This window comes from Anaerovibrio slackiae, from assembly GCF_009695585.1.
In the GTDB taxonomy this organism is placed as follows: Bacteria; Bacillota; Negativicutes; order Selenomonadales; family Selenomonadaceae; genus Anaerovibrio; species Anaerovibrio slackiae.
The window spans coordinates 1-41,740 of record NZ_VUNR01000028.1; the positions used below are offsets into that span (position 1 = coordinate 1).

The window sequence follows — 41,740 nt, forward strand, 5'->3', positions numbered from 1 at the left end:
TGGCGCAGTTGTGCTCCAGCACCAGGCAGCGTTCCCGGAGCCGTTCCATGATGCGGCCCGGGTACAGCTTGGCAAGCCCGGCAGGGGACAGGTTGGTGGTGATGATGAGGGCTCTGCCGTTGGCATGACGCTGGAAGATAATCTGCTCCAGCTTGCTGCGGACGAAATCCGCGTGGTGTCCCTCTGCCCCCAGGTCATCCAGCACCAGTATAGGCACGCTGCACAGCTTCTGCATGGTGCGGCAGTATTCGTCCTTGTTGCTCTTTTCCAGCATTACCAGCCTGTCCAGCATGCTCATCACCAGCTCAAACCGTGCCTCGATGCCGTGGGCAAAGGCTTCCAGCATGATGCTGCAGGCAAAGGTGGTCTTCAGGGTGCCGCAGGGGCCGGTGAGAATCAGCCCGGTGCCAAGGTCGCAGCATTTTTCGATATTTTCCAGATAGCTGCATATCCGCATCCGGGGATATTCCAGTGCCTCCGGCAGCCCCTGCCGGATGATGTTCTCCATGGTGGCCGAATGAAACAATCTTGGTATGCCGGCCTCGGTGAGCCCCTGCTGGCACAGGAATTTCTTCTTGACCGCTTCCCGGTCACGCCGTGCCTGTTCCGCCATGGCAGCTTGCAGGTTTTTGGCATTTCGTTCTTCTACGGCATCATGCGGAGTTTTTACACCCAGCAGCTTGTTCAGCTCCCTGGTCTCCGCCTCCTGCTCCCGTTCCTGCTGGCGGCTGTGGATGTTCCTGCGGAGCCGGAGCAGGGCATCCCGTAGTTCCGGCGCCATTTCCTGCAGCCTGCGCACCTCATCCTGTGACAGTCCGTCATAGCTGCTGTCGGTATAGTTTTCGTGGTTAATAATGCAATTTTTTGTGTCCATGCTTTCATCCCCTCGTATTGTTTATATTGCTCTTGGTATCCTGTGCGGTTGTAGCCGTAATTAGGTAATGTGCCCTGCGGTTGGGGTGGGTGACTATCAGGCGGCATGCCTCAACCAGTATCTTCCGCAGCTGGCAGAACTGCCCGTGGGAAATGCCCATGTGGCGGAGAATATGGTGCTCCGCCAGCTCCCCCTGTCCCAGATCCCTGATAGCGTTCAGTAAATCATCGGGTGTGGCCTTCATAAAATCCCTCTCAATCTTTGTTTTTAATGTCTTTTAGTTTTTTACTTTTGCTTTGCCAATCCAGCTCAATCAGGTTGTAAAGGGGCTGGATTGTGCCTGTTTTTACGGAATTGACGTCAATCAATACCCGAAAAACGTTAAAATACTGCCGAAATATGAAATTTTGTTCAATGCCTATTTAAACCTCCTCAATTTTGCGAATATTTTTCATAACAGCAACAGATTGCATTTTACAGCGTATTGGCAAAAAAGTAAAGAGCAAAAACTAAAAAATATGCCAATTCGATAAAATTTGCGAAAAAAGTTTTCAAGAATAGCTGACAATATTTATATAAATTAATATATCAATATAAATATATATATTTATATATAATGGCGTACTATAACCGGCAGGGAAAATGCATATACGTACCCGGCATGAGCTGTGTTTCGGGTTTTAGGAGATTCTTTAACGATTTAGAGCGAATAGAGCAAATGGTAACTTCCGCAAGACATGAGGGCCCCCGAAAAATTTTAATTTTTTGGGGTTAAATGTCTTGCGGGGGGGGGCGTTTGTGATACTATAATGGACAAGATAGTTATCAAAATAACAAAACTTTATCTGTTGGAGCATAAATTTTTATTTTCAGGAGAAGCTAGCATCATCCAGCTGGATGGCGCAGGTCAGAACTGTGAAAATAGCAATGCGAAGATGATAACGTAAAATTTATACTGCCAAAAGGATATTGGTGAATAGCTTATAGAAAGTGGGTTTTGAACATGAAGAAAATCGCTGCTTTGACGGCAGGTATATTGCTGGGGATAAATCTGGGCTGCATCGTGCTGGCGGATGCCATGCCGAGGGCCAGTGCCAAGGTGGAAAATGCAGTGGAGTCGCTGGATGAGAGCATTTTCAAGGTGGCAAGGATGCGCCCTGAAAGGATGCTGGAGGAATACAGGCTGATGAAGTACGACACCATCAACATCATGGCCATAGGTTTTCCAAATGGCATCGGCGTTAATGATGTGACTGTGGGCGTGGATGGTATGGTCAGATTGCCTTATACCGGTAATCTCAAGCTGGTAGGGCTAACTTTGGATGAAGCAAGGGATTTGATACATGAGAAGCTCAGCAGATATTTCAAGCTGCCGGAGTTGAACGTCTACATGAAAAGCTATGGTCCCCGGAAGGTATATGTCATGGGCAATGTCAATGCACCGGGAATCAAGGAAATGGGCGTGGACAATATGAATGTCTATGCGGCTGTTTCTGCTGCCGGCGGTGTTGATAGGAAGGGGCGTTCCAAGCATGTTCAGCTGATACGGCAGATTGATGGCGTACTGTACTACCGGGAAATAAACCTTGATGCTTTTGTGAAGAAGCATGATATGAGTCAGAATATTGCCCTTGAGGATGGGGATATTGTTTATGTACCAGATTCCGGCAAGATAATATTCAGCGAGGATATTGCGCCTTATATCAATCTCTATGCTACCTATCGGACCATTGTCAGGGATTAAGAAAGGCCGGGACAGCGTTTTATGCACCGTTATACCTTTATTGTAGCTGGCTTGCCTTGAAAGGTTTGTATTGGAATAGGCTTGGGATTTGATGAGGATTTTATTAGGATTTTACTGGTTAGGACATAACGAGATTTTAGATTTCAGGAAGCTTAAGGAGATTTTATGAACAGGGAAGAAGATACCATAGATTTGGGCAGACTGCTGTCCATCATCGTTGCTAATAAGAAGGTGACAGGGGGCATCGTGGTTGTGTGCACCGTGCTGGCGATAGTCATTTCGCTGCTCCTGCCGAAGACATATACATCAAGTGTCATGGTGCAGACAGGCAGCAGCAAGTCTGCCATCAGCTCCGGTGCAGCGGCATTGGCGGCTATGACAGGTGCGGCTACCGGCAAGGCCGGGGAGTACATAGAAATCATGAAAACCCGTACTGTACTGGAGCCGATTATTGCCAGTGTCTATGATGATATGGATGCTGATGAACAGCCTACAGTGGAGAATTTTGCCAAGTCTAACCTGGATATAAAGAATACCAAGGGAACCAATCTCATCCAGCTGGATGCCAAGGGGCGTACCCCGGAGGAAGCCCATGAGATAGCCCAGGGGGTAGTGGACAACTTTCTGAAGCTGATGACGGATATGAACTACCAGAGCCAGTCACTGATGGTGAAGTTTCTGAACGAGCGCAGCGATGTGGCCCAGAAGGAAGCTGATGAGGCGGCACAGAAGCTTGAGGACTATAGCAAGGAGCACAAGGTCTATGTTCCTGATGAGCAGACCAAGGCCATGATGGAGCGCATGGCTGCCTATGACAAGACCATGGGTGAGTTGGCAGTACAGAGGCAGTCAGCCGGTGCCCGGTTTGCCAGTGTCAGCAGCCAGCTGGGGGAGCAGAATGCCAACGCTGTGAAGTACAGCATGGCGGATAACGATGTGGTAACAGCTCTCAGAAATAAGATTGTAGCCAAGGAAGTGGAGCTGGTGAAGCTCCGTCAGCTCTACACAGAGGAGCACCCTGATGTCATCAATGCAAAGAAGGAGCTGCAGTCCATGCAGCAGAATGTGGCAGATGAGGTGGCAGCAGCAGTTGCCGCAGAAATTGTGCCGGTAAGCAGTACCCAGGGCAGCCTGGTTGCTGAACGTTATCAGGCAGCTACTGCCATGGCTGTGGCACAGGCAGCGGAAGCTGCTGTCAGGGAGCAGCAGTCGAAGGTGGACAGCGATATGGAAAAGCTGGCTGATGATTCCCTGGGATACATGAAGCTGGCAAGGGATGCGGAAATCAAGCAGCAGGTTCACGCGGAGCTGGTCAAGCAGGCTGAGTCAGCCAAAATCCAGCAGGCCGTGGAATCCATGGATATCCAGGTGGTGGATCCTGCCTCTATGCCGAGGGAGGATAAGCCATCCGGCCCTAGGAAAAAGCTGATTGCAGCTATCGGCTTTGTGATTGGCTGCATGATTTCCCTTGGGTATAGCCTTGTGCTGTACAAGAGGGAAGGGTAAGAGAATTGGTTTAGGACTGACAGGGTTGTTAACAAGGGAAATTTAGATTAACAGGAGCGTGGGGATAGATCATGACGAGATTTAGGGAGCTGCGCTTGCAGAAAGGATATACCCAGGAAGCCTTTAGAAAGATTTACAATGAAAGGTATAACAGGAACTATACATCGGCGGCTATATCCATGATAGAGCATGGGAAAAGGATGCCGGAGCTGGGGGCGCTGATAGATTTTGCAGATTTTTATGATGTGAGTCTTGATTATTTGCTGGGCAGGGATATGGCAGGCAATCAGGACCGCCAGATTTACAGGCAGCTGCGGGATATTATGGAGCGGCTGCACAGCATAAAGGTGGATGAAGGCAAGTCCGAGCTGCCTGTGGTGAAGGAGGATATTGAGATGCTGGGATGCCTCCTGCAGCAGTCGGCTGTGCTGGCAAAGCGTGTGGAGCTGGAGGATAATGCCTGGTACAGGTTTTAGCTGATGTGTGGTGATAGAGATTACTGGTTAGATTATTTTAGAGAAAACGGGTGGAGAGATTGCCTTTAATTTATACGTTGAGAGAAAAAATGAGATTTCTGTTGCTGGACGGGGCGTTGCTTGCCCTGATGCCGGTGCTTGCGCTGATGATACGTTTTGAGGGCGCATTGCCGGACAGGGAATTGGCAATTCTGCTGGGGTGGCTGCCCTGGTTCGTGGCGATCAGCATGGTGGTGTTTTATGCCTATGGCATGTATCATCGCATTTGGCATTATGCCAGGGTGCGGGATTTGGTGGCGATTATCGGAGCAGTATCCCTATCCGTTGCCATTGTCTTTGTGCTGGATATTTTCACCGGCACGAGGATTCCCCGGAGTATTTATGTCCTGTCCTGGATGCTGTCTATCGGCAGTGTGGGCATGAGCCGTCTGGCCTTCAAAATCAACTGGGATAATCTCTCAGATGGCTTGGATGGCGGTATTCAGAAGAAGCAGGTGCTGATAGTGGGAGCCGGTGATGCTGGTGCTATGATGATGCGTGAAATTGAGCAGAATGATGCCGCCACTATGAATATTGTCGGTTTTATTGATGATGATATGCGCAAGCAGGGGAGCCGCCTGTCAGGTTTTCCAGTGCTGGGGACGAGTGATGATATAGTGGCTGTCAGCAAGGAAAAGTGCGTTGATGAGATCATCATTGCCATGCCGTCCGTATCGGGCAGTGTTATCCGCAAGTTAGCCGATACCTGCCGACTGACTGGCTGTCAGGTGAAGATCATGCCAAGTCTTCTGGAGATGACAGATGAACACATCAATGTCAGGAAGCTGAGAAATATAAATATTGAAGACCTGTTGCGGCGGGATCCTATTCATTTGGATTTTGAAAAGATTACCAGCTATATTGCAGGAAAAACCGTGCTGATAACCGGGGCCGGTGGCTCCATCGGTTCGGAAATCTCCCGGCAGATAAGCCGTGTAGGAGCTAAGGAGATTATCCTGCTGGGCCGTGGCGAGAACAGTATTTATGAGATTTATCAGGAGCTGAAGGTGAAGTTTCCTGACCAGCTTTATAGGACAGTAATCGCCAATATTACTGATGCACAGCGCATGGAGGAAGTCTTTGCCAGGTACCAGCCTCAGGTGGTGTTCCATGCAGCTGCCCACAAGCATGTGCCCCTGATGGAGATTCAGCCTGCCGAGGCAGTGCGCAACAATGTTTTTGGCACCAGGAATGTGGCTGAGCTGGCAGACAGGTTCAGCAGTGAGATTTTTGTGCTGATTTCCACTGACAAGGCAGTAAACCCTACCAGCGTCATGGGGGCTACCAAACGCTGTGCGGAGCTGGTGCTGCAGGAGATCAACCAGCACAGCAGCACGAAGTTTGTGACTGTGCGCTTTGGCAATGTGCTGGGGAGCCGGGGCAGTGTGGTGCCGCTCTTTGAAAGGCAGATTGCGGCAGGGGGGCCTGTGACCATCACCCATCCTGAGATGACACGCTTCTTTATGACGATTCCTGAGGCGGTGCAGCTGGTACTGCAGGCTGGCAGCCAGGCAGAGGGGGGCGAGGTGTTCCTATTTGACATGGGCAAGCCGGTGAAGATAAAGGACATGGCATATGATTTAATTCAGCTGCATGGCCTGAAGCCTGACAAGGATATCAAGCTGGTCTATACAGGTCTTCGTCCCGGGGAGAAGCTCTACGAGGAGCTGCTGACCAGCGAGGAAGGAACCACTAGTACCAGGCATGAGAAGATTTTCAAGGCCAGGATAAATCCGCTGGATGCTAAAGAGCTGAGCAGGGATTTGAGGATTTTGGCTGAAAGCCGTGACACATTGACGATTTTAAAGACTATCAAGCGAATGATACCTACTTATAAGAGTAAGCAGCTGGAGGATAGTTGATTGATGCACTATATGGGATAGAAATGATTAGTGCTCAATATGGGAGATAAAGTTTATGTATATTGAAGAACAACATGAATGTACACCTTTTGCAAACAAAATATGGCTCAGTAGCCCGACTATGCACGGCCCGGAGCTGGAGTATATCAGGAAAGCCTATGAGACAAACTGGATGTCTACTGTGGGTGAGAATATCAACGAAGTAGAGAGGATGGTCTGTGAAGCGCTTGGCTGTAAGTATGCGGTTGCTTTGTCTGCCGGTACTGCTGCTATACACATGGCAGTGAAGCTGGCAGGTATAAAGTCGGGTGAAAAGGTATTTTGCTCTGATATGACTTTTGCAGCCACTGTCAATCCTGTGCTGTATGAAGGCGGTGTTCCTGTTTTTATTGATACGGAATATGACACATGGAATATGGATGCTGTCGCTCTGGAAAAGGCTTTTGAATTGCATCCAGATGTAAGGCTGGTGGTACTGGCACATCTTTATGGCACACCTGCCCAAATGGACGAAATCAGGGAAATCTGTAACAGGCATCAGGCCATTATTATTGAGGATGCTGCAGAGGCTATGGGAGCCACCTATAAGGGGAAGCAGGCGGGTACATTTGGCAGTTTTAATATTGTATCCTTCAATGGCAATAAGATTATTACCGGCTCATCAGGCGGTATGCTGTTGACTGACAGCAGGGAAGCAGCGGAGAAGGTGCGTAAGTGGTCAACCCAGTCCCGGGAAGCAGCTCCATGGTATCAGCATGAGGAAGTTGGTTATAACTATCGCATGAGCAATGTAATTGCCGGTGTGGTGCGTGGCCAGATGGAATATCTAGATGAGCATATCACTCTAAAAAAGGCTATTTATGAGAGGTATAGAGATGGTTTTTCAGGTTTACCGGTGCAGATGAATCCTTATAATGCGGAGGTATGTGAACCAAATTTCTGGCTTAGCTGCCTGATCATTGATGAAGCTGCTATGTGCAGGCAGGTAAGGGGAGAGAATGAGCCGTTATACATCAAGGAACATGGCAAAAGCTGCCCTACGGAAATATTGGAGACATTGGCAAGGTATAACGTGGAAGGGCGTCCTATCTGGAAGCCTATGCACATGCAGCCAAAATTCCGCATGAATGAATTTATCACCCGTGAGGGGAGTGGCAGAGGGAAGACTAATGCCTATATCAGTGGCGGTGTTCTTGGCAAGGATGGCAAGCCACTTGATGTGGGGATGGATATATTCAACAGAGGCTTGTGCCTGCCTAGTGACAATAAGATGAGCGTGGCAGATCAGGATAGGATTATTGAGATCATACGCAGTTGCTTTGAGTGATGCTGGGAATGAATAGTTTATGAAAATTTTAAAATATATGTATGAAAAATATACTGGCAAAAAGGCACCATATTATTATTCATATTCATTAGTAACAATATTGATGAAACCAATTAGAAAGTTTGTGGTTCAAGTAATTGCACCTAATTGTCCATTTAATAATCTTAGGGTGTCTATATATCGCTTGTGTGGTTTCAAAATAGGCAAGAACACTTTTATTGGCATGAAATGCTATTTAGATGATATGTGCTATGACTTAATTGAAATAGGTAATAATGTGGTTATAAGTTATGGTGTATATTTTGCCTGTCATGGTAAAAATCAAGGTCATTTCCCTATTGTTATTGAGGATAATGCGTATATAGGTATGCGTGCTATAATAATAACAAAACACAAATTCGGGGGGGGGCAAAAACGATTATTGGCAAAAATGCTGTTGTAGGTTCTTGTGCATTGGTTAATTTAGATGTGCCATCTGGAAGTGTGGCAGTTGGCATTCCGTGCAGAATTATAAAGAAATGAGATATTTAGTATGTATCAATACTTTTTAAAAAGAGTTTTTGATGTTTTATCCTCAGGCTTGGCATTGATATTTTTGTCACCCATTTTGTTGTACATTGCTTGTCTGGTAAAGAAAAGGCTCGGTTCGCCGGTGTTATTTACCCAGGTCAGACCGGGCAAGGATAATAAGCTTTTCAAGATGTATAAGTTTCGTTCCATGACTGATGAACGTGATTCAAATGGTAAATTACTGCCGGATGACGAACGTTTGACAGCGTTCGGGAAAAGGTTAAGAGAATCTTCACTGGATGAATTGCCTGAACTTATAAATATTTTTAAGGGAGATATGAGTGTTGTAGGTCCTAGGCCTCAGCTGGTCAGGGATATGGTATTTTTTTCTGATGCGGAAATGCAGAGGCAGAGTGTTTTGCCGGGGCTTACCGGCTTGGCACAGATAAACGGCAGAAATAACATCAGCTGGGAAGACAAATTTAAATACGATTTGCAGTATATAAAAAATATTTCTTTTTTTGAGGATATGAGGATTATATATCGCACCGTGTTTAAGGTTGCTCGTCAGGATGATATTAATACTGATGGTATGGAGACGGCAGAGGATTATGGTGATTACCTGCTGAGAACAGGTAAAATTAAACCTTATGTATATGCTAAAAAACAGAGTATCGCCAATAAGTTATTAGAACAATATTGTGAGATTTCCAGGAGATAAAGATGAACATATTATTGATAAATCACTATGCAGGTTCTGACAAATATGGGATGGAATATCGTCCCTATTATTTGGCGAGGGAATGGGTGAAGCTGGGACACAATGTAACCATAGTGGGAGCGAGCTTTTCTCATTTGAGAAATAAGCAGCCAGCTTGCAGAGAAGAAATTGTAGATGGTATACACTATGTATGGCTTCCAACCAATTCCTATAAAGGAAATGGGATAGGCCGTATATTAAATATGGGGCTGTTTGTTTTGCAGCTATTCATTAGACAAAACTACATATTATCTGATTTTGTTCCAGATGTGGTGATTGCTTCTTCCACATATCCTTTGGAGATTTTCCCAGAAAAATTAATCGCGGCTAAGTATAAAGCAAAGCTTGTATATGAAGTACATGATATCTGGCCGCTTAGTCCCATGGAAATAGGTAAAATGTCTGCTCAGCATCCGTTTATCAGGATTATGCAGACAGCAGAGGATTATGCTTGCAGGCATGTGGATAAAATAATATCACTTTTGCCCAAGGCAGAGGAACATTATTTGGAGCATGGGCTTGCCAAGGGAAAATTTTTCTGCGTGCCAAATGGCGTTGTGATAGCTGAAAATAAAAGCAAGGTGCAGGCTGCTAGTGAGAGTTCCGAGGAATGCTTGCGGCAAATGGATAACTGGCGCAGGGATAACTACAGGATTGTCATCTTTGCAGGCAGTCATGGCAAAGCAAATGCCTTGGATGTGCTTTTGTCAGCAGCGAAATATGTACAGTCAAGAACAAAAATCGTCTTGCTGGGAGATGGGCCGGAAAAGGAGGCGTTACAAGAAAAGGCCACGAATTGGGGCTTAAAAAATGTAAGCTTTTTTCCACGAGTTCCCAAGCATGAGGTGCCATTATATTTGGAAAAAGCTGATGTTGCTTATATAGGATGGTTATCTAGAGATTTATACAGATTTGGTATAAGCCCTAACAAAATTATGGACTATATGCTGGCTAAAAAAGCTATCATTCAGTCCATTGACGCCGGTAATGATATTGTACGCGAAGCCGCTTGCGGTATTTCTGTGCCAGCAGGAGATGAAAATAAAGTTGCAGAAGCAATTGATAAAATGGCTGCTATGCCACTGGAAAAATTGGCTGAGCTGGGTAAAAACGGCTATAGGTATGTAACCCAAAATCATGATTACCGTGTATTGGCGGAGAAATTCATATCATACATCAGGTAAGACAAAGGAGCTAAATGATGAATAAGGATGCATTGAAGAAAAAGATTGAAAGCTATGAAATAACCTGCGGTGTTGTAGGACTTGGCTATGTGGGCTTGCCACTGGCAGTAGAAAAGGCAAAAGCCGGGTACAGGACAATTGGCTTTGATGTGCAGGCTGAAAAGGTGGCCATGGTGAACGAAGGTCATAACTATATCGGTGATGTAGTGGACAATGATTTGCTGCAGCTGGTCAAGGATGGCAGGTTGTCTGCCACATCGGATTTTTCCTTTGTAAAGGATGTGGATTTTATTGCTATCTGCGTGCCGACACCGCTGGATGAGCATCAGCAGCCGGATATCAGCTATGTACGGGATAGTGCCAGGGCGATTGCTAAGTATCTGACTAAAGACACTATTGTGGTGCTGGAATCCACCACATATCCGGGAACTACGGAGGAGCTTCTGAAGCCGATTTTGGAGGACGGCTCCGGGCTGAAATGCGGTGAGGATTTTTATCTGGGCTTTTCCCCTGAGAGGGTTGACCCAGGCAATCTGATTTACAAGACGAAAAATACACCGAAGGTTGTAGGCGGTATAGGTAAGGATGCTACCGAGGTAATTGCCTATATGTATCGTCACATTTTACAGAGTGATATTCATGAGGTATCTTCACCGGCTGTGGCCGAGATGGAAAAAATCCTTGAGAATACATATCGCAATGTCAATATCGGCCTCGTCAATGAGATGACCATGCTCTGCCATAAGATGGGCATCAGCATGTGGGAGGTTGTGGATGCTGCCAAGACAAAGCCGTATGGCTTTCAGGCGTTTTATCCTGGACCGGGGCTGGGAGGCCATTGCATTCCGCTGGACCCGTATTATTTGTCCTGGAAGGCAAGGGAATACAGCTTCCATACATCTATGATTGAGTCCTCCGGCATGATTAATGACAGGATGCCTGAATACACTGTTGACCGCTGCGGAGCAGTGCTGAACCGGCATAAAAAGGCGATTAATGGTGCCAAGGTCTTGATTCTCGGTGTTGCATATAAGCAGGATATTGATGATTATCGGGAGAGTCCGGCATTGCGGGTGATTGAGGAGTTTAAAAAGCGCGGTGCCCTGGTATCTTATTTTGATCCGTGGGTGGCAAAGTACAAATACAAGGGCGAGATGCATCAGGGGTTGCCTGAGCTTAATGCAGACGATATTGAAACTGCTGACATTGTGGTTATTACCACAGCTCACAGCAACGTGGATTATGAGTTTGTGCAGGAGCATGCCAAGGCTATTTTTGATACAAAAAATGTGATGAAGAATGTTACCAAGCGTGGGAATGTAGAGGTCTTGTAAATTATGAAATATGCATTAATCGGCTGTGGCAGGATTGCCACCAATCATATTAAAGCTGTTCTGAACAATAAGCTGGAGCTGGTAGCTGTCTGTGATGTGCTGCCGGAAAAAATGGAAGCACTTTTGGCAAAGCACGGTCTGGAAAATAATGAAGCTATTCTTCGCTATACGGATTATAAGCAGATGGTAGAGGAGCATCCGGAAATCCAGCTGATAAGCATTGCTACGGAAAGCGGGCTTCATGCGGAGATTGCTTTGTACTGCATTGACCATAATATTAATCTGATTATTGAAAAGCCTATGGCAATGAGCATGACTGATGCAGAGGAGATTATCCGCAGGGCGGAAGCGCAGCATGTGAAGGTTTCTGCATGTCATCAGAACAGGTTTAATATTGCTGTGCAGAAACTACGAAAAGCGGTGGAGTCAGGCAGGTTCGGTAAGCTGTCTCACGGCAGCATCCATGTGCGCTGGAACCGCAACAAGGATTATTATACCCAGGCACCGTGGCGCGGCACATGGGCGCAGGATGGTGGTGCCTTGATGAATCAGTGCATTCACGGCATTGATTTGCTCCGCTGGATGATGGGCAGCGAGGTCGTGTCCGTGTATGGGCAGACGCGCCGTCAGCTGCACAACTATCTGGAGGCTGAGGATTTGGGCATGGCGGTGGTGACCTTCAAAAATGGTGCTGTGGCTACTATCGAAGGAACTACCAATGTTTATCCGCAAAATCTGGAAGAAACTCTGTATGTATTTGGCGAGTTTGGCACTGTAAAACTGGGAGGCAAGTCCACCAACAATATTGATGTATGGGATTTTGCTGATGAAACTGATGCGGACAAGGAAAATAAGGGCTTGGAGGAAGCTGCCAGCAATGTATATGGCAACGGGCATACCAGCCTTTTTGCGGATGTGGTCGAGGCCATTGAGCAGGATCGTCAGCCTTATGTAGATGCCAAGGCTGGGCGCGATGCACTGGAAATGGTGCTGGCGATTTACAAGTCAGCAGCAGAGGGCAAAGCGGTTAATTTGCCGCTTTCGGATGTAGCTTCGGTGGATTTTGCAGGGCGTTTTGATTGATAATTAAGTATTTTTTCATGCAATAGCGGATAGTGGGTAGTAGTGGGGAGTAGTGGGTAGTGGATAGTAGTGGTGGGTAGTGAGGAGTAAGGCAGATATGAAGGTTGTTACTGTAGTTGGTGCAAGGCCGCAATTTATCAAGGCGGCGGTGGTATCTCATGTCCTGCGCCGGAAGCATCAGGAGATTTTGGTTCATACAGGGCAGCATTTTGATTACAACATGAGCGAAAAGTTTTTTGAGGAGCTGGATATTCCCAAGCCTGACTACAATCTTGGTATTTCCGGCGGTACTCATGCTGAGATGACAGGCAGAATGATGATGGCCATTGAAAAGGTTTTGCTGGCTGAAAAGCCTGATTGCCTGCTGGTTTATGGCGATACAAATTCTACCTTGGCGGCAGCTCTTGCAGCAGCCAAGCTGCATATACCTGTGTGCCATGTGGAAGCAGGTGCCAGGACACATAGCTGTACCAATCCAGAAGAATTGAACAGGATTTGCACAGACCATATTTCCAGCCTGCTGTTGGCAAGCACTGCCAGTGGCATGGAGGAAATGGAGAAGGAAAACCTTGGGGAACGTGCCGTGCTGGTGGGTGATCCCATGTATGACGCTTTTGTTATATATAGCCGGAAATATAAGCCTGGTGATATTTCCTTGAGGCTTCTGTCAGGCGGTGAGAGTAGCATACCTGATGCGTTTTATTATTTGACATGCCATAGGGAAGAAAATACCGGCCGTGATGCAGATTTGCAGGAAATTTTCAAGGCCATGGAGCAGCTGGATGCACCTGTTGTTTATCCTGTCCATCCGCGCAATCAGGAAAGAGCCAAAAGATTAGCTGCTGAAATGCAGCTGAAAAACATTGTTTTGGCAGAGCCGGTAGGATATCTGGAGAGTGCCTGCATGGTACTCAATGCCAAGAAAATTGTTACTGATTCCGGCGGCTTGCAGCGTGAGGCATTTTTTGCAGGCAAGAAATGTGTAACGATACTGCCATTTGTTGTCTGGCCGGAGACTATGGCAGGCAATAGGAACAATCTGGCTTCGCCTGATGCTGAGGATATATTGGCAAAGCTGGCATTGGAGCAGGTGGTGGAGAGTGATTATCTGCCATTTGGTGATGGACATGCGGCTGAGAAGATTGTGGATGCGTTGGATGAGATGGCAGAAAATCGTTAATGTTGTGATAGTGATTATGAAGATATTTTAGGTATAAGAAATAGTATTATGATGAATATGAGGAAGTTATATAATGCTCAATATAGACGTATCCAGATGTAATGCTTGGATTTTAGCACTTTTTTTCTTTTCTCAGGGATTATTTATATATGTGTCAGCTGGAGAGGAAAACCATCTCAGATTTATTCTGATAAGCATTATATGTTTATTATCCTTGCTTATTAACGGAATAAAATTTACAAAAAAGATATTAATATTTTTTATTGTATATTTAGGAATAATCTTGCTAAAGTTTTTTATGGATTCGGAAGGCTTGTTAGATGATGAAACTGTTTCTGCTATACGTTATTTAGTGGAAGGATGCCTGATTTGTTATTTAAGTACGCAAGATTTTTCATTAAAAAGATTGTTTAGGGTGTTTCGTTTATTAGCAATGATAGTATGTTTTGAGGCATGCATGATAGTAAGTAACGAAAGCCTATTTCTTTATTATAGCATGAAACAGGGATGGTATATGAGTTTTGGGTATACGCTTATGCCTGCGGTCAATGTTTTATTTTATGGAATATTTACGCAAGGATTAAAATCAAGGCTTATAGATGCCATTGTATATGTTCCTTCAGTGGTATTGATGTGTTTTTATGGTAACCGCGGTGCTATATTGGGGCATGTGATTCTGATAATTACGTTGGTAATATTGTGGTCATCAAGAAAGTCTCTGGCGTGCAAGATATCAATTTTTGCGGCTTTAGTGTCTATACCATCTGTTGTATATTATTACTTGGATGACATATTTTATAATCTTTTTATATTTTTTGAAGGTGCTACACCTTATTCTATTAGTAAATATATGTCATTGTTTTATGGTGGAGAGGAAAACTTTTCTTCTGGCAGAGATGATATTTACATATATGTTTTAGATGCTGTGGCGGAGCATCCTTTTTTGGGGAACTATATAGGATATCTTCATTGGAAGACAAGTTATGCTCATAATATCTTTTTGGAGGTAATGGGAAATTATGGTATTCCTGTGTTTGTAATTTTCCTTATTTTTTTGCTCTATGTGTTTTACGATGTGTTGCAAAACAGTACTTATTTTAATAAGCAATGTTTTTTGGTACTTGCTAGTTGCTTTATAGCCCGTGGAATGTTGAGCGAAGGTCATTTTTTTGATAATTTTTTGATGTTAATCTTTGGGTTGTATTTGTCTGGGAAGTTTACAGAAAGAAATTGTACCTAATATTGTAATTTATATCAATAGGCATAGGTGAATGTACGCAAAAAACAGCCGCATTTCTGCGGCTGTGGAGATGATTGTTAAGTTCTTTACGTTACAGCAATGCCAGATATCTACTGTGTTGTGCTTTATCTATGCACAGAGCTTCCATTGCCTCTGTAGCTGAAAAATGTTTTGTTTTCATAAGATTTTTTATGTGCTGTAAAATAGCTTTACGTTCACCTCTACGTTCACCTCTACGTTCGCCTCTGCGTTCACCTACGCGCACGCCTTCATCAAATCGTTTGGCAGAGTATTCTTCTACGATATTGCACATTTTGGTTACCTCCTCATCCGTTGATTTCAAGTATTTCATCCTGTCAGATAATAGTTTGGAGTGCATTTTATCCGCATCAGGCTGCTTGAAGTCCTGCATCAATCTGCCTAGCGGACTATCATCAGTATTCTCGCCATTGACATAGATAATATGGGCTTTGTCGCAAAATTGCCTGCCGACTTCCATGATACATCTTTCTATATGATATATCGGCAGTCCATAGCCAAGTACATCATTGGCTGTAATGAAAATGACATAAGTCTCTGGAAGTTTGTCAAAGCCATCGCCAGCGTTCAGCTTTCGGAAGTCCAGCATGTCACTGTTGTATCTGGCTCTCTTAGGTTCTGCACCATCATTGGCATTCTGCACTTCAAAGTTGTATTCGCGTCCGTACTGGTCTGTTGCAAATACGTCAAAGCGAACACTGCGCCCATAAAGATTGGGAACACAATGTTGAGTTTGAATTCGCCTAACCTTTAAATCAGTTTTGTTCATGATGATATTGAGAATGTACTCCATTGCATCAAAATTTTCATTCATGAAACTGTTAAAGAACACATCATCCATGAGTGTCATTTGCTGAATCTTTTCGACCAATTCCAGCCAGCGGGGATTCTTGAGCATAATATTCAAATCATTCACCACCTAACGCCTTTTTATTTTATTATACCACAAAACAAAACACATGTCCAATGGTTTTGTGGTAATAATGCCGGTAGCGGCAAAAATCATAACATGCACAAATATGCAAATTATTGCGAAGTAAAGGAGAGTAAAAATTATGATACCATTTATAGACTTAGCAACTCAGCAAGAGAAAATCAAGCTTGATTTGGACAGGCGTATAGCGAATGTACTCGCTCATGGCAAGTATATTCTGGGGCCGGAGGTTAAAGAGCTGGAGGAGCTATTGGCTGATTATGTGGGAGTGAAGCACTGTATTGCCTGTGCCAATGGCACGGATGCCCTGCTGATTGCCTTGATGGGGTTGGGCATAGGTCGCGGTGATGAAGTTATTACCACTGCATTTACTTATGTGGCAACTGGTGAGGTCATTGCCAGGCTGGGAGCAACTCCGGTTTTTGTAGATATTGATGAGATGACGTATAACTTGGATCCTGCAAGGATAGAGGCGGCAATTACTGATAAGACAAAGGCGATTATGCCGGTGAGCCTCTATGGCCAGTGTGCTGATTTTGATGCTATCAATGCTGTGGCAGAAAAATATAATCTGCCTGTTGTTGAGGATGGAGCACAGAGCTTCGGTGCTACTTATAAGGGACGCCGCTCCTGCGGCTTGTCTACCATCGGTTGCACCAGCTTTTTCCCTACTAAGCCGCTGGGGTGCTATGGCGATGGTGGTGCGGTTTTTACCAATGATGATGAGCTGGCAAAGGCGATGGACATGATTCACAAGCATGGTCAGGACCGGCGGTATCACCATGTGCGTATGGGGCTGAACAGCCGTCTTGATACCTTGCAGGCAGCGGTGCTTCTGGCAAAGCTGGAAATCTTTGCTGACGAGGTCAGGCTGCGTGGTGAGATTGGTGCAAGGTACAGTGAAATGCTGGGAAATGTGCCGGGGATAATCGTGCCTTATATAGAGCCGCATAATACATCAGTATATGCACAGTATACGGTACGGGTGCAGGATAGGGAGGCCGTGCAGGAAAAATTGAAGGAAGCTGGTATACCTACTGCGGTGCATTATCCTATTCCACTGAATCAGCAGCCGATGTTTGATTATCTGCAGCAGGGAACCGGCAGTGTGCCTATTGCTGAAAAGGTGGCCAAGGAAGTTATGAGCCTGCCTATGAGTGCCTGGGTGAAGGATGAGGATATACGGGCTGTGGTTGAGAGCTTGTCTGCAAGGATATAACAAGGATATAAGAGATGTTATTTAATTCATTTATTTTTATCTTGCTTTTTTTGCCAGCCACTTATTTTACCTGGCTGTTTATAACTAGATGTGATAGACGGCTGGGGAAAGTTGCGTTGATATGTGCATCTTTAACTTTTTATGCATACTGGAATGTCCATTATGTGTGGCTGCTGCTGTTGTCTGTGGTGTTTAATTATTTGCTACATTGCCAATTGAGTCTGAGAGCCAGGGACAGGCTATCCAGGTGGCTGGTGTGCATGGGAATATCTGTTAAATAATATTTTTTCTGCCTATGTTCTTTGCCGTAATACTGCCAGCGATAAATGTGTGGCGGGTAGATGTAAATATGCAGTGGAATCATCCTTTTCATCCAGATGGGTATTACATTGGTTTTAATGAGCGGCGGCAGAAAACAAATTACTTGGCTTCTCATGCGCCTTTACCTATAGATACGTTGTTTTTGGGCAGTAGCAGAACCACTTATATAGATCCCGCCTGGACAGGTACGGACTATGGGTTTAATTATGGTGTGAGCAGCGGCAATTATAAGGATTATGAAAAGTATTTAAATTTTGCTCAGAGCTGTTCATCTAAAGAGATAAAGAATGTGTGGCTTGAGCTGTCTTTTTTTCAGCCCTTAGATGCTGGCAATGAAAAATTGGATAATGCAGATGACTGCATAAATGCTGCTGGAAGGCTGGATAGCAAATTTACCAATATTTTTAGCCATGATGCAATAGAATTAACACGCAAATCAGTGTTGCCATTAAATACTGATGAAATTGAAAGGCTTGTTGATGCATATAGGGTGCAAGGTGGAGATTTGCAGTCATATCGTGTGAAAGACAAGTTTTATGTTAATGATGAGGAAAAAAGTTCAGAAATTGCACGTCAATTAAAGGTTTATGATGATATGAAATTTTTTTGTCAATCCTATGATGAGAAATGTGCAATTCGATTAAAAAAACTGGCTTCGTCATTAGCAGGAAAGAATGTTGTCGTATATATGCCTCCTGTGACTACAGCATATCTGAACCAGGAGGCACGCTATGGACAGCTAAAGAACCATGAACGTTTTTTGCGTGAGGCAGTAGCTGCTTTTGGAGAGGTGTGGGATTTTGCGTATCCAAATGAGATTACAAATAATGAAGATAACTTTCAGGATGCGCATCATGCTAAAATAGTTACTTTAGAAAAAATGATTACTATTATAAGAAATAGCACGCCGGAAGACAAATATAAATATTTAGTAAATAAACATAATCTGGATGATCATATTTATAGGTTTTATAAATGAAAGAAAATGGATAGTTCATGCATTGTGAAAATCACTAGATAACTCATTTAAGCAATTAGGATAGTATTTATTTGGGCAAGTTGGGATATGTGGTTAAAGTGTTAGGATTCATAAAAAAACTAATTTTAAATGCATTAGCAGATACTAATTTTGTAAAGAGCTTTACCAAACTGATTTGTGGTACAGCGGGAGCGCAGGTGTTTACTGTAGTTACATTGCCTTTTTTAACGCATATGTATTCAGTAGAAAGCTTTGGCTTGCAGGCTGTATATGTCTCTATTACAGGGATACTTATCGTAATGGCATCCGGAAGATATGAATTAGCTATTTTATTGCCAGAAAAGGATGAGGATGCCTTTAGCCTAGTAGTGATGTCAATATTTTTATCAGTATTAGTATGCTTTGTTGCTGAAACGATAGTCATATTTTTTTCAAATAGCATAAATTTTGCCCTTAATGTCAGCGGTATTGTTGAGTGGCTGTATTTTATGCCATTCACAATTATAGCAGGTCTTTCGTATAATGTCGGCTGTATTTGGCTGAACAGAATGAAAGCGTATAATATTATGCCAATGACGGGAATAATAAATAGTGTGGGGAATTTTTGTGCATCATATAGTTACGGTTATATATATGATGCAGAGGCTAAAGGATTGCTGCTTAATACGATAGTAGGCCCATTATTAGGCGCAGGAGGCATATTTTGGTATTGCTGGAAAAAAGGCTGGCTTCCTCGTGGTATATCAATTGATTTGATAAAAAAACAAGCTGTACGGTATAAAAATTTTCCCCAGTTTTTGGTTGTAGGACATATGATAAATGTATTTTCTTTGCAACTACCAGTATTTTTGTTGCAAAGCTTGGCAGGTCAGCAGGTTGTAGGCTATTTTGCCATGGTGCAGAAATTTATGGTTATTCCTAGTTCATTAATCGGTTCAGCTATTGGTAATGTTTTTATGCGTGAGGCAAGTGAAGAATGGCGCATGTCACATATATGCTGGGGCATTTATAAAAAAACATGTATCTTGTTGACCGGCATAGGAATCATTGTTTTTCCTATTATATTTGTAGCAGCGCCTGATGTGTTACCGTATTTTTTAGGTGAAAAGTGGCGTATGTCAGGAGAATACATACGATATTTATGCCCTATGTTTTTCATGTCATTTATTGCAAGTCCTTTAAGCAGTATGTTTGCTGTTGCAGAAAAGCTTAAATGGGATTTAATTATACAAGTGGTGCGTTGTGCGATGATTTATGGCGGCATGATGGCTGTATTTAGTATTAGTCAGACAGGCGATGGAGCTGTCATAGGTTATGGTTTGGCGTTTTTTGTTTTTCATTTTTGGAATATGCTGATTACAATGAAATGGGCAAGGGGTGAGTCATATTTTTAAGGGAATTATGCAAAGAATCAAACGCAGAATCTATACATATGATGAAGTGGGTATCTATCATGCTCATAGTGTGCAGTGCGTTGATGATAAAAAGGATATAAAAATCTGTCATGTAAATTATGACAATATAAATGATGCATTATCATTTCAATCAAAACAATATATAAAATGCTTCAAAGAGTTTTTGGATAATGGAGATATCGGATATTATGCTTATCTTGGCGGTGAATGTGTGCATAGAACATGGACCAAGTCTAATGGTGTTGCTGCTATACATGCTTTTTATACTATTCCATTGTCTTCCAATCAGATTTTTATACATTGGTGTGAAACCGCAAGTAGTGCAAGAGGTCATGGTATATATCCCAAGGTATTACACAGAGTTTGTAATGAACATCCCAGTGATGAGATATTAATTGCCGTAAATGAAAACAATTTAGCGTCAAGACGTGGTGTTGAAAAAGCAGGTTTTATTATTAAGGAGCGAATAAAAGTGTTAGTCGTTTTGGGAATAAAGCATATTAAGGTAGAAAATATAATACCTAATGTCCACTCGGGGGGGGCAAGGGCAACGAGATAATCTATTGTGGTGTATTGTTTGTGCCCCAGCGTAGCTATGTGGAGGTTGCTGCATGAACAAAAAACTCCGCATAGTTATAATTACCATGGGGCTGTCCTGTATTGTAAAGCCTTTGGTAGAATCACAGGATGAAGTGGTTGGGATTGTAGAATGTGCTCCTCGCAATGGAGTCAAGGCTGGATTGCTACGAGAATTTTTGGATTTTATCAAAAATATTATAAAGTGGCATATGAATTTGAAAGGATATGCTAAACAAAAACGAATACCTTATATGCTTTTAGATAAAAATAATCATAACAATGTTTCGGAGATGATCAAGGGCTTAAATCCAGATTTGATAGTGGTTTTTTCTATGTCGCAGTTATTAAGGGAAAATATTTTCTCCATTCCTAGATTGGGAACAATTAATTTACATCCATCACTTCTACCGGCTTACAGAGGTCCTGATCCTACTATCTGGCAGTATGCTGATCTGATGCTGCATCCTGGTGTCACAGTACATTATATAGATGAAGGTGAGGATACCGGAGATGTTTTAGCTCAATCTGTTTGTGAGATTTCACTTGGCGAACCTTTGGAAAGATACAATCAAATCCTGCAATCTCATGGGGTTGTTTTGCTGAGGAATGTTATAGCGCAGCTGCGTGCAGGAAAAGCAAAGGGCAAAAAGCAAAGCCGGGAAAGCAGTACACCTCGGTCGAGACTTTTGAAACAAGGTGAGTCCAGGTGTTTTATTCAGTGGAAGCTTTGGTCTGTAAAAAGAATATGGCATATTTTACATGGATTGAATACACATTATGATTTCTTGGTGCCACCGAAATTTACAGCTTTGGGTATGTCTTGGCGGATAGGTGATTGGGAGGAATGTAAAGAGAATCACATACCAGAAGATATTTATATAGAGAATGGAAAACGGTATATTGCGTGTAAAGATGGCCGTATAAGGTTATATATGAGGTTTTCCTTACGGAAATTATTACGCAATTTGCGTAAGCTTTTTTAGATAGTGTATCAAAGGTAGGAGTTTATTGTGGATAATAAAGAAAAATATAGGCAATTATGCAAAAAAGAAACATCAATACCAATTTTTTCTAGAGACTGGTGGTTGGATGCGACTGCTGGTGAAGATAATTGGGATGTTGTTCTTGTAGAAAAAGGTGGAGAAATATTTGCCTCTATGCCGTATATGGTTACTAAAAGGTATATATTTACATATCTGTGCCAGCCAATTTTGACACAAAAATTGGGACCGTGGATAAAATATCCGCCAGGGCAGAAGTATGATAGAAAACTTGGGTATGAAAATGAAATATTAAAGACTTTAATAGAAAAGCTCCCAAAGGCAGATATTTTTTCGGCTTGTTTTGATTACAGTATTACGAATTGGCTGCCATTTTATTGGCAAGGTTTTGAGGAAACCACACTGTATACATATGTTATTGAGGATTTAAGTGATATTGAAAAGATATTTAAAGAAATGGCATCTGATATGCGCAAGAATATTCGCAAAGCAGAAAAAAGTGTGATAGTGAAAGAGTGTTTGGATATTGAGCTAGCATATTCACTTGCCCAAATGACATTTGATCGTCAAAATATGAAGATTCCATATACATTAGATTTGTTTAAGCAAATCAGTGAGGCATGTTTTGCTCATAATGCTGGAAAAATCTTTATAGCAGAGGATTCTGATGGAAATCAGCATGGTATGAGTTTTATGGTGTATGACGAAAATTGTGCTTATTATTTAATCGGAGGAGGAAACCCGGAATATCGTAATAGTGCTGCCCAGGATTTGCTTATATGGCATATGATAAAAGAAGCAGCTAAACTTACTAAAAAATTTGATTTTGAAGGTACTATGCTGCCTATGGTTAATAAGACATTTAGAAGTTTCGGGACTATTCAGAAATCATACCATTCGCTACAAAAAATCTATACAAAAAAATATAAAATATCTAAGCTATCGCAAAAGTTTTTGCAAGCATTGATGGAATAAATATGTTTTAGAGATGTTAAATCTATTTGAGAATATGCAAATTTTGCTGAAAAATCTGTGGAGGAAGAATGATGGTAGTTATTCATACAAAAAACAATCATATTAAGGATAGAGAATATATATATGATGTTGTATTTAGTTATTTTTGGGGACTTGAATATGAGATTGTGTATGAAGAACGTGACAACCTTGCCCTTGAGGTAGAAGGCAATTACTTTTTTATAGATGACAGTTTCTTCCAAATGGATGAAAGTATTTGGTTAAAAGAGGAATCTTTGCCTAAGCAACCATTACAAAAGATTGAATTACCAGATGCTCTAAAAGATGCTGCAGTAGAAAAAATTTTGCCAGTAATTTATGGCAGGCAAGGCATCAAAGATATTTTTTCAGAAGATGGCAAGATGTGTTTCTTGGATATTTTTGGCTCGGCATTTTTTATGTTGACACGGTATGAGGAAGTTGTAAAAGATGATAAAGATGAGTATGACAGATTTCCAGCAAAAGCATCTCTTGCGTATCAAGAGGGATTTTTGGAACGTCCTATTATAAATGAGTATTTGGAAATTTTATGGCAATGGCTAAAGAGGTTTATTCCACAAATTCCAAGAAGCAGCAGAACGTTTAATGTGATGGCAACTCATGATATTGATAATCCATTTTATTCTTTATGTTTAAATGGCTTGCAAAAACTTAAAACATTAGCTGGGGATTTAATAAAGCGGCATGATATATGTTTGTTTAAAAGAAAGTTTATATCATTTGTGGATGAGAAGCATGATGTTTTTGATAATGATTTATTAAATACCTTTGAGCTAATAATGGATTTAAGTGACAAATATGGTATAAAAAGTAATTTTTATTTTATGACAGCCATGCATCGGAGTAAAATTGATGGCAATTATGATATTTTCTATAATCCGGTAGTAAAAATAATAAAAAACATCATTGCTAGAGGGCACTATATTGGGATTCATCCAGGTTATGGAAGTTATAACAATATAAATTTAGTACGAGATGATACAGATAAATTGCGTCAGATGTTAGAAGCAGAGTCTTTGCAAATAGAAAAATTTGGTGGCAGGCAACATTATTTATCGTGGCGTGCACCAATAACGTGGAAGGCATATGAAGAAGCTAATCTAGAATATGATGCTACTTTAAGTTATGCGGAGCATATAGGATTTCGTTGCGGCATATGCTATGAGTATCCTGTATATAACGTTATCACTCAGGAAAGATATAAATTAAAAGAATATCCGTTAGAAATTATGGATTGTACCTTGTGGTATGATGATTTAATGAATTTGCCAATGTATGATATGTTGCCGCGTTGTACAGTATTGAAGGAACATTGTCGTAAATATGACGGAACTTTCGTTGTACTTTGGCATAATAGCAGTTTTGTAGAAAAATGGCATGTGGAATTGTATAAACAGCTATTGGAATTTTAACTTTTTTATTTTTAATGTAACAAAGGTGGAAAGAGAAATGTGCGGAATAGCAGCCCTGTTTTCAATGCATAGTATCGAAAAACAAAATATACAAAAAATGACAGATATTATTATACATCGTGGGCCGGATGCTTTTGGACATGAGTATTTTGAATCTGACAAGTGGCATCTAGGGCATAGACGATTGTCTATTTTGGATGTATCTAATGCTGGAAAACAGCCAATGTCCTATCTGGATAACAGGTATTGGATTACATACAATGGAGAAATTTACAATTATGTAGAATTACGAAAAGAACTCGAAAATTTTGGCTATATATTTCGCAGTAATACAGACACCGAAGTTATTATGGCTGCTTATGATTATTGGGGCAAGGATTGTCTTGCTCACTTTAATGGCATGTGGGCGTTTGTTTTGTTAGATATAGTTTGCAGAAAGATTTTTGTGTCCAGGGATAGATTTGGAGTAAAACCTCTATATTATTGGCATTCCTCTGATGGAGTATTAGCATTTGCTTCTGAAATCAAACAGTTTACAGTATTGGATGGTTGGCAGGCAAAGTTAAATCCTCAGCGAGCATATGATTTCTTGGTATGGGGGCAGTTTGACCATACAGATGAAACAATGTTTTCAGGTGTTTATCAAATTCGGCGTGGAGAGGCTGTCGAATTGAACCTAGATGAGTTAGATAGTTTTAGTGAAAAGCTGACTGTGTATTCTTGGTATGAGCTGCAATGCAAAGAATTTAAGGGAAGTTTTGATGAAGCAGCTGATGAGTTTAGGAATTTACTTATTGATGCGGTTTCTTTGAGGTTACGGTCAGATGTACAGGTTGGTTCTTGCTTGTCAGGGGGACTGGATTCTTCCAGTATTGTTTGCATTATTAATGATTTATTGAGTCAGTCAGGTAAAAGCAATATTCAGTATACAGTATCAGCTGGAGCAAAAGTAAAACGGTATGACGAGAGTGAGTATATTGATGCTGTTTTGTCAGAACGCAAAATTAACGGGTATTATGTGTATCCTGAGTTTGGCACACTTTTTGACATGCTGGATGATATTAATTGGCATATGGAAGAACCTTTTGGTTCCACCAGCATATATGCACAGTGGCAGGTATACAAGGAAGCTCATAACAGAGGATTGACCGTCATGCTGGATGGTCAAGGAGCAGATGAATCTTTGCTTGGATATCATAATTCCTTTGGTGTACAATTTGCAGGATTATTTAGAAATATGCACTTTATAAAGTTACTAACGGAAATAAAAGCTTGTACAAGAATTCATGGTTATGGATTAAGCTTTGTTATTAAAGGTATATTATCTAATATTTTACCTGAGTATGGATTGAATAAATTGCGTCGTATATATAGCGGAGGTGGAAATAGACCTGATTGGATAAATATTGACGGTCTCGGAGTAGATGAAATCAGTCCCAATATTTATACTGGCCGAAAAACAACATCACTTCGTGAGTTATCATATTCTGAATTGATGGCAAGCAATTTGCAGATGTTATTACATTATGCAGATAGGGATTCCATGGCACATTCAGTGGAAACAAGATTGCCATTTTTAGATTATAGATTAGTTGAATTTATATTAGGATTACCGGATGATTATAAGTTATCTAAAGGTATTACAAAAAATGTTTTAAGAGAAAGCATGAAGAATATATTGCCTCAAAAAGTAAGATTGCGTATGACCAAGTTAGGATTTGTTACTCCGGAAGAAGTTTGGATGCGGGAAAATAGTGAGTTTTTTACTACAAAATTAAAGGAATCAATTGAATTATCAAATGGTTTACTAAACAATAATTGTCTTAGATTGTGGCATGATTTTCTTAATAACAACAGAGCATTTGATTTCAAGTTTTGGGAAATGATAAGTTTTGCTAATTGGATGAATAGATTTTCTGTAAAGCTTTAGTTATAATGCACAAAATATTCTATTTAGTTAAGCAAATTTAAATTTTTAAAGGATGCGAATTTTACCTATGAAAAAAGTTACGTCTATTGTACTAAACCCATATATAAACGATTCACGGGTTATTAAGGAAACTCAGACATTGCGTAAAGCAGGTTATGAGGTAAGTGTCATTGCCCTGCATGATGGCAGGGAAGGATTAGCTGAGTATGAGGTTATGGATGGTGTGGCAGTACACAGAATAAAATTGGTTTCTAAGTCCTGGAGCAAGCTGCCTCCTGTCCAGGTGTTAAAGTACATTGAGTTTTGTGTACGGGCAATATGTGAAATCAAGGCGGACATTGTGCATTGCAATGATTTGAATGCTTTGCCAGTGGGATATATTTTGAAATCAATCCTGCGATGCAAAAAGATTGTGTATGATGCCCATGAGCTTGAATCAGAACAAGATGGACAAAGTCGTTTTGTGCGTGTGACATCAAAATTGCTGGAAAGTATATTGATCAAAAAAGCAGATGTAGTTATGACTGTAAGTAATGGTATTGCGAAATGGTATAAAAATCAATATGGTATAAGGAAGCCTTATGTTGTGATGAATGTTCCTAGGTGGAGGAAGATACCGCGAACAGAAAACATGTTTGCGAAAGAGGATGCACGACTACTTGGCAAGAAAATATTTTTATATCAGGGAGGCCTTACTTCAGGTAGAGGAATTGATTATATGCTGGAGGCTTTTCAAAAAAGAAATGATAATAAGGCAGTTCTAATGTTTATGGGATATGGGGAGTTGGAAGAGAGAATAAAAAAAGCCGCTGAGATGTTTGACAACATTTTTTATCACGATGCGGTTTTGCCGGAAGATTTATGGATGTATACAATCAGTGCAGACTATGGATTAGTATGTATTGAAAACACTTGCTTGTCGTATTACTATTCACTTCCCAACAAATTGTTTGAATATGCTATGGCCGGACTCCCTATGGTTTTGACCAATTTGTATGAATTTGTTTCATTGAACAACAATTATCATTTTGGCGTTGTGTTAGATGAATTGTCTGTGGATGCGTTTAACAAAAAAATTGATTATTTATTAAGTATAGATGAAGCTGCTTATAATAAATTTGGGCAAAACGCTAGAAAGATGGCTTTTGATTTATCATGGGAGTGTCAGGAAAAGGTATTGTTAAAAAGTTATTCTGAACTATAATTTTATGTGGCTTTTTAGAAAGAGTGAGATGCTTATGTGTGGAATATGTGGCATTGTTGGCAAGCGTACTTCAGAAAATGTTATGCGAGATATGCTAGATTCTATTGCCCATAGAGGTCCAGATGACGAAGGAATTTTTGAAGAAGGTGATATTTTTTTAGGGCATCGCAGATTGTCCATCCTTGATTTATCAGCCTTGGGGCATCAGCCAATGATGTATGAAAATTATGTTATTGTCTTTAATGGTGAGATTTTTAATTATGTAGAATTGCGCAATGAATTAAAGAAAATTGGACATGTATTTAAAACTGGCACGGATACTGAAGTGATTTTGCATGGCTATGCCCAATGGGGACAGGAAGTTTTTGTGAAATTGCGTGGTATGTGGGCATTGGCTTTGTATGATAAAAATGCGCAGAAAATAATTTTTAGCAGGGATAGATTTGGTATAAAACCTTTTTATTACTATAGCGATGCTAGTAGATTTATATTTGCTTCTGAAATACCTGCGTTGCTAGCCGCTGGCGTTTCGGCAGAGGTGAATTATGATGTTGTGATGCGATATTTGGCTATCAGCTGTGACGATAATGGTAAGGACTGTTTTTTTAAGGATATTTATCAGTTACCTGGTAGCTGCAATATTGAATATGATTTAAAAACAAAAAGTTTTTCTATAGTGAAGTATTATGATTTGTTCTCGGAAATTAATTCAACAAATGATAATACTGCATTTGAAGATGTATTTGATGAAAATTTACTGATACATTTGCGAAGTGATGTAAAGATTGGTTCTTGTTTGTCAGGTGGATTGGATTCTTCTACTTTGGCTGGAGCCATTCAGCATAAAATCGATGGAGTTGGTCAAAAGTTATCTGCTGTGACAGCGCAATCAGAGTTAAAGGAAAATGATGAAAGTGAATTAGCTCGTCAGGTGGCAGAGTACTCCGGCATGGATTGGAATGTAGTGTGCCCTGATTATGATGATTTTTTAGCTGAGCATCAGGAAATGCTTCGCTGTCAGGCAGAACCTGTTGGCTCACCATCAGTTTTTATGCAGTATTGTGTAATGAAAAAAGCCAAAGAATGTGGTATTAAAGTAATGTTCGATGGTCAGGGGGGCGATGAGACACTTTTGGGATATGAAAGATATTATGTGACATACATTTTTTCTTTGCTGAAATCAGGTAAATTTATTGCTGCAGTAAAAGCATATAGAGATATTTGTAAAAATTCAAAGCTGAATGTGATCACTTTAATAAAGTATATTTTCTATTTTGGTTGTCTTCCAATTAGAAAGTCTGTCTTGCAAAAAAGATTACATTTTATCAAAAAAGAGTATCTGGAAATGCTTTTTAAGTCTAGTAGTCAATATTTTGAGCAAAGTAAGGATATGCTGCAACTGCAAATTGATGAAATCACTGATAGCCAGTTACCGCATTTGCTTAAGTATGAAGACCGCAATTCAATGTATTTCTCGATAGAAGCCAGATGTCCTTATGTAGATCATGTATATGTACAAAAAGCTATACAGTTGCCATTTGAAATGAAAGTTGCAGGTGGATGGAGTAAGAAGTGTTTGCGGCATTTGGCTGAAAAATTTATTCCGAAATCAATAGCATGGCGAAAAAATAAATTTGGTTTTGAAGCACCAGAAAAAATATGGCTGGAAAGATATTTAGCAGATATGCAGGAATGTGTGAATCAATCTCGCTTAATAAGAAATTTAGTAAGTGAGATTCCTGAACTGGCATCTTTATCCTTGCGATTGAGATGGCGATTATATAATTTAGCAGTATGGGAAAAGCAGTATTTAAGTCAGAAAGTGTGATGAATTGTATGGGACGAGTGATAAAAGTATGTCACATGACTTCCGCTCATGAATGGAATGATGTGAGAATTTTTATGAAGATGTGTCATTCCCTTCGAGAGGCTGGATATGATGTGTCGCTGGTTGCAGCTGGTGTGAGCAGGGAGTATGATGGTATACATGTCGTAGGGTGTGGTGAGAAGCCGGTAGGGCGCAGGGCGCGTATGGGGGGCTTTGCCAGAAAAGTATACGAGACGGCTAGAGAGTTGGATTGTGATATATATCATTTCCATGATCCGGAGTTGCTGCCATATGGCATCAAATTGAAGCAGGCTGGGAAAAAGGTAATATTTGACAGTCATGAAGATGTGCCGGAACAGATTATGTCAAAGTACTGGATTCCGGTACCGTTTAGATGGATTGTATCAAAGTTATATACGGCTTATGAAAGCTATGCGGTGTCCAAATTTGATGCGGTTGTTACGGCAACTCCGGCAATAGCTGAAAAATTTGTTGGAAGAACAAGAAATGTTGTGGTTATAAATAATTATCCTAAACTGGATGATATTGTGTTTCAGACGAAGCCCTTTGAGGAACGTTCAGCTAATATTTGCTATGCTGGCGGATTAGATGAACTTCGCGGCGGAAGATTCATGGTAGAAGCAGTGAATGAGCTTGATAATGTTCAATTAGTTTTGGCTGGGCCATGCGATGATGTAATAAAGCAGGTGATTTCCGAAGGGAGAAATGTCAAATATTTAGGGCAACTTGATAGAAAAGAAGTTAATGTGATGTATAGCAACGCTATTGTTGGCCTTGTTTTGTTGCAGCCACTGGAAAGATATAAGGTATCTAAGCCTGTAAAAATGTATGAATATATGGCTGCCGGATTGCCTTTTGTGTGTTCGGATTTTCCGCTGTGGCGTGAGTTGGTAAAAGAAACTGGTGCTGGCATTTGTGTGCCATACGGTGATTTGGATGCTGCAAGGCGTGCTATTTTGCAATTGGTAAATGATAAAGAAATGGCACAGAAAATGGGGATAATGGGGCGTAAGGCTGTGGAAAATAAATATTCATGGAATAAAGAGGTTCAGAAGCTGGTCAATCTCTACAAATCTTTGCAGTAAAACAGCCGCAAAAATGCGGCTATAGATGGTGGATAGGTATTTGCATCAGTTGTCATAACAATGCCATATATAAATTGTACTGTGATTTGTCAATGCCAATGGCTTCCATGGCTTCTAAAGGAGAATATTGTTTCTTTTGGATAAGGTTTTTAATGCTTTTTAATAAAGCATTATGTTCACCTATACGCATGCCTTCGTCAAATTTTTTGGCAGAGTATTCTTCTACGATATTGCACATTTTGGTTACCTCCTCTTTAGTTGATTTCAGGTATTTCATCCTGTCAGATAATAGTTTGGAGTGCATTTTGTCCGCATCAGGCTGTTTGAAGTCTTGCATCAATTTTCCTAATGGGGTGTCATCAGTGTTTTCGCCGTTTACATAGATTATATGGGCTTTATCGTTGAACTGCTGGCTGACTTCCATGATACATCTTTCGATGTGGTATATCGGCAATCCGTAGCCCAGGACGTCCTTGGCTGTGATGAAGATGACATAAGTCTCTGGCAGCTTGTCAAAGTCATCGCCAGCGTTCAGTTTTCTGAAGTCCAGCATATCAATGTTATATCTGGCTCTTTTGGGCTCTGCTCCGTCATTGGCATTTTGTACCTCGAAGTTGTATTCGTTCCCATATTGGTCAGTGGCGAATACATCAAAGCGGACACTGCGGCCATAGAGGTTGGGAACACTATGCTGAGCTTGGATGTGGTTGACTCTTAAATCAGTCCTGTTCATGATGATATTGAGAATGTACTCCATAGCACCAAAGTTGTTATCCATGAAACTGTTAAAGAAAACATCATCCATGAGTGTCATTTGCTGGATTTTTTCGATTAGTTCCTGCCAGTGGGGATTATTAGTTATGTTATTCAAATCAGTCACCACCTAACGCTTTTTTTAGTTTATTATAACATAAAACAAAACACATGTCCAGTGATTTGGTAGAGATTATAGTTTATTTTCTATGAGTTTTTCGAGGTGAGGGAAAGAAAGTTGTAATTATAGAGAGGATATAAATACTGTTGTAAGGAGGAGTTTATATGTGGCTATTAGATGAGTTAGAAAAGTTAAAGGAAAATGAAACAGTCGCTGTACGTTATAAAAATGAGTCTATAACGTATAAAGAGTTATGGAAGCGTTCTGAATGTATAGGTGCATATTTTATAGCAAAGGGGTGGGATAAGAAACCAATTGTAATATATGGTAATAAAGAAATTGATATAATTCCGTGTATGCATGCTGCACTAAAAATTGGTATCCCGTATGTTCCAGTAGATACGTTATATCCTGTTGAGAGGTTGAAAAAAATAGCTACTGCGGTTGAGGCAGATGTTGTAATAAATTTTTCTGATGTCTCGGATGTATGGAAGAATTGCATTTCCAGTAAGGAGATATATGAAATTTACAAAGAAAATATGTTCTACGGGGGGTAAAAAGCTCTAGCTGGGTAAAGGATGAAGATATTTGTTATATTTTGTTTACGTCAGGAAGTACCGGAGAACCGAAAGGGGTTCCTATATGTAAAAGGAATTTGGTCAATTTTTCTACTTGGTTTAGTAAGTATTTTTCTCCATATATGATAAACAAGGCTACTATTAATCAAGCACCGTATTCTTTTGATTTATCAGTAATTGGTTTGTATGTTTGTCTTCCGCTTGGGAATTATTTAGTCAATATAGATAAAGAAATGTCTAGTAATTTTACATTGCTAGATGAATATATTGAGAAATGTAAGCCAAATATTTGGATTTCAACGCCGTCATTTATGAAAATGTGTATGTATGATCAGCAGTTTTTAGAACTTACGCGTTCTAGCATTGAGGAAATAATTTTTGACGGAGAAGTGCTTACCAAAGATTTAGCGAAAGATTTGTTAGTTTGGTATAAAAATGCAAAACTTATAAATGCATACGGACCTACTGAGGCCACGGTTGCTATAAGTGCTTGTGAAATAACAGCAGAAATGCTTATGCCAGATCAGGAATTGCCAATAGGTTATCTAATAGATGATGGAGAAATTGAAATAAAGCAAGACTATGTAAGTGAATTGGGTGATGTAGTTGGTGAATTATACATAAGTAGCCATTCTGTTGCTAGAGGGTACTATAATAGTTCAAGTGAAACAGAAAAGGTATTTTCAACGGATACTTGTGGTTTGAGGAGATATAATACTGGAGACTTAGTTTATATGCGAGATGGATTATTATATTATGTGGGGCGGAAAGATTTTCAAATAAAGCTAAATGGGTACAGAATAGAAGTGAATGATATAGAGGCTAATTTACAGAAGTTAGATTATATTTCTTCCAACTGTGTAGTTCCAGTAAAGGAGAACAATAAGGTAATTTTTTTGTGTGCATTTGTGGTCTTGTGTGATGGGCAAAAAGAAAACGACTTAAAAATGAGTATACGAATAAAGCATGATTTGGCTCATAAACTTCCAGCATACATGGTTCCTAAAAAAATTATTTTTATGGATGAGTTACCATTGAATATTAATGGTAAGATTGATAGAAAAATGTTACTGGAGGGGATTAATAGTGATCATAAATGAGTATGGTGATGGTCTCGCATTATATGTTTTTGCGTTAATTCTCATTCCAGCTGTAATACTTGGTTGCATCGGTAAAGGCATTCGTTTCTATGGAATGGTCATTAGTGTTCCAGTGTTATATTTGCTTATAGGGGAGCATTTTCAAAACTTTATCGTAATAGTAAGCGGAGAATTATTAATATTATGGATATATTATAAATTGCATAATGTATATAAAAAAAATTGGGTATACTATGCAACGTTAATATTATTGATATTTCCAATTTTTGAATGTAAAGTGGCAGGCATTTTTGCTTTTCCATCTTTAGCATTTCTTGGTATTTCATATTTTGGATTTAGAATGTGGCAGTTGGTAATAGAAATACATGACGGACATTTAGATAATTTAAATTGGTTTAATGTCATATATTTTGTATTATTTTTTCCTTCTTTAAGTTCTGGTCCCATTGATAGATACAGGAGATTTTCGGATGAGATTACCGATAAGCTTTCAGGGAGATTGTATTTTTATGAATATTTTTTGCCAGGATGTAAAAAAATATGTATTGGTGTTATTTATAAATTTTCTTTGGCAGAGTTTATAAATCAGTTTTGGCTTAGTAAGATTCCTACAGTAGTAACGGGCATATCATCTATAGAATACATGTATTCATATACGTTGTATTTATTTTTTGATTTTGCCGGATATTCTCTTATGGCGATTGGTACAGGTTATCTACTTGGTGTTACATTACCGGAAAACTTTAACAAGCCTTTTTTGGCACGTAACATGAAAGAATTTTGGGATAGATGGCATATATCACTGTCAAGATGGTTTGGAGATTATTTGTTTTCGCGGATAGTTTTAAATTTGTTACGTGGTGGAGCTATAAAAAAGCAGACAACGGCGGTGAGATTTGCATATATGGTAACGATGTTTACCATGGGAATGTGGCATGGTTTTACGGTATATTATCTATTATATGGTTTATATCAGGGGGTTATGCTGGTGTTAAGTGATATATACGTGAAATCCAAAACATATAGGGAACATATAAAGTTACCGTGGTATAACACTGTAAGCAGGATAGTATGTTTTCACTTTATAGCATTTGGTATGTTAATATTTTCAGGATATTTATTTAAGTAAGGAGGAATTAAATTGGATTACAAGATTATGGCCGTAGAAATTTTAGAGCAAGTGAGTGAGATGGAGGGATTGAGTGAAAATAGTGATTTAGACTTATTTGAAGCAGGTCTTTTGGATTCTTTGGCAGTTATAAGTGTAATTGTTCAAATAGAGGCAAGGACGGGGATTAGGTTACAACCAACAGACTTCAAAAGAGATGATATAGCTTCTGTAGAAAAATTGACTAAATTTTTAGAGAACAGGGGAATTAAGGATGCATCACTATAGAAAAATATATAAATGTTTAAATATTATTGGCATAGTGGTAATAGCAGTTGCTGTAATATTGTGCAGTTGTACAATGTGGTTGGATTGGGAACTTGCAATATTGGATGATAAGCATGTTAATCTTGATAGTAACATCAGAAAAGATAGTGGGATGTATTTATTGCAGCGCTCATTAAAGAAAGGTGATTTGTTGTTAATAGGCTCCAGTGAACTGTCGGCACCAGTAGAACAAAATCCAATAAATCTTTACCCTAATAACGAATTGCCTGCTAATATTAACAAAATTGGGCACGCATATCAGCAATGCCTATTAGATGGAATTATGTTAGGAGCTTTAAGAAAAGATGATTCTGTTAATAAAATTGCTTTAATCGTATCGCCTCAATGGTTTGAAGGGAGTGATATAGATAAAAAAGGCTTTCAATCTAATTTTTCTGAGCTGCAATTTTTGACATTTCTTCGCAATGATTGCATAGCCGATACATCTAAGAAATATGTATGTGGAAGGTTATACGAATTATTGGATGATGATAAAGCAAATGGTGAAAGTAGGTTTTTGTCATTAATTTACAAAGATAAAACAGTGGTGAATGATGTTCTAAAACTAATTTTTTATCCTTATTATGAACTTAAATATAGGTTATTGGTTTTAAAAGATAAGTATAGGGCGTATAGGTTTTTGAAGGATACAGAAGAAACCTCAACAGTTAAATATATAAATTGGGATGAAGCTATGAAAAAAGCTAGTTTGCAAGGTGAAGAAGCTTGTACAAATAATAACCTGTTTGTCTATGATGAATACTATACAAAATATATAGCTAATAGACTTGACAGTTTGGCTAATATATCAAAGAATGAGGAGTTATTGAATTCTAGAGAGATTGATGATTTTAATTTTTTATTAGAAATGTCAAATACAAGTGTTATAAAACCTTATTTTGTGTTCATGTCGACAAATGGACTGTATTATGATTATCGAGGTTTAGATAGAGTAAAGAGAATAGCTTTATATGATTATTTACAAAAAGAAACAGATAAATGGGGGATACCATATCTAGATTTGCGAGAATATGAGTATGAGCCATACTTTTATTGTGATGTTATGCATCTTGGATGGAAAGGATGGACTTTGGTTAATGAAAAAATTTCAAAACATTTTAGACAGATATGAAACTGTAATAAAGCATAACTTGACTAAAACAATATTTTTAGTTATTGCTTTTATACTGTGGTTAATTGTTTTTTTAGAAAATGAAAGTAGCAATGTGACATTCATTTATAATAATTTTTAGCAGTAAAATTTGGTAAAGATGTAGCGTAATATAAATGAATTAAGCAATATTTAAATAATATTTTAAGGCGGTGTTATTTATGCAGGAAAATAAGTTTTTTGTTCATGAATCATCTTATGTGGATGATGGTGTAAGCATTGGTGAGGGAACGAAAATATGGCATTTTTCCCATATCTCGAAAGGGGCAGAAATAGGCTCCGGGTGCAATCTGGGGCAGAATGTTTTTGTGGGTAATGATGTCATGATTGGCAATAAGGTGAAGATACAGAATAATGTCAGCGTGTATGAAGGGGTGGAGCTGGAGGACTATGTCTTCTGCGGCCCTAGCATGGTGTTTACCAATGTGCGGACTCCTAGATGTGAATTCCCTCGTAATACTGCAGCGGATTATAAGAAAACATTGGTCAAGAGAGGTGCCAGCATCGGGGCTAATGCTACAATAGTATGCGGTACTACCTTGGGGCGTAATGCTTTTGTGGGGGCAGGCTCTACTGTTACCAAAGATGTGCCAGATTACGCTGTAGTGTATGGCAATCCTGCCCAGATAAAGGGATATATGTGCGCCTGCGGTGATACCATAGTGCCTGCGGATGCTGATAAGCTGGAGTGCAAGCGTTGTGGCGTAAGTGTATCCATACAAAAGAAGCATTCATGAACAGCCTGTGCAAAACAGCTGTATAGGCCGCAGCTGTTTTGCATATATTTGATATTAGTGGGGATTCGGCAGCATTTTGCACTGGTGCATTTGAGTGAAATTATATCAATAGTTACGTTGGCAGTATGGAAAATTCAATTTTATTGATTTCCCCATTGACAAGATGGCTAATTTAATGTATCATGTACTCATGCTTTACAGAGCATACAACGAAATATGAACTCATCCAGAGCGGTGGAGGGACTGGCCCTATGAAGCCGCGGCAACCATTGTCCATGTGAGTGGACGAAACGGTGCTAATTCCTGTAGGCTGTGCCTGAAAGATGAGAGAAATGTGAACTCTCTCATTGTGGAGAGTTTTTTTATTATCTAAAAACAGGGCTGTGTGTATCCCTGAACGGATAAGTTGCTAAGCTGACAAGCTAGAGATAAATTACTGTATGGCTTCATATTTCATTTCTATCAAATTAATTTTTCTTGATGAAAGAGGAGGCATTTTTTATGGCAAAACGTTTATTGTTTACTTCTGAGTCTGTTACCGAGGGGCATCCTGATAAGATTGCAGACCAGATTTCTGATAGTGTTCTGGATGCAATTCTTGAAAAGGATCCTTATGGCCGCGTGGCCTGCGAGACCTTGGTGACTACCGGTCAGGCTCATATTGCCGGTGAGATTTCTACCAAGTGCTATGTGGATATTGCCAAGATTGCCCGGGAGACCATCCGCAGGATCGGCTATACCCGTGCTAAGTTCGGCTTTGATGCTGATACCTGCGGTGTTTTGATTTCCCTTGATGAGCAGTCTCCTGATATTGCCCAGGGTGTTGACAAGGCTCTGGAGGCAAGGGAAGGTGACCTGGACGAGGCAGAGGCTACCGGTGCCGGTGACCAGGGCATGATGTTCGGCTATGCTACCAATGAGACGCCTGAGTTCCTGCCGCTGCCAATCGCGCTGGCACATCGCCTGGCACGCCGCCTGACCGAGGTGCGTAAGAACGGCACCCTGCCGTATCTCCGCCCGGATGGCAAGACTCAGGTAACTGTTGCCTATGAGAACGGCAAGCCTGTAGCTATTGATACTATTGTTATCTCCACCCAGCATGATGAGAACGTCACCCTTGACCAGATTCGCAAGGATTTGATTGAGCATGTCATCAATGCTGTTATTCCTGCGGAGCTTCTTAGCGAGGAGACCAAGTATTTCATCAACCCTACCGGCAAGTTCGTTATCGGCGGCCCTCAGGGGGACTGCGGCCTGACAGGGCGCAAGATTATTGTTGATACCTATGGCGGCATGGCTCGTCATGGCGGCGGCGCTTTCTCCGGCAAGGATCCAACGAAGGTTGACCGCTCCGGCGCTTATGCTGCCCGTTATGTGGCAAAGAATATTGTGGCTGCCGGCCTGGCAGAGCGTGCCGAAGTGCAGCTTGCTTATGCTATCGGCGTGGCTACCCCTGTGTCCATCATGGTTGATACCTTTGGTACTGGCAAGGTGGATGACCGGGTGCTGGAGGAGCTGGTACAGAAGAATTTCGATCTGCGCCCGGCCGGTATCATCAGGATGCTGGATTTGCGCCGTCCTATCTATGCCCAGACTGCTGCCTATGGTCATTTTGGCCGTACCGACATCGACCTGCCTTGGGAGCATACTGACAAGGCTGAGGCCTTGAAGCAGCAGGCTGGTATCTGAGCTTCACTTGTATAACAGCATTAAAGAAAATCAGCGGCCGTGCAGGAATGTGCGGTCGTTTTTCTTTTGCTGAAGCTGCAAATTTTCCACCATTAAGTTGCCTAGATATAGACTTTTGTAATTTTATGGTGGATTTTTTTAGAAAAAAGCTTGCATATTCGGCTTATTTCCTTTATTATATAGTGGTATCTGAAATTTGACTAAATAATGTTGTTTGGAGGCGTTGACTTTGATTAAGGTTCTGGTTAGCGGTGCCTGCGGCAGGATGGGACAGGCAGTGGTAAAGGCTGTCATGGAGGATTCTGAGCTGCAGCTGGTAGGTGCAGTTGATATTGTGGCCGGGGCAGATGCCGGTGAGCTGGTTGGCATGGGCAAGAGCGGCGTAATCGTTGCTGATGACCTGGCCAAGGCTATTGATGAGACCAAGCCGGAGGTAATGGTTGATTTTACCCGCCCGGATGTTGTGTATGGCAATGCAGTGCTGGCTGTGAAAAAGGGAGTATCCCCGGTTATCGGCACCACCGGTCTTTCTGATGAGGCCAAGGCTGAGCTGGAGGCTTTGGCAAAGGAGCACAATACCCCTGTGTTCATCGCCCCGAATTTTGCTATCGGTGCTGTGCTGATGATGCTGATGGCAAAGCAGGCTGCCAAGTATATGCCTGAGGTGGAGATTATTGAGCTGCATCATGACAAGAAGCTGGATGCTCCGTCCGGCACGGCTTTGCAGACGGCTGCCATGATTTCCGAGGTGCGTGCGAAGCATCAGCAGGGCAACCCTGAGGAAACGGAGAAGGTTGCCGGTGCCCGTGGTGCCAACGTGGACGGCATGCATATTCACAGCGTGCGCCTGCCGGGCTATGTGGCTCATCAGGAGGTTATTTTCGGCGGCCTGGGGCAGACGCTGACTATCCGCCATGATTCACTGAACCGTGAGTCCTTTATGCCGGGTGTGTGCCTGGCCTGCAAGAAGGTTCGCGGCCTCAGCGGCCTGGTAGTAGGCCTTGACAAGGTAATGGACTAAGCTGGCAGGGCAAGGGCGTTTATGATATCAAGCATTGAAAGGATGTTTAGAATATGAAGAAGTACAATGTTGCTATTTTGGGTGCTACCGGTGCGGTAGGCCAGGAATTTTTGAATCTGATTGAGGAGCGCAATTTTCCTTTTGCAGAGCTGAAGCTTTTGGCTTCCAAGCGTTCCGCGGGCAAGAAGATTCAGTTCATGGGCAAGGAGTACACTGTGGAGGAGGCTACTGATGCTTCTTTCGAGGGTGTGGATATTGCTCTCTTTGCCGGTGGTGCTGCCAGCAAGACTTTTGCTCCGGCTGCTGTAAAGGCTGGTGCCGTTGTTATTGATAATTCCAGTGCCTTCCGCATGGATCCTGAGGTGCCATTGGTAGTTCCTGAGGTAAATCCTGAGGCTATTGCCAGCCACAAGGGCATTATTGCCAACCCGAACTGCTCTACTATCATCATGGTTATGGCTTTGAAGCCTCTGTATGATGTGTCCAAGATTAAGCGCATCGTGGTTTCCACCTATCAGGCTGTTTCCGGCGGCGGCAAGGAAGCTATGGCTGAGCTGGAGGAGCAGGTAAAGGCTATCAACGAGGGCAGGGAGGTTGTTGCCAACATTCTGCCTGGCGCATCCCTGGCAAAGCATTATCAGATTGCTTTCAACCTGATTCCTCAGATTGATGTCTTCAAGGAGAATCTCTACACCAAGGAAGAAATGAAGATGATCGACGAGACCAAGAAGATCATGAGCGATGATTCCCTGCGCATCACCGCTACTACTGTCCGCGTGCCTGTTTACAGAAGCCATGCTGAGTCCGTCAATGTAGAGTTCGAGGATGAGATTTCCGTGGAGAAGGCCCGTGAGGTGCTGGCTGCTTTCCCTGGCGTTACCCTGACCGATAATCCTGATGAGCAGGTTTATCCGATGCCTCTGGAGACCTCCGGCAAGGATGATGTAGAGGTAGGCCGTATCCGCAAGGATTATTCCATTGACAACGGACTGAACTTCTGGGTATGCGGCGACCAGATCAGGAAGGGGGCTGCCCTGAATGCCCTGCAGATTGCTGAGTACATGATTGAGCATGATATGTTCTAAGCTGAAATAGAACGATATATAGATACAAGGGGCCTGTAGCGTTGGTTACAGGCTTCTTTTTTTGATTATTAGTATGTGGGCATGTTGACCTTTATATGGTTTTGTGATAATATAATTATCGCTGATAATTCCGAAGAATTTGCCAGAATTTCGTAAAAAAGACTGGCAGAGGAGGAAACTCTGGAGAACTCCATTAAATTGGGTACCGAAGGTGCAAGGCTCGTTCAGGGCTGAAACTCTCAGGTAAAAAGACAGAGCTATGGCGGCTTTTTTGTGCCGCTTTTAGTCCTGTGCTCCGGGGTGCTCTTGACCTGTGTCAAGGCACCTGTTTTTTTATGCAAGGAGATAAAATAGGAGGTATGTGGTTTTTATGTTTAATGATTTGCTGCCGGTAGTCCAGATGGTGAATGCGTATCTGTCTGATTACATTCTAGTGTTTTTGCTGATTGGTGTGGGGCTGTTCTACAGCATCCGCACCAGGTTTGTACAAATCCGCTGCTTTGGGGATGGTATGCGGAAGGTGTTCGGCAATTTTTCCTTTAACGGCAAGGCCAAGGAAGGGCAGATGAGCTCCTTTCAGGCTCTGGCAACGGCCATTGCGGCACAGGTGGGCACAGGCAATATCGTAGGCGCCTGTGGTGCTATCCTGACCGGCGGCCCGGGGGCTATTTTCTGGATGTGGGTGATTGCCTTCTTCGGCATGGCTACTATCTATGCAGAGGCGGTGCTGGCGCAGGTGACCCGCATCAAAAAGGCTGACGGCAGCGTCCATGGCGGCCCTGTCTACTATATCCATGAGGCGTTTCCGGGAGCTCTTGGCAGGGTGCTTGCTGTGTTCTTTGCTATTGCCATTACCCTGGCACTGGGCTTTATGGGCTGCATGGTGCAGTCCAACTCCATCGGTGAGACCAGCAGCATGGCCTTTGGCGTACCGGCATGGATCATCGGTGTAATTGTGGCGGCCATTGCAGGTTTTGTCTTCCTGGGGGGCGTCAAGCGGATTGCCGCCATTACGGAGAAGCTGGTGCCTCTGATGGCTCTTTTGTACATTACCGGCTGCCTTCTGGTGCTGGTGATGAATTATGACCATATTCTTGATACCTTTGGCATGATTTTCTACTATGCCTTCAATCCCGAGGCTCTTTTGGGTGGCAGCTGGGGTGCGGCCCTGAAGACTGCCATCAGCCAGGGTGCCAAGAGGGGACTGTTCTCCAATGAGGCAGGTATGGGCTCTACGCCACATGCCCATGCCCTGGCGAATGTCAAGCATCCTCATGAGCAGGGGATTACCGCTATGGTAGGTGTTTTTGTTGACACCTTTATCGTGCTGACCTTGACGGCTCTGGTGGTTATATCTACCCTGTATACTGATGGCGGTATTCTTGCCTCCGGGACGGCAGAGGGAGTCAGCAAGACAAACATGGCGCAGCTGGCCTTTGCCAGCGTCTTCGGCAACGGCATTGCCAGCGTTTTTATCGCGGTCAGCCTGCTGTTTTTCGCTTTTTCCACCATTCTCAGCTGGAATTTGTTTGCCAAAATTAACGTGACTTATCTTTTTGGTGCACGGGCGGCAAAGGTCTTTTCCTTTGTGGCAATTATTTTCGTTTTCCTTGGCTCCTGCCTGTCCAATGATCTGGTCTGGGAGCTGGCGGATATGTTCAATAACCTGATGGTTATACCGAATGCGCTTGCCTTGTTTGCTTTGAGCTCGCTGGTGCTGAAGCATCTGGATGATTAACGGTATAAACCGGATAAAATGAAATAATGAAATAATGGACAGGCTGTCTGAGTGATATTTTGCGTATCACAGGGGCAGCCTGCTTTTTTTATCTTAATGTGGCAGAAGACTCCCTGCCTCTATAGGCGGGAGATGAATGCCACGTCCACCGAATTTACGCAAGTAATTGAGGTGGACAATAGAACATAGTGGTGATATAATAGTAAGTGACA

At 41.6% G+C, this 41,740-nt stretch carries 37 protein-coding genes, 1 pseudogene and 2 riboswitches; of the genes and pseudogenes, 34 read left to right on the plus strand and 4 right to left on the minus strand.

All coding sequences use genetic code 11. The annotated features are described in order from the left end of the window. Window positions 1-874, minus strand: an 874-nt coding sequence (locus FYJ84_RS11635; protein ID WP_154407779.1) for an ATP-binding protein, incomplete at its 3' end; no start/stop codon positions are given. Between the two features lie 4 nt (window positions 875-878). After that, window positions 879-1,118, minus strand: coding sequence for a hypothetical protein (locus tag FYJ84_RS11640; protein WP_154407780.1), 240 nt, complete (start codon window positions 1,116-1,118; stop codon window positions 879-881). Window positions 1,119-1,877: 759 nt separating this feature from the next. On the opposite strand from FYJ84_RS11640, the gene FYJ84_RS11645 reads away from it, so the two are divergent. The 12 genes from FYJ84_RS11645 to FYJ84_RS11700 all read left to right on the plus strand — a co-directional run bounded on the left by FYJ84_RS11645 (window position 1,878) and on the right by FYJ84_RS11700 (window position 15,119). Further along, window positions 1,878-2,618, plus strand: coding sequence for a polysaccharide biosynthesis/export family protein (locus tag FYJ84_RS11645; protein ID WP_205764229.1), 741 nt, complete (start codon window positions 1,878-1,880; stop codon window positions 2,616-2,618). 165 nt (window positions 2,619-2,783) lie between these two features. Continuing rightward, the gene (locus FYJ84_RS11650) at window positions 2,784-4,124 is read left to right on the plus strand and encodes a GumC family protein (protein ID WP_154407781.1); all 1,341 of its coding nucleotides are present in this window, start codon (window positions 2,784-2,786) and stop codon (window positions 4,122-4,124) included. 71 nt (window positions 4,125-4,195) lie between these two features. Beyond that, window positions 4,196-4,600: a helix-turn-helix domain-containing protein gene (locus FYJ84_RS11655; RefSeq protein ID WP_154407782.1), complete on the plus strand. Its 405-nt coding sequence runs from the start codon at window positions 4,196-4,198 to the stop codon at window positions 4,598-4,600. A gap of 89 nt (window positions 4,601-4,689) precedes the next feature. Continuing rightward, window positions 4,690-6,501: a polysaccharide biosynthesis protein gene (locus FYJ84_RS11660; RefSeq protein ID WP_154407783.1), complete on the plus strand. Its 1,812-nt coding sequence runs from the start codon at window positions 4,690-4,692 to the stop codon at window positions 6,499-6,501. A 55-nt stretch (window positions 6,502-6,556) separates the two neighbouring features. Beyond that, a complete protein-coding gene (locus tag FYJ84_RS11665; protein ID WP_154407784.1) occupies window positions 6,557-7,828 on the plus strand; it encodes a DegT/DnrJ/EryC1/StrS family aminotransferase in 1,272 nt (423 codons plus the stop codon). Window positions 7,829-7,847: 19 nt separating this feature from the next. Further along, window positions 7,848-8,270, plus strand: a complete 423-nt coding sequence (locus FYJ84_RS11670; protein ID WP_205764230.1) for a DapH/DapD/GlmU-related protein — start codon at window positions 7,848-7,850, stop codon at window positions 8,268-8,270. A gap of 90 nt (window positions 8,271-8,360) precedes the next feature. After that, entirely contained in the window at window positions 8,361-9,059 is a 699-nt protein-coding gene (locus tag FYJ84_RS11675; protein WP_154407785.1) for a sugar transferase, read from the plus strand. Between the two features lie 2 nt (window positions 9,060-9,061). After that, window positions 9,062-10,282 (plus strand): glycosyltransferase family 4 protein, encoded by a 1,221-nt coding sequence (locus FYJ84_RS11680; RefSeq protein WP_154407786.1) that lies wholly within the window; start codon window positions 9,062-9,064, stop codon window positions 10,280-10,282. Window positions 10,283-10,299: 17 nt separating this feature from the next. Beyond that, the gene (locus FYJ84_RS11685) at window positions 10,300-11,616 is read left to right on the plus strand and encodes a nucleotide sugar dehydrogenase (RefSeq protein ID WP_205764231.1); all 1,317 of its coding nucleotides are present in this window, start codon (window positions 10,300-10,302) and stop codon (window positions 11,614-11,616) included. A 3-nt stretch (window positions 11,617-11,619) separates the two neighbouring features. Continuing rightward, window positions 11,620-12,699: a Gfo/Idh/MocA family protein gene (locus FYJ84_RS11690; RefSeq protein ID WP_154407788.1), complete on the plus strand. Its 1,080-nt coding sequence runs from the start codon at window positions 11,620-11,622 to the stop codon at window positions 12,697-12,699. A gap of 97 nt (window positions 12,700-12,796) precedes the next feature. After that, entirely contained in the window at window positions 12,797-13,879 is a 1,083-nt protein-coding gene (gene wecB, locus FYJ84_RS11695; protein ID WP_154407789.1) for a non-hydrolyzing UDP-N-acetylglucosamine 2-epimerase, read from the plus strand. A gap of 73 nt (window positions 13,880-13,952) precedes the next feature. Next, complete coding sequence (locus FYJ84_RS11700) at window positions 13,953-15,119, plus strand: O-antigen ligase family protein (RefSeq protein ID WP_154407790.1); 1,167 nt, start codon at window positions 13,953-13,955, stop codon at window positions 15,117-15,119. 91 nt (window positions 15,120-15,210) lie between these two features. Here FYJ84_RS11700 and FYJ84_RS11705 read toward each other — a convergent pair whose 3' ends face one another. Continuing rightward, window positions 15,211-16,056 (minus strand): Rpn family recombination-promoting nuclease/putative transposase, encoded by an 846-nt coding sequence (locus FYJ84_RS11705; protein WP_235901456.1) that lies wholly within the window; start codon window positions 16,054-16,056, stop codon window positions 15,211-15,213. Window positions 16,057-16,213: 157 nt separating this feature from the next. Between FYJ84_RS11705 and FYJ84_RS11710 the strand changes: the two genes are divergently transcribed. From FYJ84_RS11710 to FYJ84_RS11760, 11 genes are all read left to right on the plus strand, one after another. Continuing rightward, window positions 16,214-17,311 (plus strand): DegT/DnrJ/EryC1/StrS family aminotransferase, encoded by a 1,098-nt coding sequence (locus FYJ84_RS11710; RefSeq protein ID WP_154407792.1) that lies wholly within the window; start codon window positions 16,214-16,216, stop codon window positions 17,309-17,311. A gap of 349 nt (window positions 17,312-17,660) precedes the next feature. After that, the gene (locus FYJ84_RS11715) at window positions 17,661-18,611 is read left to right on the plus strand and encodes a hypothetical protein (RefSeq protein WP_154407793.1); all 951 of its coding nucleotides are present in this window, start codon (window positions 17,661-17,663) and stop codon (window positions 18,609-18,611) included. 71 nt (window positions 18,612-18,682) lie between these two features. Beyond that, entirely contained in the window at window positions 18,683-20,005 is a 1,323-nt protein-coding gene (locus FYJ84_RS11720) for a lipopolysaccharide biosynthesis protein (protein WP_154407794.1), read from the plus strand. Window positions 20,006-20,012: 7 nt separating this feature from the next. Further along, window positions 20,013-20,585 carry a hypothetical protein gene (locus FYJ84_RS11725; RefSeq protein ID WP_154407795.1) on the plus strand — a complete coding sequence of 191 codons (573 nt, stop codon included), beginning with the start codon at window positions 20,013-20,015 and terminating at the stop codon, window positions 20,583-20,585. A 52-nt stretch (window positions 20,586-20,637) separates the two neighbouring features. Next, on the plus strand, window positions 20,638-21,588 hold the full coding sequence (locus FYJ84_RS11730) for a methionyl-tRNA formyltransferase (RefSeq protein ID WP_154407796.1): 951 nt from the start codon (window positions 20,638-20,640) through the stop codon (window positions 21,586-21,588). 27 nt (window positions 21,589-21,615) lie between these two features. After that, on the plus strand, window positions 21,616-22,581 hold the full coding sequence (locus tag FYJ84_RS14910) for a GNAT family N-acetyltransferase (RefSeq protein WP_205764232.1): 966 nt from the start codon (window positions 21,616-21,618) through the stop codon (window positions 22,579-22,581). 68 nt (window positions 22,582-22,649) lie between these two features. Beyond that, a complete protein-coding gene (locus FYJ84_RS11740; RefSeq protein WP_154407797.1) occupies window positions 22,650-24,032 on the plus strand; it encodes a polysaccharide deacetylase family protein in 1,383 nt (460 codons plus the stop codon). Between the two features lie 37 nt (window positions 24,033-24,069). Beyond that, window positions 24,070-25,962 carry an asparagine synthase (glutamine-hydrolyzing) gene (gene asnB, locus FYJ84_RS11745; protein ID WP_154407798.1) on the plus strand — a complete coding sequence of 631 codons (1,893 nt, stop codon included), beginning with the start codon at window positions 24,070-24,072 and terminating at the stop codon, window positions 25,960-25,962. Window positions 25,963-26,029: 67 nt separating this feature from the next. After that, a complete protein-coding gene (locus tag FYJ84_RS11750; protein WP_205764233.1) occupies window positions 26,030-27,166 on the plus strand; it encodes a glycosyltransferase in 1,137 nt (378 codons plus the stop codon). A 34-nt stretch (window positions 27,167-27,200) separates the two neighbouring features. Continuing rightward, window positions 27,201-28,994 (plus strand): asparagine synthase (glutamine-hydrolyzing), encoded by a 1,794-nt coding sequence (gene asnB, locus FYJ84_RS11755; RefSeq protein WP_205764234.1) that lies wholly within the window; start codon window positions 27,201-27,203, stop codon window positions 28,992-28,994. Continuing rightward, window positions 28,961-30,100 carry a glycosyltransferase family 4 protein gene (locus FYJ84_RS11760; RefSeq protein ID WP_154407801.1) on the plus strand — a complete coding sequence of 380 codons (1,140 nt, stop codon included), beginning with the start codon at window positions 28,961-28,963 and terminating at the stop codon, window positions 30,098-30,100. Before asnB (FYJ84_RS11755) ends, FYJ84_RS11760 begins: the two co-directional genes overlap by 34 nt. 52 nt (window positions 30,101-30,152) lie before the next feature. Here FYJ84_RS11760 and FYJ84_RS11765 read toward each other — a convergent pair whose 3' ends face one another. Beyond that, window positions 30,153-30,971: a PD-(D/E)XK nuclease family transposase gene (locus tag FYJ84_RS11765; RefSeq protein ID WP_154407802.1), complete on the minus strand. Its 819-nt coding sequence runs from the start codon at window positions 30,969-30,971 to the stop codon at window positions 30,153-30,155. Window positions 30,972-31,138: 167 nt separating this feature from the next. On the opposite strand from FYJ84_RS11765, the gene FYJ84_RS11770 reads away from it, so the two are divergent. The 11 genes and pseudogenes from FYJ84_RS11770 (at window position 31,139) to FYJ84_RS11815 (ending at window position 41,528) form a co-directional block, all read left to right on the plus strand. Beyond that, a complete protein-coding gene (locus FYJ84_RS11770) occupies window positions 31,139-31,531 on the plus strand; it encodes an AMP-binding protein (protein WP_154407803.1) in 393 nt (130 codons plus the stop codon). Between the two features lie 14 nt (window positions 31,532-31,545). Continuing rightward, window positions 31,546-32,193 (plus strand): annotated as a pseudogene (locus FYJ84_RS14915) (AMP-binding protein); the annotation flags it as partial. A 93-nt stretch (window positions 32,194-32,286) separates the two neighbouring features. Next, window positions 32,287-32,652, plus strand: coding sequence for an AMP-binding enzyme (locus FYJ84_RS14920; RefSeq protein WP_328596387.1), 366 nt, complete (start codon window positions 32,287-32,289; stop codon window positions 32,650-32,652). After that, entirely contained in the window at window positions 32,639-33,781 is a 1,143-nt protein-coding gene (gene dltB, locus FYJ84_RS11780) for a D-alanyl-lipoteichoic acid biosynthesis protein DltB (RefSeq protein ID WP_205764235.1), read from the plus strand. Before FYJ84_RS14920 ends, dltB begins: the two co-directional genes overlap by 14 nt. Window positions 33,782-33,793: 12 nt before the next feature. Next, complete coding sequence (locus FYJ84_RS11785) at window positions 33,794-34,048, plus strand: phosphopantetheine-binding protein (RefSeq protein ID WP_205764236.1); 255 nt, start codon at window positions 33,794-33,796, stop codon at window positions 34,046-34,048. Beyond that, window positions 34,035-35,219, plus strand: a complete 1,185-nt coding sequence (dltD, locus tag FYJ84_RS11790; RefSeq protein WP_154407806.1) for a D-alanyl-lipoteichoic acid biosynthesis protein DltD — start codon at window positions 34,035-34,037, stop codon at window positions 35,217-35,219. The genes FYJ84_RS11785 and dltD overlap by 14 nt, the downstream gene beginning before the upstream one ends. A 200-nt stretch (window positions 35,220-35,419) precedes the next feature. Continuing rightward, window positions 35,420-35,995 carry an acyltransferase gene (locus tag FYJ84_RS11795; protein ID WP_154407807.1) on the plus strand — a complete coding sequence of 192 codons (576 nt, stop codon included), beginning with the start codon at window positions 35,420-35,422 and terminating at the stop codon, window positions 35,993-35,995. Between the two features lie 219 nt (window positions 35,996-36,214). Further along, window positions 36,215-36,325, plus strand: a riboswitch (SAM riboswitch). Window positions 36,326-36,496: 171 nt separating this feature from the next. Beyond that, complete coding sequence (metK, locus tag FYJ84_RS11800) at window positions 36,497-37,684, plus strand: methionine adenosyltransferase (protein ID WP_154407808.1); 1,188 nt, start codon at window positions 36,497-36,499, stop codon at window positions 37,682-37,684. 229 nt (window positions 37,685-37,913) lie between these two features. After that, window positions 37,914-38,705 carry a 4-hydroxy-tetrahydrodipicolinate reductase gene (gene dapB, locus FYJ84_RS11805; RefSeq protein ID WP_154407809.1) on the plus strand — a complete coding sequence of 264 codons (792 nt, stop codon included), beginning with the start codon at window positions 37,914-37,916 and terminating at the stop codon, window positions 38,703-38,705. Between the two features lie 53 nt (window positions 38,706-38,758). Further along, window positions 38,759-39,790, plus strand: coding sequence for an aspartate-semialdehyde dehydrogenase (locus tag FYJ84_RS11810; protein WP_154407810.1), 1,032 nt, complete (start codon window positions 38,759-38,761; stop codon window positions 39,788-39,790). Window positions 39,791-39,960: 170 nt separating this feature from the next. Then, window positions 39,961-40,055, plus strand: a riboswitch (glycine riboswitch). 105 nt (window positions 40,056-40,160) lie between these two features. Continuing rightward, window positions 40,161-41,528, plus strand: a complete 1,368-nt coding sequence (locus tag FYJ84_RS11815; RefSeq protein ID WP_154407811.1) for an alanine/glycine:cation symporter family protein — start codon at window positions 40,161-40,163, stop codon at window positions 41,526-41,528. Window positions 41,529-41,740: the final 212 nt, after the last annotated feature.

Excerpts from the sequence above, each read along its gene's own strand:
- FYJ84_RS11675 (WP_154407785.1), top strand. The coding sequence starts at position 8,361 with ATGTATCAATACTTTTTAAAAAGAGTTTTTGATGTTTTATCCTCAGGC.
- FYJ84_RS11715 (WP_154407793.1), top strand. The coding sequence starts at position 17,661 with ATGCAGTGGAATCATCCTTTTCATCCAGATGGGTATTACATTGGTTTT.
- wecB (WP_154407789.1), top strand. The coding sequence starts at position 12,797 with ATGAAGGTTGTTACTGTAGTTGGTGCAAGGCCGCAATTTATCAAGGCG.
- FYJ84_RS11760 (WP_154407801.1), top strand. The coding sequence starts at position 28,961 with ATGGGAAAAGCAGTATTTAAGTCAGAAAGTGTGATGAATTGTATGGGA.
- FYJ84_RS11645 (WP_205764229.1), top strand. The coding sequence starts at position 1,878 with ATGAAGAAAATCGCTGCTTTGACGGCAGGTATATTGCTGGGGATAAAT.
- FYJ84_RS11730 (WP_154407796.1), top strand. The coding sequence starts at position 20,638 with ATGAACAAAAAACTCCGCATAGTTATAATTACCATGGGGCTGTCCTGT.
- asnB (WP_205764234.1), top strand. The coding sequence starts at position 27,201 with ATGTGTGGAATATGTGGCATTGTTGGCAAGCGTACTTCAGAAAATGTT.
- FYJ84_RS11740 (WP_154407797.1), top strand. The coding sequence starts at position 22,650 with ATGATGGTAGTTATTCATACAAAAAACAATCATATTAAGGATAGAGAA.
- FYJ84_RS11810 (WP_154407810.1), top strand. The coding sequence starts at position 38,759 with ATGAAGAAGTACAATGTTGCTATTTTGGGTGCTACCGGTGCGGTAGGC.
- FYJ84_RS14920 (WP_328596387.1), top strand. The coding sequence starts at position 32,287 with ATGCGAGATGGATTATTATATTATGTGGGGCGGAAAGATTTTCAAATA.
- FYJ84_RS11660 (WP_154407783.1), top strand. The coding sequence starts at position 4,690 with ATGAGATTTCTGTTGCTGGACGGGGCGTTGCTTGCCCTGATGCCGGTG.
- FYJ84_RS11725 (WP_154407795.1), top strand. The coding sequence starts at position 20,013 with ATGCAAAGAATCAAACGCAGAATCTATACATATGATGAAGTGGGTATC.
- FYJ84_RS11795 (WP_154407807.1), top strand. The coding sequence starts at position 35,420 with ATGCAGGAAAATAAGTTTTTTGTTCATGAATCATCTTATGTGGATGAT.
- FYJ84_RS11640 (WP_154407780.1), bottom strand. The coding sequence starts at position 1,118 with ATGAAGGCCACACCCGATGATTTACTGAACGCTATCAGGGATCTGGGA.
- FYJ84_RS11705 (WP_235901456.1), bottom strand. The coding sequence starts at position 16,056 with ATGCTCAAGAATCCCCGCTGGCTGGAATTGGTCGAAAAGATTCAGCAA.
- FYJ84_RS11655 (WP_154407782.1), top strand. The coding sequence starts at position 4,196 with ATGACGAGATTTAGGGAGCTGCGCTTGCAGAAAGGATATACCCAGGAA.
- FYJ84_RS11710 (WP_154407792.1), top strand. The coding sequence starts at position 16,214 with ATGATACCATTTATAGACTTAGCAACTCAGCAAGAGAAAATCAAGCTT.
- FYJ84_RS11700 (WP_154407790.1), top strand. The coding sequence starts at position 13,953 with ATGCTCAATATAGACGTATCCAGATGTAATGCTTGGATTTTAGCACTT.
- FYJ84_RS11670 (WP_205764230.1), top strand. The coding sequence starts at position 7,848 with ATGAAAATTTTAAAATATATGTATGAAAAATATACTGGCAAAAAGGCA.
- FYJ84_RS11750 (WP_205764233.1), top strand. The coding sequence starts at position 26,030 with ATGAAAAAAGTTACGTCTATTGTACTAAACCCATATATAAACGATTCA.
- FYJ84_RS11680 (WP_154407786.1), top strand. The coding sequence starts at position 9,062 with ATGAACATATTATTGATAAATCACTATGCAGGTTCTGACAAATATGGG.
- FYJ84_RS11685 (WP_205764231.1), top strand. The coding sequence starts at position 10,300 with ATGAATAAGGATGCATTGAAGAAAAAGATTGAAAGCTATGAAATAACC.
- dltD (WP_154407806.1), top strand. The coding sequence starts at position 34,035 with ATGCATCACTATAGAAAAATATATAAATGTTTAAATATTATTGGCATA.
- metK (WP_154407808.1), top strand. The coding sequence starts at position 36,497 with ATGGCAAAACGTTTATTGTTTACTTCTGAGTCTGTTACCGAGGGGCAT.
- FYJ84_RS11770 (WP_154407803.1), top strand. The coding sequence starts at position 31,139 with ATGTGGCTATTAGATGAGTTAGAAAAGTTAAAGGAAAATGAAACAGTC.
- FYJ84_RS11665 (WP_154407784.1), top strand. The coding sequence starts at position 6,557 with ATGTATATTGAAGAACAACATGAATGTACACCTTTTGCAAACAAAATA.
- FYJ84_RS11690 (WP_154407788.1), top strand. The coding sequence starts at position 11,620 with ATGAAATATGCATTAATCGGCTGTGGCAGGATTGCCACCAATCATATT.
- FYJ84_RS11815 (WP_154407811.1), top strand. The coding sequence starts at position 40,161 with ATGTTTAATGATTTGCTGCCGGTAGTCCAGATGGTGAATGCGTATCTG.
- FYJ84_RS11650 (WP_154407781.1), top strand. The coding sequence starts at position 2,784 with ATGAACAGGGAAGAAGATACCATAGATTTGGGCAGACTGCTGTCCATC.
- asnB (WP_154407798.1), top strand. The coding sequence starts at position 24,070 with ATGTGCGGAATAGCAGCCCTGTTTTCAATGCATAGTATCGAAAAACAA.